At 74.1% G+C, this 49833-nt stretch carries 43 protein-coding genes; 26 read left to right on the top strand and 17 right to left on the bottom strand.

Annotated features, from left to right (window positions below):
• The 3 genes from IEZ17_RS06515 to IEZ17_RS06505 form a co-directional block, all read left to right on the top strand.
• The coding region (locus IEZ17_RS06515) for an NAD(P)/FAD-dependent oxidoreductase (protein WP_229851955.1) at positions 1-1239 on the top strand (1239 nt) is incomplete at its 5' end.
• 76 nt (positions 1240-1315) lie between these two features.
• Positions 1316-3781: an excinuclease ABC subunit UvrA gene (uvrA, locus tag IEZ17_RS06510; protein WP_189297329.1), complete on the top strand. Its 2466-nt coding sequence runs from the start codon at positions 1316-1318 to the stop codon at positions 3779-3781.
• 81 nt (positions 3782-3862) lie between these two features.
• Positions 3863-4075, top strand: coding sequence for an EF-hand domain-containing protein (locus tag IEZ17_RS06505; RefSeq protein WP_189297327.1), 213 nt, complete (start codon positions 3863-3865; stop codon positions 4073-4075).
• A gap of 48 nt (positions 4076-4123) precedes the next feature.
• Here the strand turns inward: IEZ17_RS06505 and IEZ17_RS06500 are convergent, their stop codons facing one another.
• The 5 genes from IEZ17_RS06500 to IEZ17_RS06480 all read right to left on the bottom strand — a co-directional run bounded on the left by IEZ17_RS06500 (position 4124) and on the right by IEZ17_RS06480 (position 9837).
• Positions 4124-6502 (bottom strand): GH92 family glycosyl hydrolase, encoded by a 2379-nt coding sequence (locus tag IEZ17_RS06500; RefSeq protein WP_189297325.1) that lies wholly within the window; start codon positions 6500-6502, stop codon positions 4124-4126.
• A gap of 352 nt (positions 6503-6854) precedes the next feature.
• Positions 6855-8294, bottom strand: a complete 1440-nt coding sequence (locus IEZ17_RS06495; protein ID WP_189297323.1) for an amino acid permease — start codon at positions 8292-8294, stop codon at positions 6855-6857.
• Between the two features lie 119 nt (positions 8295-8413).
• Positions 8414-8629, bottom strand: coding sequence for a dodecin (locus IEZ17_RS06490; protein ID WP_189297321.1), 216 nt, complete (start codon positions 8627-8629; stop codon positions 8414-8416).
• Between the two features lie 94 nt (positions 8630-8723).
• A complete protein-coding gene (locus tag IEZ17_RS06485) occupies positions 8724-9185 on the bottom strand; it encodes a universal stress protein (protein WP_189297319.1) in 462 nt (153 codons plus the stop codon).
• A 73-nt stretch (positions 9186-9258) separates the two neighbouring features.
• Positions 9259-9837 carry a PAS domain-containing protein gene (locus IEZ17_RS06480; protein WP_189297663.1) on the bottom strand — a complete coding sequence of 193 codons (579 nt, stop codon included), beginning with the start codon at positions 9835-9837 and terminating at the stop codon, positions 9259-9261.
• A gap of 366 nt (positions 9838-10203) precedes the next feature.
• On the opposite strand from IEZ17_RS06480, the gene IEZ17_RS06475 reads away from it, so the two are divergent.
• Both IEZ17_RS06475 and IEZ17_RS06470 read left to right on the top strand, forming a co-directional pair.
• On the top strand, positions 10204-13389 hold the full coding sequence (locus IEZ17_RS06475; RefSeq protein ID WP_189297318.1) for a cytochrome P450: 3186 nt from the start codon (positions 10204-10206) through the stop codon (positions 13387-13389).
• A 111-nt stretch (positions 13390-13500) separates the two neighbouring features.
• The gene (locus IEZ17_RS06470) at positions 13501-14664 is read left to right on the top strand and encodes an FAD-dependent monooxygenase (protein WP_189297316.1); all 1164 of its coding nucleotides are present in this window, start codon (positions 13501-13503) and stop codon (positions 14662-14664) included.
• 25 nt (positions 14665-14689) lie between these two features.
• Here the strand turns inward: IEZ17_RS06470 and IEZ17_RS06465 are convergent, their stop codons facing one another.
• Positions 14690-15241 carry a DUF2165 domain-containing protein gene (locus IEZ17_RS06465; protein ID WP_229851953.1) on the bottom strand — a complete coding sequence of 184 codons (552 nt, stop codon included), beginning with the start codon at positions 15239-15241 and terminating at the stop codon, positions 14690-14692.
• Positions 15242-15391: 150 nt separating this feature from the next.
• Here IEZ17_RS06465 and IEZ17_RS06460 point away from each other — a divergent pair, with 150 nt between their 5' ends.
• Positions 15392-16480, top strand: a complete 1089-nt coding sequence (locus IEZ17_RS06460; protein WP_189297314.1) for a phosphatidylinositol-specific phospholipase C domain-containing protein — start codon at positions 15392-15394, stop codon at positions 16478-16480.
• Here IEZ17_RS06460 and IEZ17_RS06455 read toward each other — a convergent pair.
• The 7 genes from IEZ17_RS06455 to IEZ17_RS06425 all read right to left on the bottom strand — a co-directional run bounded on the left by IEZ17_RS06455 (position 16459) and on the right by IEZ17_RS06425 (position 24585).
• On the bottom strand, positions 16459-17511 hold the full coding sequence (locus IEZ17_RS06455) for a trypsin-like serine peptidase (protein WP_189297312.1): 1053 nt from the start codon (positions 17509-17511) through the stop codon (positions 16459-16461). The two genes, IEZ17_RS06460 and IEZ17_RS06455, sit on opposite strands and share 22 nt — an antisense overlap.
• 236 nt (positions 17512-17747) lie before the next feature.
• A complete protein-coding gene (locus IEZ17_RS06450) occupies positions 17748-18680 on the bottom strand; it encodes a phosphatidylinositol-specific phospholipase C (RefSeq protein ID WP_189297311.1) in 933 nt (310 codons plus the stop codon).
• A gap of 109 nt (positions 18681-18789) precedes the next feature.
• Complete coding sequence (gene egtD, locus IEZ17_RS06445; protein WP_189297310.1) at positions 18790-19752, bottom strand: L-histidine N(alpha)-methyltransferase; 963 nt, start codon at positions 19750-19752, stop codon at positions 18790-18792.
• Entirely contained in the window at positions 19749-20504 is a 756-nt protein-coding gene (egtC, locus tag IEZ17_RS06440; RefSeq protein WP_189297309.1) for an ergothioneine biosynthesis protein EgtC, read from the bottom strand. Before egtC ends, egtD begins: the two co-directional genes overlap by 4 nt.
• Entirely contained in the window at positions 20504-21829 is a 1326-nt protein-coding gene (gene egtB, locus IEZ17_RS06435) for an ergothioneine biosynthesis protein EgtB (RefSeq protein WP_189297308.1), read from the bottom strand. The genes egtC and egtB overlap by 1 nt, the downstream gene beginning before the upstream one ends.
• Entirely contained in the window at positions 21826-23163 is a 1338-nt protein-coding gene (egtA, locus tag IEZ17_RS06430; protein ID WP_189297307.1) for an ergothioneine biosynthesis glutamate--cysteine ligase EgtA, read from the bottom strand. The genes egtB and egtA overlap by 4 nt, the downstream gene beginning before the upstream one ends.
• Positions 23164-23373: 210 nt before the next feature.
• Positions 23374-24585, bottom strand: a complete 1212-nt coding sequence (locus IEZ17_RS06425) for a pyridoxal phosphate-dependent aminotransferase (RefSeq protein WP_189297306.1) — start codon at positions 24583-24585, stop codon at positions 23374-23376.
• Positions 24586-24697: 112 nt separating this feature from the next.
• Here IEZ17_RS06425 and IEZ17_RS06420 point away from each other — a divergent pair, with 112 nt between their 5' ends.
• The 4 genes from IEZ17_RS06420 to IEZ17_RS06405 all read left to right on the top strand — a co-directional run bounded on the left by IEZ17_RS06420 (position 24698) and on the right by IEZ17_RS06405 (position 28017).
• Positions 24698-25354, top strand: coding sequence for a winged helix-turn-helix transcriptional regulator (locus IEZ17_RS06420; protein ID WP_189297304.1), 657 nt, complete (start codon positions 24698-24700; stop codon positions 25352-25354).
• 38 nt (positions 25355-25392) lie between these two features.
• Positions 25393-25875 carry a phosphatase domain-containing protein gene (locus IEZ17_RS06415; RefSeq protein WP_189297302.1) on the top strand — a complete coding sequence of 161 codons (483 nt, stop codon included), beginning with the start codon at positions 25393-25395 and terminating at the stop codon, positions 25873-25875.
• A 55-nt stretch (positions 25876-25930) separates the two neighbouring features.
• Positions 25931-26881 carry an aminoglycoside phosphotransferase family protein gene (locus tag IEZ17_RS06410; RefSeq protein WP_229851952.1) on the top strand — a complete coding sequence of 317 codons (951 nt, stop codon included), beginning with the start codon at positions 25931-25933 and terminating at the stop codon, positions 26879-26881.
• A 65-nt stretch (positions 26882-26946) separates the two neighbouring features.
• Positions 26947-28017 carry a glycosyl hydrolase family 18 protein gene (locus tag IEZ17_RS06405; RefSeq protein ID WP_189297300.1) on the top strand — a complete coding sequence of 357 codons (1071 nt, stop codon included), beginning with the start codon at positions 26947-26949 and terminating at the stop codon, positions 28015-28017.
• Here the strand turns inward: IEZ17_RS06405 and IEZ17_RS06400 are convergent.
• On the bottom strand, positions 27955-28848 hold the full coding sequence (locus tag IEZ17_RS06400; RefSeq protein WP_189297299.1) for a helix-turn-helix transcriptional regulator: 894 nt from the start codon (positions 28846-28848) through the stop codon (positions 27955-27957). The two genes, IEZ17_RS06405 and IEZ17_RS06400, sit on opposite strands and share 63 nt — an antisense overlap.
• Before the next feature lie 199 nt (positions 28849-29047).
• Between IEZ17_RS06400 and IEZ17_RS06395 the strand changes: the two genes are divergently transcribed.
• From IEZ17_RS06395 to IEZ17_RS06385, 3 genes are read left to right on the top strand one after another with little or no spacing between them, the layout of a single operon-like run.
• Positions 29048-30046 carry an NADPH:quinone oxidoreductase family protein gene (locus IEZ17_RS06395; RefSeq protein ID WP_189297296.1) on the top strand — a complete coding sequence of 333 codons (999 nt, stop codon included), beginning with the start codon at positions 29048-29050 and terminating at the stop codon, positions 30044-30046.
• A complete protein-coding gene (locus tag IEZ17_RS06390; protein WP_189297294.1) occupies positions 30043-31260 on the top strand; it encodes an acyl-CoA dehydrogenase family protein in 1218 nt (405 codons plus the stop codon). Before IEZ17_RS06395 ends, IEZ17_RS06390 begins: the two co-directional genes overlap by 4 nt.
• A complete protein-coding gene (locus IEZ17_RS06385; protein ID WP_189297292.1) occupies positions 31257-32402 on the top strand; it encodes an acyl-CoA dehydrogenase family protein in 1146 nt (381 codons plus the stop codon). Before IEZ17_RS06390 ends, IEZ17_RS06385 begins: the two co-directional genes overlap by 4 nt.
• Before the next feature lie 131 nt (positions 32403-32533).
• Here the strand turns inward: IEZ17_RS06385 and IEZ17_RS06380 are convergent, their stop codons facing one another.
• Positions 32534-33100 (bottom strand): hypothetical protein, encoded by a 567-nt coding sequence (locus IEZ17_RS06380; protein WP_189297290.1) that lies wholly within the window; start codon positions 33098-33100, stop codon positions 32534-32536.
• A 217-nt stretch (positions 33101-33317) separates the two neighbouring features.
• Between IEZ17_RS06380 and IEZ17_RS06375 the strand changes: the two genes are divergently transcribed.
• Positions 33318-34661 (top strand): hypothetical protein, encoded by a 1344-nt coding sequence (locus tag IEZ17_RS06375; RefSeq protein ID WP_189297288.1) that lies wholly within the window; start codon positions 33318-33320, stop codon positions 34659-34661.
• A gap of 138 nt (positions 34662-34799) precedes the next feature.
• Here the strand turns inward: IEZ17_RS06375 and IEZ17_RS06370 are convergent, their stop codons facing one another.
• Positions 34800-35321, bottom strand: coding sequence for a cell wall hydrolase (locus IEZ17_RS06370; RefSeq protein ID WP_189297287.1), 522 nt, complete (start codon positions 35319-35321; stop codon positions 34800-34802).
• 112 nt (positions 35322-35433) lie between these two features.
• On the opposite strand from IEZ17_RS06370, the gene IEZ17_RS06365 reads away from it, so the two are divergent.
• From IEZ17_RS06365 to IEZ17_RS06335, 7 genes are all read left to right on the top strand, one after another.
• Entirely contained in the window at positions 35434-36660 is a 1227-nt protein-coding gene (locus IEZ17_RS06365) for a S1 family peptidase (protein ID WP_189297285.1), read from the top strand.
• A 130-nt stretch (positions 36661-36790) separates the two neighbouring features.
• Entirely contained in the window at positions 36791-38386 is a 1596-nt protein-coding gene (locus IEZ17_RS06360; protein WP_189297283.1) for an ABC transporter substrate-binding protein, read from the top strand.
• An 83-nt stretch (positions 38387-38469) separates the two neighbouring features.
• Positions 38470-39426: an ABC transporter permease gene (locus IEZ17_RS06355; RefSeq protein WP_189297281.1), complete on the top strand. Its 957-nt coding sequence runs from the start codon at positions 38470-38472 to the stop codon at positions 39424-39426.
• Positions 39419-40324 carry an ABC transporter permease gene (locus tag IEZ17_RS06350; RefSeq protein WP_189297279.1) on the top strand — a complete coding sequence of 302 codons (906 nt, stop codon included), beginning with the start codon at positions 39419-39421 and terminating at the stop codon, positions 40322-40324. The genes IEZ17_RS06355 and IEZ17_RS06350 overlap by 8 nt, the downstream gene beginning before the upstream one ends.
• Before the next feature lie 71 nt (positions 40325-40395).
• Positions 40396-41322: an ABC transporter ATP-binding protein gene (locus IEZ17_RS06345; RefSeq protein WP_189297657.1), complete on the top strand. Its 927-nt coding sequence runs from the start codon at positions 40396-40398 to the stop codon at positions 41320-41322.
• Positions 41315-41995, top strand: a complete 681-nt coding sequence (locus IEZ17_RS06340; RefSeq protein ID WP_189297277.1) for an ABC transporter ATP-binding protein — start codon at positions 41315-41317, stop codon at positions 41993-41995. The genes IEZ17_RS06345 and IEZ17_RS06340 overlap by 8 nt, the downstream gene beginning before the upstream one ends.
• Positions 41996-42060: 65 nt before the next feature.
• Positions 42061-42546: an acyl-CoA thioesterase gene (locus IEZ17_RS06335; protein WP_229851950.1), complete on the top strand. Its 486-nt coding sequence runs from the start codon at positions 42061-42063 to the stop codon at positions 42544-42546.
• A gap of 36 nt (positions 42547-42582) precedes the next feature.
• Here IEZ17_RS06335 and IEZ17_RS06330 read toward each other — a convergent pair whose 3' ends face one another.
• Complete coding sequence (locus IEZ17_RS06330) at positions 42583-43371, bottom strand: DeoR/GlpR family DNA-binding transcription regulator (protein ID WP_189297275.1); 789 nt, start codon at positions 43369-43371, stop codon at positions 42583-42585.
• 281 nt (positions 43372-43652) lie between these two features.
• On the opposite strand from IEZ17_RS06330, the gene IEZ17_RS06325 reads away from it, so the two are divergent.
• The 5 genes from IEZ17_RS06325 to IEZ17_RS06305 form a co-directional block, all read left to right on the top strand.
• Positions 43653-44972, top strand: coding sequence for an MFS transporter (locus IEZ17_RS06325; RefSeq protein WP_189297273.1), 1320 nt, complete (start codon positions 43653-43655; stop codon positions 44970-44972).
• Positions 44973-44985: 13 nt separating this feature from the next.
• Entirely contained in the window at positions 44986-46569 is a 1584-nt protein-coding gene (locus tag IEZ17_RS06320) for an FGGY-family carbohydrate kinase (protein WP_189297271.1), read from the top strand.
• Positions 46562-48070, top strand: coding sequence for an FGGY-family carbohydrate kinase (locus tag IEZ17_RS06315; RefSeq protein WP_189297268.1), 1509 nt, complete (start codon positions 46562-46564; stop codon positions 48068-48070). Before IEZ17_RS06320 ends, IEZ17_RS06315 begins: the two co-directional genes overlap by 8 nt.
• A complete protein-coding gene (locus IEZ17_RS06310) occupies positions 48067-48693 on the top strand; it encodes a histidine phosphatase family protein (protein ID WP_189297266.1) in 627 nt (208 codons plus the stop codon). Before IEZ17_RS06315 ends, IEZ17_RS06310 begins: the two co-directional genes overlap by 4 nt.
• Positions 48694-48822: 129 nt before the next feature.
• Positions 48823-49833, top strand: a 1011-nt coding sequence (locus IEZ17_RS06305) for a 2-hydroxyacid dehydrogenase (RefSeq protein WP_189297264.1), incomplete at its 3' end; no start/stop codon positions are given.

Genomic DNA, 49833 nt, shown 5'->3' with positions numbered 1-49833 from the left:
TCCGGCTGGAGCGGCCCGCTGGTCCTCATCGGCGACGAGGACCAGCTGCCCTATGACCGGCCGCCGCTGTCCAAGCAGCTGCTGCACGGCACCTGGGAGCCGGACCGGCTGCTTCTGCGCACCCGGGACCAGCTCGACCCGCTCGGCCTGGACCTCCGGCTCGGCACCCGGGCGACCGGGCTCGACGCGGCGACCCGCACCCTCACCCTCGACGGGGGCGTGGGGGTTCCCCCGCTCGACGAGCAAGGTCGAGAGGGGGGGAGGCTCGACTGCGCCGGCGTGATCATCGCGACCGGCGTCGCCGCCCGCACCCTCCCCGGGGCCGACGGCATCGCCGGAGTGCACACCCTGCGCACCCTGGACGACGCGCTGGCCCTGCGGGCCGGCCTGGCGGACCCAGCCCGCCGGCTCGTCATCGTCGGCAACGGCGTCCTGGGCTGCGAAGCCGCCGCGGTGGCACGCGAGTTGGGCCACGACGTCACCCTGGTCGGCCGGGATCCGGTCCCCATGGCCGCCGCCGTCGGCACCGAGGTCGGCGAACTGCTCGCCGAGGAGCACCGCGCCCGGGGCGTACGGCTGGTGACCGGCGCGGTCGCCGGGTTCGCCACGGCCGGGGACGGCGTCCCGGCCCCGGTCAGCGGCGTACGGCTGGCCGACGGCAGCCTGCTGCCGGCCGACCTCGTACTGCTCGCCATCGGCTCCGCGCCCGCCGTCGGCTGGCTCACCGACCCGGCCCTGGACACCTCCGACGGGCTGCGCTGCGACGCGTACTGCGCCGCGGCGCCCGGGATCTACGCCGCGGGCGACGTGGCCCGCTGGGACCACCCGGTCCACGGCCGGCCGCTGCGCTTCGAGCACCGGATGAACGCCACCGAGCAGGGCATGGCCGCCGCCCGCAACCTGCTCGCCGAACTGGCCGCCGAAGGCGCCCACGACCCCGGCGACACCCCGCCGGAGCGCCGCCCCTTCGCACCGGTGCCGTACTTCTGGTCCGACCAGTACGCCCTCAAGATCCAGGCGTACGGGCTGACCGCCGGCGCCGACCGGGTCGAGACCACCGTCCTGGACCGCGCGGAACGCCGCACCGTCGCGCTCTACGGCCGCGACGGCAGCGCCGTCGGCGTGCTCGCGGCCGGTATCCCGCCGCGCCAGGTCCGGGCGCTGCGCGCGGTGGTCGCCACCCCCGTCCCCTGGGACGAGGCCCGCGAGCGGGTCGCGGCGGCCACCGCCGCGAACTGACCGCGGCACCCGCCGGAGGCGGCCGGTCGCGGGGGACCGTGTCCGGCCACGGCGCACCGTGCCCGATCATGGAGGCATGTCCGACTCCTACGTACGGGTGCGCGGCGCCCGTGAGCACAACCTCCGCGGTATCGATGTGGACATCCCGAGGGACGCGCTGGTCGCGTTCACCGGGGTGTCCGGATCGGGCAAGTCCTCGCTGGCCTTCGGCACGCTGTACGCGGAGGCGCAGCGCCGCTACTTCGAGTCGGTCGCCCCGTACGCCCGGCGGCTGATCCACCAGGTCGGCGCGCCGAAGGTCGAGGACATCACCGGACTGCCGCCCGCCGTCGCCCTGGAGCAGCGGCGCTCGGCGCCCACCTCCCGCTCCTCGGTCGGCACCGTCACCACCCTCTCCAACACCCTGCGGATGCTGTTCTCCCGCGCGGGCGACTACCCGCACGGCACGACCGGGCGGCTGGACTCCGACGCCTTCTCGCCCAACACGGCGGCCGGGGCCTGCCCGGAGTGCCACGGCCTGGGCACCGTCCACCGCGTCACCGAGGACTCCCTCGTCCCCGACCCGGAGCGCTCGATCCGCGACGGCGCCATCGCCGCCTGGCCCGGCGCCTGGCAGGGCAAGAACCTCCGCGACATCCTCGCCGCGCTCGGCCACGACATCGACCGGCCGTGGCGCGACCTCCCGGCCGCCGACCGCGAGTGGATCCTGTTCACCGACGAGCAGCCGGTCGTCACCGTCCACCCGGTCCGCGAGGCCGGCCGGATCCAACGCCCGTACAAGGGGCAGTACATGAGCGCCCGGCGCTATGTCCTGCACACCTTCGCCGACTCCAAGAGCGAGACGCTGCGCAAGCGCGTCCAGGGGTTCATGGCCGCCGAGCCCTGCCCTGTGTGCCGCGGGCGGCGGCTGCGCCCCGAGGCGCTGGCCGTCACCTTCGCCGGCCGGGACATCGCCGCACTCGCGGCGCTGCCGATCGGCGCGCTGGCCGCGCTGCTGCGCCCCACCGCGGACCGCCCCGACGACGGGGTGGCCCCGACGCTCGCCCGCGACCTGGTCGCCCGCATCGAGGTGCTCACCGAACTCGGCCTGGGCTACCTCAGCATGGACCGCCCCGCGCCCACCCTCTCCGCGGGTGAGCTCCAGCGGCTCCGCCTCGCCACCCAGCTGCGGTCCGGCCTCTTCGGCGTCGTCTACGTCCTGGACGAGCCGTCGGCCGGCCTGCACCCCGCCGACACCGAGGCCCTGCTCACCGTCCTCGGCCGCCTCAAGGCCGCCGGCAACTCGCTCTTCGTCGTCGAGCACGACATGGACGTGGTGCGGCGCGCCGACTGGATCGTGGACATCGGCCCGCGGGCCGGCGAACACGGCGGACAGGTGCTGTACAGCGGCCCGGTCGCCGCGCTCGCGGACGCCGGGGACTCCGCCACCCGCCGTTTCCTCTTCGCCGCCGCACCGCCCCCCGACCGCACCCCGCGCACCCCCACCGGCACCCTGACCCTGCACGGCGTCACCCTGCACAACCTGCGCGACCTGGACGCCGCGTTCCCGCTCGGCGTCTTCACCGCCGTCACCGGCGTCTCCGGATCGGGCAAGTCGACGCTGGTCACCCGGGTCCTCGCGGAGGCCGTACGGGACCGCCTCGGCGCGGACCGGGCCGCTGCCGACACCGAAGCCGACGAACCGGACACCGGACCGGAGGCCCGCCTCCAACTCGCCGCCGCCGAGGGCCTGGAGGCCGTGGACCGGCTGGTCCGCGTCGACCAGAAGCCGATCGGCCGCACCCCGCGCTCCAACCTGGCCACCTACACCGGGCTGTTCGACGCGGTACGCAAGGTCTTCGCCGCCACCGACGAGGCCCGTGCCCGCGGCTACACGGCCGGCCGGTTCTCCTTCAACGTGGCCGCAGGCCGCTGCGAGACCTGCCAGGGCGAGGGCTTCGTGGCCGTCGAACTCCTTTTCCTTCCCGGCAGCTACGCGCCCTGCACCGACTGCCACGGCGCCCGCTACAACCCCGAAACCCTCCGGATCACCTACCGGGGCCGCACCGTCGCCGACGTCCTCGCGCTGACCGTCGACGACGCCACGAGGTTCCTCGCCGACGTCCCCGCCGCCGCCCGCAGTCTGCGCACCCTCCAGGACGTCGGCCTCGGCTATCTGCGGCTCGGTCAGCCCGCCACCGAGCTGTCCGGCGGCGAGGCCCAGCGCATCAAGCTCGCCGCCGAACTCCAGCGGGCCCGCCGCGGCCACACCCTCTACCTCCTCGACGAACCCACCACCGGACTGCACCCCGCCGACACCGAAGTGCTGCTGCGGCAGTTGCACGGCCTGGTCGACGCCGGCAACACCGTGGTCGTCGTCGAGCACGACATGGGGGTGGTGGCGGGCGCCGACCACGTCATCGACCTCGGTCCCGGCGGCGGCGCGGAAGGCGGCCGGATCGTCGCCGCCGGCACCCCGGCTGAGGTCGCCGCGGCCCCCGGGAGCCGCACCGCGCCCTACCTCGCCCGGCACAGCGGACGGGGCCCGCTGGCCGAATCTTGACGGTCCGCTAATGTACGCGGGTCAGATCACCCCGCGGTTCCGGTACACAACGGGCCGCGGCACGACGAAGGGGCACCACCCGTGGCAGACATAGAGCAGGCCAGGGCGACGTTCGAGCGGTTCGACGCGGACGGCGACGGACAGGTCACGCCGGACGAATTCAAGCGGGCGATGGCCGAGATGGGGGACCCGTTCGTCACCGGCCCGATGGCCGAGGCGGTCATCAAGGCCAAGGACAGCGACGGCGACGGCCGGATGTCGTTCGACGAGTTCTGGCAGTCCCTCCAGGGCTGAGCCGCGGGAGACCGGGCCCGGGGCCCGGTCTCGGCGCTCGCCCCGGGGCTACCGCCGCGCGGACGCGGCGAGCGCTCCGGGCGTGCCCACCGGCGGTGGCGCGGCACCGCCGCCGGTGCCCCACCGGGACGGCCGCGCGCCTACGGAGAAGGCCAGTTCGCGGCCCGCGCGCAGATCGGCGGTGGTGAGATACGTGCGCTCGCGCGCGGTGCCGTCGAGCCGTACGGACTGGATGTACCGGTCGGCGGCCGACGTACCGGGTGCCGTGATGGTGAAGTGCCCGGACGGGAAGTACCGCCGGTCCAGCGCCAGATCCACCCGGTCGAAGACCGGAGTGCTCAACCCCCATGTGTCGGTGCCGGGCTGCACCGGGAACACCCCGATCGAGCTGAGCACCATCCACGCCGACATCGTCCCCAGGTCGTCGTTGCCGGTCATGCCGGTGGGGGTGTCGGTGAACAGCGTCAGCGCGGCGTGCACCACATCGGTGGTCTTCCACGGGCGGCCGGTCGACAGGTAGGCGTACGGCGCGATCAGATCGGGCTCGTTCTGCGGGTTGTACTTGTCCGCGTTGTAGTAGTCGTAGGGGCCGTTCACCCACACCTTGCGCGCCGTCCGCGCCGGGTCCCGGAGCAACTGCGGGTAGGCGAAGAAGGAGTCCAGCCGGGCATCGGCCCGGTCCCGGCCGCCGATCAGCCGCATCATCCCCGGCATGTCCTGCGGCACCAGCCACTGGTACTGCCAGGCCGTGCCCTCGTGGAAGCCCTCGCTCTTGGCCGGGTCGGCGGGACCGGCGAACGCGCCCCGGGCATCCCTGGCCCGGAGGAAGCCGGTCGAACGGTCGAAGATCGTACGGTAGTCGAGCGCCCGGGCCGCATAGCGTCCGGCGTCCGCCCGGTGGCCCAGGTCGCGTGCCATCTGCGCCAGCATCGCGTCCGACAGGGCGTACTCCAGGGTCGCCGAGGCTCCGAAGTCGAAGTCGGAGTCCCCGGGCTTGGCGTGCGGGCGGCCCTTGACGTACGGGGCGTAACCGTCCTTCAGATACGGGACGTTGGCCTCCCGCCCGACGGCCGGGGAGGCGGCCGGCGGCACCCCGTCGGCGTTCTTCCGCAGCGCCGCGTACGCCTCCTCCTCATGGCCCGTCAACAGCCCCTGCCGATAGGCGTTGGTGAGGAACGGGGTGACCGGGTCGCCGGTCATGATGTTGGTCTCGACCGTGCCGTAGCCCCACTTGGGCAGCCAGCCGCTCTCCCCGGCGATCCGCAGCACCGACAGCGCCATGTCGCGCGCCTCCCGCGGCGCGAGCAGCGACAGCAGCTGCGTCTGGGTGCGGTAGGTGTCCCACAGCGACCAGTTCTGGTAGTACGTGAACCCCGTTGCCCGGTGCGGGTGTTGGTCCCAGCCGGTGTAGCGGCCGTCCACGTCGCTGCCGATGTTCGGCGCGAGGAAGGACCGGTAGAGGGAGGAGTAGAAGGTGCGCCGCAGGGCCGGGGCGCCGCCCCGGGTGCGCACCAGGCCCAGCCGGCGCTCCCAGGCCGCGTCCGCCGCGGCCTTCGTACGGTCGAAGGAACTCCCGCCCTCCGCACGGAGGTTGCGTGCCGCACCGGCCGCGTCCACATAGCTGAGGGCGGTGGTCGCCTCGACGGTGCGGTCCTTGCGGGTGTCGAAGCGGACGTAGGCGCCGTTCCGCCCGGCGGCGGTGGAGTCCTTGGAGCCGGGTGTCACCCTGCCGCCGTGCCAGGTGCCGTACGACGTGAACGGCCGGCTGAAGCGGGTGAGCGTGTAGACCGTGTACGGCGCGGTGTCCTGGCAGAAGCCGCGGCCGGTGATGGCGGTGCGGACGGTGCGTGAGTCGAGCACCTCGACCCGGGTGGAGACCGTCCTGTGCAGCGACTGCCCCGCGTCGAGCAGCGCATTGGCCTTGTCGGTGGCCGGGAAGGTGTAGCGCTGCCTGCCGGTGCGGGCGGTGGCGGTCAGCTCCGCGGTGATACCGCCGTACGAGGTCAGGCCGACGCGGTAGTAGCCGGGCCGGGCCGACTCCCCGTCATGGGTGTACGCGGCGGCGTACTTCGCGTTGTCGGTGGAGGCGATGTCGCCGGTGGTCGGCAGCACCGGGAGATCGCCTCCGACGCCGCAGCCGACGCCGGAGAGGTGCACCGCGCCGAACCCGCGGATATGGCCGTCGTCGTAGCCGTAGCCGGTGGTGTGGCCGGTGTCGGGGGAGAGCTGCACCATGCCGAACGGCACGGCGGCGCCCGGGTAGGTGTTGCCGTCGTTCCGGCTGCCGATGAACGGGTTGACCAGGTCGGTGAGACGGCCGCCGGGCGGCGCGGCCTGCGCGGCGGGGGCGGCGAGGGTGCTCCCGAGGAGCGCCGCCGCCAGCACCGCGCCCGCGGTACGCAGCCGATTGCCTCTGAGCCAGGGCATGGACAGACCTCCAGGAAGGCCGACAACGTTGTCAGGGCGGGCTCATTCTTCGGGCCGGGCAGGGGCGCGTCAAGGGGCACGACCGGTCAACGGCCCTCGTCTGCCCTCGCCCTGTGCACCCGTCAGAACAGCCGGCGGCCACCCCGCCCGGCTGCACGGCACCGTCGACGCCCGGTGCCTGGCCCTGCTCCGCCGCTGCCCGCGCGGCAACGAGGCCGACCTCGACATCCGGGCCTGCGTCCCGCGCCGCCGGCTGCCCGGCTGGCCGTGGCGCCACCGGCTCGGCGCGCGGCTGTGCCGCCCCCTGAACCAGCCGTGCAACAGGCGCACTTGACGAATCATCGGGGGAGCTTCAGGCGTCCGGGCCGGTGCCCTCCGCCGTCGCCAGCTCCGAGCGGCGGTAGGAGTACGAGAAGTAGATCACCAGCCCGAGCAGGAACCACACCACGAACCGCACCCAGGTCTGCCACTCCAGGAAGGTGATCAGCCAGATCGAGAAGCACACGCCGATCGCGGGCACCACCGGCATCCCCGGAGTGCGGAAGGTGCGCGGCAGTTCGGGGCGCCTGTAGCGGAGCACGATCACCGAGATGCAGACCACCACGAACGCCAGCAGGATGCCGATGTTCGTCAGCTCGGCGGCCTCGCCGATCGGCAGGAAGCCCGCGATGAGCGCGGAGGCGACGCCGACGATCCAGGTGACCCGGACCGGCACGTGGTGGGTGGCGCTGGTCTTGGCGAACCACTTCGGCAGCAGCCCGTCCCGGCTCATCGAGAACCACACCCGGGTCACGCCGAGCATGAAGGTGAACATCACCGTGAGGATGCCGATGATCGCGCCGACCGCGATGACGTCCGCCAGCGCGTCCAGGCCCACCGACTTGAACGCGGTGGAGAAGCCGCTCTCCGGGTCGATGTGCCGGTAGTTCTGCATCCCCGTCAGCACCAGGCAGGCGAGGACGTAGAGCACCATCGAGATCGCCAGCGAGTACATGATCGCCCTCGGCATGTGGCGCTGGGCGTCCTTGGACTCCTCGGCCGCGGTGCTCATCGCGTCGTAGCCGAAGACCGCGAAGAAGACGGTGGCCGCACCGGTGAACGCGCCGCCGACGCCGAACGGGAAGAAGGGGTGGTAGTTGGCGGTGTCGATGTGCAGGAAGCCGACCGCGATGACGACCAGGACGACCAGCACTTTCAGGCCGACCACGAGCGTCTCGAAACGGGCGGCGTTCTTGATGCCGAGGGTCAGCAGATACGCGATGAGCAGGCAGAGCACCGCGGCGAAGAGGTCCATCCGGTGGCCGGGCCCGGTCCCCGGGGCACCGAGCATCCAGGCCGGCAGCCCGACCCCCGACTCGCCGAGCAGGAAGGAGAAGTAGCCGGAGATGCCGATCGCGACCACCGCCACGATCGCGGTGTACTCCAGCAGCAGGTCCCAGCCGATGAACCAGCCGGCCAGTTCGCCCAGCACCGCATAGCCGTAGGTGTAGGCCGAGCCCGCCTTGGGGATCAGGCCGGCGAACTCCGCGTACGAGAAGGCCGCCGCAGCGCTGGCCACGCCGGCGATGAGGAAGGAGACCAGCACCGCAGGACCGGCCGTGCCGTTGGCGACGGTGCCGGCCAGCGTGAAGATGCCCGCGCCGATGATGCCGCCGACACCGATGGCGGTCAGCTGCCACAGCCCCAGCTCGCGGGTCAGCTGCTGGCCCGCGGTGCCTTCCGGCTCCTCGATGTGCTCGATCGGTTTACGGCGCCATACGCCCGTTCCCGCGCGCAGCCCCCTGCGTGCCATGGGTGATCCCTCCGTCGGCTCCGTACGGACCGTGCCGGTCCGACGGCGGATCATCATGGCTGCTCGGTGGGCCCGGAGAAAGGCGACGCGGCGTCAGGGCACCAATCGGCGCCAGGGCTTCAGCCGGCGTCCTCCAGTCGGAATCCGACCTTCATTCCGACCTGGTAGTGGTCGATCTGCCCGTCGACGATATGGCCGCGGACCTGGCAGATCTCGAACCAGTCGAGGTTGCGCAGGGTCGTCGAGGCGCGCTTGATGCCGTTCTGGATCGCGGCGTCCACGCTGTGCTGGGACGTCCCGACGATCTCGGTGACGCGATAGGTGCGGTCGGTCACGGTGGTCTCCCTCGGCCGGGGCGGCGCTCCGCCCGTCCACCTCCCACCGTGCCTCAGCCCGGCCCACCCCACCAGCGGAGCCCTCGCCACCGGGCTACGGGACGACCGTGACCGGCCACCGCCCGGCCTTGACCAGGCGCACCGCGACCGACCCCATGATGCGGTGCCCGGCGGACTCCGAGGCGCCGACGACCACCGCGTCCGCCTTGAGCTCGTCGGCCATCTGCACCATGCCGTTGTACGGGTCCCCGCGCAGGGTGTGGAACTCCCAGCGAAGGTGGTAGATCCCGTCCAGCCGGTCGGTCGCCCTGCGGATCTCGGCCATCAGCTCCTCGGCGACCTCCGTGGTGGCGTCCGCGACCGGGGCGCCCATCGCGGCGCCGGCCGGCAGCACCGGCTGCACGTAGACCATCACCAGCTTCGACCCCTGGCGTCTGGCCAGCCCGGAAGCATAGGCGGCGGCGCGCCATGACGAGTCGGAGCCGTCGACGCCGACGACGATGACCTTCGGGCCGTCCGTTCCGCGCTCGAAAGGCGCGGCTGCGTTCTCGTCCACACCACGGAGGGTATCCGTACGTGCGTGCTGACGGGCTGCCGGGCCCGCCGGGGCGTCCGGCTTCGGCCACCGGTCACGCGGGGGCGGGCGGCCAGCTGTCCGGGGACAGTACGCCCAGCACGTACGCCCTGGCGACCAGCGCGGTGCGGCCCTGCACCCGCCAGCGGCGGGCCAGCCGGGCGAGGTGGTAGTTGACGCCGTCGACCGTCAGCCCCAGCGCGGTCCCGATCGCCGCGGTGGTCGCGCCGCCGGCCGCCAGCGCCAGGATCCGGGCCTCGACGGGGCTGGCGGCGGCGCGCGGCGCGGGCGTCGGGGCGGTCTCGTTCACCCGCAGCAACGCCAGCAGCGCGGGCGGCCGGACGGACGGGTCGCCGACCGGGTCCACCGACAACTCGCCCTCCCGCTCGGACCCTTCGGCGCCGACCCGCCAGCGCACCTCCACCGGATAGCGCGACCGGTGGCCCAGCCGCAGTGCCTCGGTGAGCCGGGTGATCTGCGCCTTGTCACGGGGCCGGAACTGGTCCAGCAGATTACGGCCGCGCAGCTGCCCGGGGGAGGCGTCCCACTGGGCGGCCATCGCCGGGTTGGCGATCAACACCTCGCCGTCGGCCAGGCACACCGCGATCGGGGTGGGGACCCGGTCCAGCAGCATCACGAAGTAGTCCCGGTAGGGACTGACCGCGCAGCGGCCGGCCAGATCGAGCAGCGGGGGCGGGCCGTGGGCACCCGCCGCGGTGCCGGGCGCACCGTCCGTGCCGGGCGCGCCCGCCGTACCGTCGGGTGCGGTCGTGCCGCCCCGTGCGCCCGCGCCGGACGCGTCCTCGCCGCCGTCCGCCGTACCGCCGCCGGTCCCGTCCGTCCGCGTGCCCATCGCCCCGTTTCCCGCCCTTTCTCCCGCCCCGGCCCTCGCCGCTGCCCCATCCCGGGGCCGCACGCAAGAGTGTTCAGCGATAAACCACTGCACAATCATGCAGTTGCCCGGCCCTCACCCGCACACCGGGCCGGTCACGCTGGAGACATGACCGACACCATCGCGCCCGAGACGGGCGAACGAGCCGCCGAGGTGAGCCTCCCGGTCGCCGACCTCACGGCGTCCGGGATCTCCACGACGCCCATCCAGCAGGCCATGGACCTCGCCCGGATCCACGGCCCGGCCTTCCTGCGCAAGTTCGGCGAGCGCGAGACGCTGTTCGTGTCCTCGCTCGACCTGGTCACCGAGGCCGCCGACGAGACCCGCTTCGCCAAGGGCGTGTCGGTCGTCCTGGAGGGCGTCAGAGAGTTCGCCGGTGACGGTCTGTTCACCGCCTACAACGACGAGCCGAACTGGGCCAGGGCGCACGAGGTCCTGATGCCGGCCTTCGCACTCGGCTCGATGCGGACCTACCACCCGGCGATGCTGAAGGTCGCCCGCCGGGTCATGGCGAGCTGGGACCGGAAGACGGCCGACGGCACGCCCGTCGAGGTCGCCGACGACATGACCCGGATGACGCTGGACACCATCGGGCTCGCCGGCTTCGGCTTCGACTTCGAGTCGTTCTCCCGGGACACCCCGCACCCGTTCGTCGAGTCGATGGTGCGCTGCCTCGAATGGAGCATGAAGAAGTTCGCCCGCAAGCCCGGCGCCGACCACTCCGCGGCGGACGCGGCGTTCCGCGCCGACGCCGACTACCTCGCGTCCGTCGTCGACGAGGTGATCGCCGCCCGTACGGCGAGCGGTGAGCGCGGTGAGGACGATCTGCTGGGCCTGATGCTGGCCGCCACCGGCGAGGGCGACGGACGCCAGGGGCCGGTGCTGGACCTCGCCAACATCCGCAACCAGGTCATCACCTTCCTGATCGCCGGCCACGAGACCACCTCCGGCGCGCTCTCCTTCGCCCTGTACCACCTCCTCAAGGACCCCCTCGCGCTGCGGATGGTCCAGCGCGAGGCGGACGAGCTGTGGGGCGACGAGGCCGACCCCGACCCGTCCTTCGAGGACATCGGGAAGCTGGCGTTCACCCGGCAGGTGCTCAACGAGGCGCTGCGGCTGTGGCCCACCGCCGCCGTCTTCAGCCGGCAGGCCCGTACCGACACGGTGCTCGGCGGACGGTACCCGGTCCGGGCCGGCGAACTGGTCGCGGTCCTCACGCCGATGCTGCACCGCGACCCGGTCTGGGGCGACAACCCCGAGCTGTTCGACCCGTCCCGCTTCGGCCCGGAGGCCGAGGCGGCCCGCTCGCCGCACGCCTACAAGCCGTTCGGGACCGGCGAACGCGCCTGCATCGGGCGGCAGTTCGCGCTCCACGAGGCGACCATGCTGCTGGCCCTCCTCGTCCACCGCTACCGGCTGATCGACCACGCCGACTACCGGCTGCGCATCAAGGAGACGCTCACCCTCAAGCCCGAGGGCTTCACCCTCACCCTCGCCGCCCGCACTCCCGCCGACCGGGCCGCGGTCCGCGCCGCGCTGGCCGTGCTGCCCGGCGGATCGGACGGTGACGCCGGCACCGGCGCCGCCTCCGACGACCAACTGCCCACCCGCGTCCCGCAGGACACCGGGCTGCTCCTGCTGCACGGCACCAACTACGGCACCTGCCGGGAGTTCGCCGAACGGCTCGCCGACGAGGCCACCGCACTGGGCTTCGCGCCCGAGGTCGCCCCGCTCGACGCCTACGCCGGCGCACTGCCCGCCGACCGCCCCGCGGTCGTCGTCGCCGCGTCCTACAACGGGCAGCCGACGGATGACGCGATGGCCTTCGTGGACTGGCTCCGGACCGCCCCGGACGGCGCCGCGTCCGACGTCCCGTACGCCGTGCTGGGCGTCGGCGACCGCAACTGGGCCGCCACCTACCAGCAGGTGCCCACCCTCATCGACGACCGGTTGGCCGCGCTCGGCGGCCGGCGGCTGCTGCCCCGCGCCGAGGCCGACGCCTCCGGCGAACTGACCGCCACCGTCAAGGCGTTCGGCGCCGCGCTGCGCACCGAGCTGCTGACCCACTACGGCGACCCGGCGAGCATCGGCGCCGGCGCCCCGGCCGAGGGCGGCACCGGCTACACCGTCACGGAGGTCACCGGCGGCCCGCTCGACGCGCTCGCCGCCCGGCACGAGCTCACCGCGATGACCGTCACCGAGGCATACGACCTCACCGCCCCGGACTGGCCCCGGCCCAAGCGCTTCCTGCGCATCGCCCTCCCGGACGGCACCGCCTACCGCACCGCCGACCACCTCGCCGTGCTGCCCGCCAACACCCCCGAGGCGGTGACCCGGGCCGCCGCCGCGCTCGGCGCCGACCTGGACACCGTGCTGTCCCTGGGCGCTCCCGTCGGCCGCCCGGCGCGCGACACCCTCCCCGTCGACCGGCCGCTGACCGTACGCCAACTCCTCACCCACCACTTGGAGTTGGGCATCCGGCCGACGGCCGTCCAGGTCGCCCTGCTGGCCGCCCACAACCCTTGCCCGCCCGAGCGCCTGGCCCTCGAAGCCCTCTCCGAGGACGATCCGCGCACCGTCATCGAGCTGATCGAGGCACACCCCGCGCTGCGCGGCGCGCTGCCCTGGCCGGTGGTCCTGGAGCTGCTGCCGCCGCTCCGCACCCGGCACTACTCCCTGTCCTCCTCGCCCGCCGGCGACCCGCGGCATGCCGATCTGATGGTCTCGCTGCTGCCCGGCGGCACCGGCTCCACCTATCTGCACACCCTGCGGCCCGGCGACACGGTGTGGGCCCGGGTCCAGCCCTGCCGCGAGGCGTTCCGCCTGGACCCCGCCGAGGAGACCCCGGTCATCATGGTCGCGGCCGGCACCGGCCTGGCGCCGTTCCGCGGTGCCGTCGCCGACCGCCTCGCCGCCGGTCAGACCGCCCCCGCCCGGCTCTACTTCGGCTGCGACGACCCCGACGGCGACTTCCTGCACGCCGCCGAGTTCGCCGCCGCCCAGGACGCCGGCGCGGTCTCCGTACGCCCCGTCTTCAGCGCCCGCCCGGAGAACGGCCACCGCTTCGTCCAGCACCGGATAGCCGCCGAGGGCGCCGAGGTGTGGGAACTGCTCCGGGCCGGGGCCCGGGTGTACGTCTGCGGTGACGGCAGCCGGATGGCGCCCGGCGTACGGGCCGCCCTCCGCGAGCTGCACGGTGCGCAGACCGGCGCATCCGCGCAGGAGTCGGAGGCGTGGCTGCGCGAACTGACCGCGTCCGGCCGCTACATCGAGGACGTGTACGCGGCGGGCTGAGCCACCGCCGGCCGGCCCCGGTGCGTACGCAGGACTGGATCCCGCGGCGTACCGGGGCCATGGTGGTGGGTACCGTCGGCCGGTCCGGCGGACCGAACGGGGGGCGAGTGGATGACCAAGGCACTGATCATCGGAGGCGGAATCGCCGGAGCGGTCACCGCCCTGGCCCTGCACAGGGCGGGCATCGGCGCGGAGATCCACGAGGCGTACCCGTCGGGCGCGGACGACGTCGGCGCCTTCCTCCTCGTCTTCGCCAACGGCCTCGAAGCGCTCCGGCTGGTGGACGCCCGGGACGCCATCGAGGAGCAGTCCTTCCCCGCCGAGCGCGTGGTGTTCCTCGGCGCCCGCGGCGAACCACTGGGCGAGCGGGCCATCGCCGGCACCGCCCGGGACAACGGGTCCGGCCCCCGGACCCTGCGGCGGGCCACTCTCCACCGGGTGCTGCACGCCGTGGCGGCGCGCCGCGGCATCCCCGTACGGCACGGGAAACGGCTGGTCGGCGCCCGGACCGTGCACACCGCCGGCGGCCCCCGGGTGATCGCGGCGTTCGCCGACGGCAGCACCGCCGAGGGCGATCTGCTCATCGGCGCCGACGGCCTGCACTCGGTCACCCGCACCCTGGTCGACCCGGCCGCCCCGCGCCCCCGTTACACCGGCCAGAGCACCGTCTGCGGCTACACCCGCCACCCTTCGTCCGTCCCCGCGCCCGGCACCTACACCATGATCTTCGGCGGCCGGGCGTTCTTCGGTTGCACCCGCGCCCCCGACGGTGAGATCTGGTGGTTCGCCAACGTCCCCGGCCCGGCCCCGGACCGCGCCGCCCCGGAGGCCGGCCGGCGCGAGCGCGTCGCCGCGCTCTTCGACGCCGACGACGCCCCGGCCGCCGCCCTCATCCGTGCCACCCCCGAGGACCGCATCACCGCTTTCGGCGCCTACGACATCCCGACCACCCCGGTCTGGCACACCGACACCGCGGTCATCGTCGGCGACGCGGCGCACACCGCCGCACCCAACGCGGCCCAGGGCGCCTCCATGGCCATCGAGGACGGCATCGTGCTCGCCAAGTGCCTGCGCGACCGGCCGGATCCGCCGAGCGCCTTCGCCGCGTACGAGGCGCTGCGCCGGGAGCGGGTGGAGCGGCTCGTGGCGGCCAGTGGCGAGATGGCCCGGTTGAACGCGTCGGGCGGCGGCCCGGGCAAGGGCCCGCGCCGCCGCACCGAGGGCGGTGACGCGGGCGCCGACGACTGGCTGACGGGCTACCGGATCACCTGGTGACGGGCGCCGGGAGCGCCGCCGCCCGTCACGCGGGCGGCGCCTCCGCAGCCTCCCGCGGACGGCCCGCCGCACCCGGCAGATGGATCACCAGCAGCACGATCCCCGCCACGGTGAAGTTCCGCACCGCCGCCTCCACCCCGTTCCACTGCTTCGACTGCCACATCGAGAACCACTCGCCGCCGATCGCCAGGAACCCCGCCCCGAACAGCACCATCACCATCAGCAGCCCCGCGGTCGCCACCCGCCGGGCGCGGTCCACGCTGCCGCGGCGCGCCCCCACGACCCACAGCACCGTGGCGGTCACCAGGACCACCGCCGCCACCAACTCCCAGGCGATGATGGCCACATACGCCGCGTCCTGCACCGTGTGCGAGGTGATGGCCCGCCACATCAGATCGGGGTCATGGAAGGTGGTGTCCATCGCCAGGACATGCCGCACGTACTGCTGGTTCGTCCCGAAGTCCGTGATGTTCCCCAGGACGACCAGCGCGACATAGAGCGCGACCGTCCCCGTCAGCACGGCCGCCGCCGACGTCAGGCCCGTGCCCGCCGTCAGTATCTCCCCGCGTTCCTTCACCCGCACAACTCCTCCAGAACTTCACTCGGGCGGCCACCCGGCCGCATTCGTACCATTGTCCGTAATCGCGCCACCGCCGCGACCGGCAACTCCCGTACGCTGCATCCCGATCGGCCGAGGACATGACCGGATACCGGGAGAGCGGGGCTCATGGACAGCAAGCGGTGCGCAGGGACGGTGGCCGCCGCGGCGGCGGCGGTGATCGCGGCGGCCGGCCCGGCGGGCGCCGAACCCGCCGCCATGGCCACCTACGGCACCAGCACGTCGGTGGGCGTGCACAACGCCTACGAGAAGTCCAAGTACGCCTACTTCGCCGATGCGTTGGACTCCGGCGCCTCGCTCGTCGAGGTCGACGTCTGGACCAACGGCCTCGGCTCGTCCTGGCGGGTCTCGCACAGCAACCCCCTGGGGAGCAACAGCAATTGCGTCGGCGCCGGCAGCGCCGCCGAGCTGCGCACCGAGGTCCGCAACCAGGACTTCGCCGGCTGCCTCGCCGACCTGCGGGCCTGGCACGACGCCCACCCCGGCCACCGCCCGATCCTCGTCAAGGTCGAGATGAAGGACGGCTTCAACGCCAAGGGCGGCCGGGGCCCCGCCGAATTCGACGCGCTCGTACGGCAGAAGCTGGGCGACGCGGTCTACGGACCTGGTGACCTCACCGCGGGCCATGCCACGCCGGACGAGGCGGTCCGGGCCGGCGGCTGGCCGGCGCGCGCCGACCTCGCCGGCAGGTTCCTCTTCGAGCTGATACCGGGCACCGTCGAGGAGCACAACCCGCTCGACAGACTGTGGACCGACGTCGAATACGCCACCCACCTCAAGGACCTGGCCGCCCGGGGCGAGCTGGGCCGGTCCACCGCCTTCCCCGCCGTCCACGGAGCGGCCCCAGGCGACCCCCGCGACCGCTACGCCGACCCGGCCCTGCGCCCGTGGTTCGTGGTCTTCGACGGCGATGCCGCGACCTATCTGGACGGCACCATCGACACCGCCTGGTACGACACCCGCCACTACCTCCTCATCATGACCGACGCCCACAAGGTCCCGCCGGCCCTCGACCCCACCCACCCCACCGAGGCCGAGGCCCTGGCCCGGGTGCGTGAACTCGCCGCCGCCCACGCCAGTTTCGCCACCGCCGACTGGTACCCGCTCCCGTCGGTCCTGTCGACGGTGGTGCGGCGGGGGACCGCCTGGGCGGGCGGCCCGCCCGGCCCCGGCCGCTACGACGCGGCCCGGTGGTAGAGCGTTGCCACCGCGTCCCCGAACCGGCTGCTGTACGACGTCGCGTCGTCGCCGCCCTCGTCCAGGCCGCCGATCACCCCGATCAGGGAGCCGGTACCGGTGTCCGGATCGAGGTCGGTCAGCATCGGGCCACCGCTCGTACCGGTCGGGAATCCGGGGCAGGGGAAGCGGAGTTGGCCGGGACCCTGGGCGTCGGCGGTGTGCCGGCAGGTGAGTGGGGTGTCGCCGTCGCCGGGATAGCCGGTCAGCTGGGCGGGACGGCCGGGCGGTGCGTCGAACCGGATCCGCTCGGCCCCGGTGACGTCCTCGATCCGCCCGTCCGACCGCCCGTGCCGGCGTACCTGCACGAACGCCACATCGCGGTCCGGGTCCCGGTCGCTGATCCAGCGGGGGTCGACGACGACGCGGGTGGCCACCCACAGGCCGTACGGCGCGATCCCGTCGTGCAGACCGGGCGCGAAGACCAGCCGGGTGCGGAAACCGCCGTCGTACACGCAGTGCGCGGCGGTGGCGATGAGGTTCCCGGCGGGGGCGTCCACCACGCTCGCGGTGCAGTAGTGGGCCGGGTCGCCGTCGTCACCGGGGGAGAAGAGCGCGCCGATCGGCGGCGCGGGGGCCGTCGGGGCCGCCGTCAGAGGCCGGGAGGCGGGCAGCGGTGCCGGGCTGCCGGCGGCGCGGCGCACGCCGGCCACCGGCGGTCCGGGACGCTCCTTGTACGGCCCGGCCAGGACCGCGGCGGCGGCCTGGTCGCCGGCGGAACGCGAAGCGGTGTACGTCCCCGTGGCCGGGTTCCCGGGCGCCACGAACGGATCGCGCCGGTCGGCTCCCAGCGCCAGTGCCGCACCGCCCGCGGCGACCGTCAGCAGCCCGAGCGCCAGGGTCGCCCGCAGCGGCACGCCGGCGCGGGAGTGTCCCGTACGGATGCGCCGGGCCGGCCGCGGCCACTCGGGCGGGGCGGGTCTGCCCGACGGTTCGGCCGCCCGGTGCGCGTCCTGTGCCGCCGTCGTGGGCCCGCGATCGCTCGTCTCCACCTGGTGTCGCCTCGTTGCATCAGCCGGGGGCGCCGTGTCGTCAGGGGGAGGGCGCCGCCGGATCCAGACATTTCAACCAGTCTGATGCACGGCGGCCCGAGGTGGTTCGGTCCCGGCGGCGGATCATGTGGATCGTCACGTTCCGCGGTGCCGGGACCGCTTGCCGGGACGCCCGGGACGTCCGCATTCCGGTGGTTCCGGGGTCGCGGTGCGGACGCTGCCGCCGGTTCCGTGGGCTAGCCCACGAGGGTGATGCCCCGGCCCGCCAGGTTGTGCCGGATCAGCGTGTCCGCCAGCCCGAACTCGTTGGGGAAGTCCATCGGGACGATGCCCAGCCCTCGCCAGCTGCTGCCCTCCGCGCTCTCCAGCAGGGTCTTGACCTGCGGGTTGAGCCGGTCGGCGTTGGAACGGGGCGGCAGCAGGGCGGCGGTGCTGACGTAGTTGACGAACAGCTTCCCGGGCCGGGCGACGGCCTTGCGGAACTGCGCCTCGATCTTGGGCCACTTCCCGAACGGCTCGGTCATGTAGTCGTCCTGGATGTCGAAGAGCTGCGGGTCGGCGTACCGGACGCCGCCCAGCCCGTCGGAGTCGGCCAGCAGGACGACCCGGCCGCGGGCCTGGCCCAGCGTCGGCAGGCCGGGCTCCAGCCGGAACAGCGGGCGGTAGCCCTTGGCGTCCAGATAGATTCCGAAGATCCGGCGGAACTCCTCGGCGGAGACCTCCGAGTACTCCTGCTTGACCCGCATCAGCACCGTTTCGGAGGGGTGCGCTGTGAGGAACGTCCGGCAGGAGTCGAGGACGTCGCCGAACATCAGCTCCTGGTAGAAGGCGCCGTGGTGGATCGCGAAGACGTCGTCGACGGCCCGGCAGCGGACGTCCAGGAACCGTATGCCGCTTGCCAGTTGGGCGTCGACGGTGGTGTTCTGGCAGGCGACCCACGGGCCGCCGTGGCGGGCGCCGGAGTCATGGGTGCCGGGGACGGTCAGCCGCTGGACGGGGGTGGCGTCGCCGAGCGCCGACATCCAGTCCTGTACGGAGAGCGTGCGGCGGCGACTGTGTTTCCGGGGCGCCGCCGCTGCCGTGAACTGCCCGCTGCCGGCGCCCGCCAGCACCCCGGCGGCGGACAGCCCCGCCGCGCCCCTGAGGAAACCCCGCCGATCCAGCCCCATGCCCCTGCCCCTCCGCCGAGTCCGTGTGCGACCGACCGCGCGCCCTGGAGCGCACGAACACACGATCGGGGCATCGAATCACATCGACGGAGGGCGGGGCAGCCGGATGTCAGTTCCGGACCGCGAGGGACAGTGCGAACCGGCCCGCGCTGTCCGTCCACCACTCCGTCAACTCCAGGCCGGCGGAGTGGAGTTCGGCCTGCACCCGGTCCTTCCGGAACTTCGCCGAGACCTCGGTCCGGACCTCCTCGCCGGCCGCGAACGGCACGGCCAGATCGATCCCCGGGATCTTCACGGTCAGTTCCTCGCGGGCCCGCAGTCGCATCTCGATCCATTCGCACTCCGGGTTCCAGAGCGCGACATGGTCGAAGTCCGCCGGGTCGAAGTCGCCGCCCAGCTCCCGGTTGATGACCTCCAGGACGTTCTTGTTGAAGGCGGCGGTCACCCCGCGCGCGTCGTCGTACGCGGCGACCAGCGTGGCCTCGTCCTTGACCAGGTCGGTGCCCAGCAGCAGGGCGTCGCCGGGGGAGAGCAGGTCGTGGACGGAGCGCAGGAAGTCCGCGCGCTCGTCCGGGAGCAGGTTGCCGATGGTGCCGCCGAGGAAGGCCAGCAGCCGGGGGCCGGGCGTCGGCGGCAGCGCGATGCCCTGCTGGAAGTCGGCGACCAGCGCGTGCACGGTGAGGCCCGGGTGCTCGGCGAGCAGTGCCTCGCCGGCCGCTCGCAGCGCCGACTCGCTGACGTCGATGGGGAGATAGGTGTCCAGATCGGTCAGTGCCCGCAGCAGATGGCGGGTCTTGTCGGACGAGCCGGAGCCCAGTTCGATGAGGGTGCGGGCGCGGGTGGCCGCGGCGATCCGGTCGGCGACGGCGAGCAGGATCTCGCGTTCGGCGCGGGTGGGGTAGTACTCGGGGAGCGTGGTGATCTCGTCGAACAGCTCGCTGCCGCGGGCGTCGTAGAACCACTTGGGCGGGAGCTGCTTGGGCGTGCCGGCCAGCCCTTGGGAGACGTCGGCGCGGAGCGCGGCGGCGGTGGCATCGGCGGGGAGGGTGCGGGTGATGCTGAGGGGGCTCACGTTGCGGGCTCCTTGAGCGGGGTGAGGTGGACGCCGGTGCGGGTGGCGCACAGCAGCGTGCGGTCGGGGACCTCGGTCCAGTGGGGGGAATCGTCGTAGGGCTCGGAGGCGACGACCCGGCCGCCGCCGGGAACGGCCAGGTGGCACAGGGTGTCGCCCCACGAGGTGGCGGCGATGGCGGTGCCGTCGGTCAGCAGCAGGTTGAGCCGGGAGCCGGGCGCGGCCCGCGCCACCGCCCGGACGGTGCCGGCCAGCGCCTCGCCCACGTCGTCGCCGAGCGCCAGCCGGTGCCGGACCAGCGCCCACAGGAACGCGGTGTCGCAGCGCGCCTGGAGGCGGAGCAGCTCCACGGCCGGCAGCTCGGCCGCCAGCGGGGCGAGCGTGTCCGGCCAGCCGGCCACCGCGCCGTTGTGGCTGAAGAGAAACCGGTCCGCGGCGAACGGCGCGGCTGCCGCCTCGGCGTCCGCGCCGGCCACGGTCGCGTCCCGTACGGCGGCGAGCAGCGCGCCGGTGCGGACCACCCGGGCCAGGTCCGGCAGCTGCTCGTCGGCCCAGATCGGCCCGGCCCGGCGGTAGCGGGCGGGAAGGGGGTCGCCGGGCGCGTACCAGCCGACGCCGAAGCCGTCCGCGTTGACCGTGCCGTGCCGCTGGCGGCGCGGCGCCCAGGACTGCCGGTAGAGCCCGTTCGGCGGTGCCAGCACGATCTGGCCGAACGGTATCTCCGGTCCCAGATACGCCATATGACGGCACATCAGAGAGTGCTCGGGGCGTCGGGGCCGGCGTCCCGGGCGGTGCGGAACCCGGCGAAGATCTGCCGCCGGATCGGCAGGTCCCAGTTGCGGAAGGTGCCCCGGCAGGCCACCGGGTCGACCGCGAAGGATCCGCCGCGCAGCACCTTGTACGCGCTGCCGAAGAACACCTCCGAGTACTCCCGGTAGGGGAAGGCCGCGAAGCCGGGGTAGGGGAGGAAGTCGCTCGCCGTCCACTCCCACACATCGCCGATCAACTGGTGTACGCCGAGCGGCGACTGGCCTTCCGGGTAGCTGCCCACCGGGGCCGGGCGCAGATGCCGCTGGCCGAGGTTGGCGTGCACCGGGGTCGGATCCTCGTCGCCCCACGGGTAGCGCATCGCCCGCCCGGTCGCCGGGTCGTGCCGGGCCGCCTTCTCCCATTCGGCCTCGGTGGGCAGCCGGCGTCCGGCCCAGCGCGCATAGGCGTCCGCCTCGTACCAACTGACGTGCAGCACCGGCTCGTCCGGCGGCACCGGCTCGGTCACCCCGAACCGGCGGCGCAGCCACTGGTTGCCCTCGCGCCGCCAGAACAGCGGGGCCCGCAGCCGGTGTTCGCGCACCTGCGCCCAGCCCTCCGGGGCCCACCAGCGCGGGTCCTCGTAGCCGCCGTCCTCGATGAAACGCTGGTAGGCGCCGTTGCCGACCGGGGCGGTGTCGAGCAGGAAGGCGGCCACCTCCCGGCGGTGCGCGGGCCGCTCGTTGTCCAGCGCCCAGGGCTCCGTGGAGGTGCCCATGGTGAACGGCCCGCCGGGTATGAGGACTTCGGACGGCAGCGAGATGCCGGGGGCCGCCGGGGGCTCCGGCGCGGTGAGCACGGCGGGCCCCTGACGGAGCTGATGAGTGATCAGCATCGTCTCGTCGTGCTGCTGTTCATGCTGCGCGATCATCCCGAAGGCGAAGCCGGAGTCCAGCAGCGGTCCGCCGTGCAGCGGGGTGCGCTCCAGGATGTCCAGCACCCGGCCGCGGACCTCGGCGACATAGCCGTGCGCCTCGGCGGGTCCCAGCAGCGGCAAGGTGGGGCGCTCGGCGCGCGGATGCTCGAAGGCGTCGTAGACCGAGTCGATGTCCGGGCGGAGCGCGTCCCGGCCGCCGACGGTGCGCAGCAGCCACTGCTCCTCTTGGTTGCCGATGTGGGCCAGGTCCCACACCAGCGGGGACATCAACGGGGAGTGCTGGGCGACGAGCTCGGGGTCCTCGACGCAGGTGGTCAGCAGGCGGGTGCGGTCGCGGGCGGCGAGCAGTGCCGCCGCCGCGCGCTCCCGGAGCGACTCGGAATCGGTGGTCACTGGCTGTCCTTCCCAAGGGCGAGACGGCTCTCGGCCGCGGTGCCGGGGGCACCGTCGTCGGCGTAGCCGTGGTCGGTAGGGCCGGTGGCGTCCGCGGCGTGGAGCGCGTCGAGATGGTCGTCCGCGGGGCACCGGCCGCGCGCCACGTAGCGCTCGGTGAACTCCGCGACCGCCGCGCGGACGCCGGCCGGGGCGCCCAGCCGGGGCAGCGCCTCCTGCGCCGCGGTGAAACAGGCCACCGCGGCGGTGTGCAGCTCGGGGTCGGTCAGCGCGCCCCGGGCCGCCCGCCGCCACAGCGGATTCCGCGGCGCGGGATGCGAACCCGCCGTCTCCGCGAGGGGTTTGACGATCCGGTAGGCGTGCTCGGACGCCTCCGGATCGTCGAACAGCGCCGCCGTGACGGCCAGCGGCACCATCCACCCGGCGTCGCCCGGCTGCGCGTCGATCATGCGCAGCTCCAGATGGCCGCGCGGCCGGACGGGCGGGAAGAGGGTGGTGACGTGGTAGTCGAGATCCTCCCGGGTCGGGGGCCGGGGCACGCCGGTGCGGATCCACTTGCGGAAGGTGAGGCCCTCCGGCGCGTCCCAGGGGCCGTCCGCGCTGCGGATGCACATCACCGGGGCGTCCAGCACATAGCGGGCCCACGCGGCGCGCGGGTCGGGACCCAGCGGCGGGGCGAGCGTCCGGCCCGGGTCGAGCTGCGACCAGACGACCTGGCGGGTGGTGCGGAAGCCGGTCGGGCACCCCTCGCTGACCGGCGAGTTGGCGAACGCGGCGGACAGCACCGCGCCCAGCAGATGCGCCAGCACCCACCGCCGGCCGAGCCCCAGCGGACCCGGCTCCTCGTACCCGGCGTCGACGCAGACCTGTACGGACGCGGTGGCGCACATCATGGAGCGCCCGGCCGGTCCCCAGCGGTCGAGATACGCCTCCATGGCGTCATAGCGCGGTTCGTTGAGGATCCGCCGGGGGGAGTGCCACGGATTGTGGCCATGGCCCGCGATGCCGAGGCCCAGGCCCCGCATCGTGGGCCGGACCTGTGCCAGATCGTCCGTGACGGACGCGACGCAGGCGCTGAGCGAGGTGGCGGGCAGCGAGCTGAGCTCCAGCTGGCCGCCGGGTTCGAAGCTGAGGGAGGAATGGAGGGGCAGGGCGCGCAGCGCGGCTGCCGCGGCGCGCATCCGGGACGGTTCGACCGGACATCGGGGGTTGCGCGCGTCATGGACCAGGAACTCGATCTCGACCCCGATGCGGCGCGGTGGTCCCGTTTTGAAACATATCCCGTGCAGGTGAGCCTCAAGTTCCGCTTCCGACGCTGCCGGCCGTACACGCATGGCTTCCTTCTCCCCTCCGGGGCGGCGGCTGGATTGCCGCCCTCCACCTAAGCCCCTGCGGGCGATGCGCTCAAGAGCGCCTACCGGTCGCCGGTGGCCCCGGTCCTGGGACCGGCCTGGTGAAGCGGGGGTTGGGCACGAAGAAACCCGTACGCCCGTTCGGGTGTCATGCGACCGCCGCCGGGAGGGCGACGGCCGCCCGCCCCGCGGTTACTGCCGGTACCCCGCCAGGAAGCGCCCGATCCGGCTGATCGCCGCGTCGAGGTCGTCCGCGTGCGGCAGGGTGAGGATCCGGAAGTGGTCCGGGCGCGGCCAGCTGAAGCCGGTGCCCTGGACGACCTGGATCTTCTCCCGCAGCAGCAGGTCGAGCACGAACTTCTCGTCGTCGTGGATCTTGTGCACGGCGGGGTCGAGGCGCGGGAACGCGTAGAGCGCGCCCCTGGGCTTCACGCAGGAGACGCCCGGGATCTCGTTCAGCCGCTCCCAGGCCCGGTCGCGCTGCTCGCGCAGCCGGCCGCCCGGCAGCACCAGGTCCCGGATGCTCTGCCGGCCGCCGAGCGCCGCCTGGATCGCGTACTGCGCCGGGGCGTTCGGACACAGCCGCATCGAGGCGAGGGTGCCCAGCCCCTCCAGATAGTCCGCGGCGTGCTCCTTGGGCCCGGAGACGACCAGCCAGCCGGAGCGGAACCCGGCCACCCGGTAGGACTTGGACAGCCCGCTGAAGGTCAGGCACACCAGGTCGGGTGCGAGGACGGCGGCGTGGTGGTGGACCTCGTCGTCGTACAGGATCCGGTCGTAGATCTCGTCCGCGAAGACCATCAGGTGGTGGCGGCGGGCCAGATCGAGCATGCCCTCCAGCAGCTCCCGCGGATAGACGGCGCCCGTCGGGTTGTTGGGGTTGATGATGACCATCGCCCGGGTCCGGTCGGTGATCTTCGAGGCGAGGTCGTCGAGGTCCGGCAGCCAGTCGGCGGACTCGTCGCAGAGGTAGTGCACCGCCTTGCCGCCGGCAAGGGTGGTGACCGCTGTCCAGAGGGGGAAGTCCGGCGCCGGGATCAGCACCTCGTCGCCGTCGTCGAGCAGCGCCTGGACGGCCATGGAGACCAGCTCCGAGACGCCGTTGCCGAGATAGACGTCATCGACGTCCACGTCCGGCAGCCCGGCGTCCTGATAGCGCTGGGCGACCGCCCGCCGGGCCGAGAGGATGCCGCGGGAATCCGTGTAGCCGTGTGCGCGGGAGAGGTTGCGCATCATGTCCTGGAGGATCTCTTCGGGGCATTCGAAGCCGAACAGCGCCGGATTGCCGGTGTTCAGCCGCAGCACGCTGTGGCCCGCCTCCTCCAGCGCGTTGGCGTGCTCGATCACCGGCCCGCGGATCTCGTAGCAGACGTCGGCCATCTTGCTGGACTGCTTGAACTGCATGCGGCGGCCTCCCGGTCTCTCGCCCGCCGCGTGGTGCGGCAGTGGTCGACACCGTACTTGGTTTTCCCAACTTTGAACTTGGAAAATCCAACCACATGTCTATCCTGGTGTCATGCCGCGCCGAAGCTATGACCAGTACTGCGCCATCGCCCGAGCCCTGGACGCCGTCGGCGACCGCTGGACTCTGCTGATCGTCCGGGAGCTCCTGGGCGGCTCCCGGCGCTACACGGACCTGCACGCCGACCTGCCCGGGGTCAGCACCGACATGCTCGCCTCCCGCCTCAAGGACATGGAGCGCGACGGCCTGCTCACCCGCCGCCGCCTCCCGCCGCCCGGCGCCGCCTACGTCTACGAACTCACCGCGCGCGGGCACGCCCTGCTCCCGGCCCTGACCGCCCTCGCCGACTGGGGCGCCCCCGCCCTCGGCGAGCAGCGCCCCACGGACGCGGTCCGCGCCCACTGGTTCGCCGTGCCGCTCATGGCGCGGCTGGCCCGGCACTTCGCGGACGGCGCGGTGCGCGTCATCGACGTCGCCCTGGACGAAGGCGCGTTCCACATCACCCTCGGCCCCCGCGGTGAGGAAGGGGAGCCCGCCACCCCCGCCTACGCCGACGGACCCGCCGAACTCCCCGACGTCCGCCTCGCCTTGGACGCCGCGACGTGCGCCGCCCTCGCGTACGATCGGCTCTCGCTCGCACAGGCCATCGACACCGGCCGTATCGCGCTCACGCACCCCGAAGGCCGGCCCGCGCCCGCACCGCTCGCCTGAGCCCTCGCCCCCTTCCCCCTCTGGAGGACGACCCCTTCATGACGACGCGCCCCCTGGCGGTCTTCGACCTGGACGGCACCCTCGCCGACAGCAGCCACCGGCAGCACCTGCTGCGCCGCAGGCCGCGCGACTGGACCGCCTTCTTCGCCGCCGCCACCGAGGACCCGCCCCTCCCCGAAGGCGTCGCCCTGGCCCTGCGCAGCACCGAGGACTGCGAGGTCGTCTACCTCACCGGCCGCCCCGAGCGCTGCCGCCGCGACACCCTCGCCTGGCTCGCCCGGCACGGCCTGCCCGAGGGCACGCTGTGGATGCGCCCCGACCGGGACCGCCGCCCGGCCCGGCAGACCAAGCTGGAAATCCTGCGCCGGATGGCCCGCGACCGTGAGATACGCCATCTCGTCGACGACGACGAACTGGTCTGCGACGCCTGTGAGGAGGCCGGCTTCCGGGTCGTCCGCGCGCGCTGGGCACCCCCGTCCGCGACGCTCCGGGAAGCCCAGCAGCGGTCCGGGCGGACCTGATGCCGGGGCCGGTCCCCTCCTTGCCCCGGCCCGCCGCGCCTGCCACCGTCAGGTGATGCGGCCGAACGGCGGACACCACCCCCAGCGGCGCCGGCCCGCTCGACAACACCCGCCACCGGACGCCCCGTTGGACCCGGCCCGCGAGCCGACCGGGGCCGTCCGGTGGAGCACCCATGACGTCGCCCTGCACCCCGACCGGGTCGTCAAACGCTTCCGGGTCGAGGAGGGGCCCGGCCCCTACGTACGCGAACGACGCGCGCTGACCCTGCTCGCCGGGCGCGCCCCCGGTGTGGCCCCCGTCCTGCTCGGCGCCCACGACCCGGTGGCTGCCGCCGACCCGCCGGCCCTGGAGATGTCCCGGCTCCCCGGCGTCCCGCTGCGCGGAAACCCGCTCGGGGAGCGGCAGTTGACCGCCTGGGCGCAGGCCGTGCGCACCGTCCACAGCGCGCTCCCGTCCGCCGAACTGGCGCGGCTGCCGCTGCGCCACGGCCACGAGCGGGAGACCGTCCGGCGGGTGCGCGCCTGGTATGCCCGGCTGCCGGACCGGCGGGCGGCCCCGGCCGTCCGCCGGGCGCTGCGGGCCGGAGCGGAGTGGCTCGATGGCTCCGGGCTCGGCGCGCCGGACGCGCCGCCCGGCATCCCGCCGGACGTCCCGGCCGTGTTCGGGGCCGGCGACGGCAACTCCGCCAACTACCTCTGGGACGGCCACCGCGTCCGGGTCGTCGACTTCGAGGAGTCCGGCCGCAGTGACCGGGCCTACGAGCTCGCCGAGATCGTCGAGCATGTCGCCTCCTGGGTGCCGTGCCCGTTCGATGCCGCCGCGTTCCTGCACCGCTTCCCGCTGACCCCCGCCGAGGCGGCCCGTCTCCGGGACTGCCGGACCCTGCTGGCGTTGGTCTGGGTCTTCCTGCTCGCGGACGACGACCCCGCGCACCCGAGGAACCCTCCCGGCACCGCCGAGCGGCAGGCCCGGCGGCTGCGGCGGCTGCTCGACGACGGGGCGTAGTCCGCGGCCCTCCGTTCGGGCGCGCTGATGGGGCGTCAGCGGGCGGGGCGGGTGAGGCTCGGGGCATGGAGCGAGCGTGGTGGGTGCGGGGGCGGGCCGGCGGTGCGGTGCTGCTGGCCGTGGCGCTGGTGGCGGGAGCGGTGCCGGCGGGCGGGGCGGTCCCGGCGCCCGGGCGGCGGCGGGTGATGTCGGCGTGGCTGCCGTTCTGGGGCGATGTCGACGGCGCCTACCGGGACGCGGTGGCACACGCCGGGCAGCTGCACACCGTGAGCCCCTTCTGGTACGAGACGACCTCGGAGCGCGCGGTCACCGGCCGGACCGGGGCGGTCCGGGCGGACCGGGTGGCGGGGCTGCACCGGGCCGGGATCGCCGTGGTGCCGACGGTGACCGAGACGCTGGACGCCGCGGCGATGGGGGAGTTGCTGCACGATCCGGTGCGGCGGCGGACCCATGCCGACGCGCTCGCGGCCGTGGCGGCGAGCCAGGGCTACGACGGCATCGACCTGGACTACGAGACGATGGCGGTGACCGGGGACGCGGCGGCCCGGGACCGGGTGCGGAGCGGCTACACCGCGCTGGTGGGCGAGGTGTGCACGCGGCTGCACCGCACCGGCAGGCGCTGCGTGGTGACGGTGATGCCGCAGGTCCGCGGGGCCGGCGCGGCCTTCGACTACCGGCGGCTGGGTGCGCTCGCCGACACCGTCCGCATCATGGGCTACGACCTGCACTGGTCGATGGGGGAGCCGGGCCCGCTGTCCTCGAAGGACTGGTACGAGGAGATCCTGCGCCAGGCCACGGCCACCGTGCCCCGGGACCGGATCGAGCTGGCCTTCCCCGGCTACGGGTGGGACTGGGTGCCGGGCAGCGGCCGGCGGGCCGGGCATGTGACGTGGAAGGAGGCCGAGGCGCTGCGCGAGCGGGTGGGGGCCGCGTACTGCTTCGACGAAGCGTCGGGCACCCCGCATTTCCGCTATGTGAAGGACGGCGAGGAGCACCAGGTCTGGTACCAGGACGCGCGCGGCGTGCGCGACCAGTTGCCGCTGCCGGCGAAGTACGGGGTGCGCGGGATCGGGCTATGGGCGCTCGGGTTCGAGGACCCGGGCGTCTGGGCGGCGTTCCGCGGCGAGCAGGCGTAGCGCGGCCTCGGACGGGGAGCCCTCCTCGGCGGTGTACATCAGCACACCCTGGCCGGAGCCGTCCGGGGTCTGCATCATCTCGAAGTCCAGCGTCAGCGCGCCGACCAGCGGATGGTGGAAGCGCTTGGTGCCGAAGGTGCAGTTGCTGACGGCGTGGCGCGGCCAGAGCGTGCTGAATTCGGTGCTCTTCATGGACAACTCGCCGATGAGCTCCGTCAGTTGCGGGTCGTCGGGGAACTTCCCCGCGGCCACCCGCAGGGCGGCGACGGCGCGGCGGGCCTCCTCGTCGCGTTCCGGGTAGAGCTCGCGGGTGTGCGGGTCGAGGAAGAACAGCCGCTGGGTGTTGGGGCGGGCCGGCGGGTGGGCGGGGCTGTCGAAGTCGAGGTGGCCGGCGAGCAGCGTGTGGCCGAGGCGGTTCCAGGCCAGCACCTCGAAGCGCGGGCCGAGGGCCACCGCGGGGACTCCGTCGAGGGCGGCGAGCAGTCGCCGGACGCCGGGCCGGGCCTTGTCGTGGCGTACCGCGGGGCGGCGGCGGGCCTGCGGCGGGCGGGACAGCTGGCGCAGATGGGCGCGCTCGTCGGGGCCCAGCCGGAGAGCGCGGGCCAGCGCGTCGAGCACTCCCTCGGAGGCGTTGTGGCTCTGACCCTGTTCGAGGCGGGTGTAGTAGGCCACGCTGACGCCGGCCAGCTGGGCCAGTTCCTCGCGCCGCAGGCCGGGGACCCGGCGGCGCGCCCCGTAGGAGACCAGGCCGACGTCCTCCGGCTGGAGCCGGGCGCGGCGGGTGCGCAGAAAGTCCCCCAGCTCGGTGGGGCCGGTGGCGGATGAGTCCATACCGGCCAGTCTCCGCCATCGGCCGGCGGGGAGCCTGCCCCTGCCAGTACCAGGATCGCGGGGTGGGCGGCCGGCGAAACCGGCGCGGCGGGTCGGCCAGGACTGTTCCGTCAGGGATACCGACCGCTTAGTATGCCCGTGGCGAGGGTCCGCTGCGACCCCGCACCAGCCGAATGACCGAGGTCTGTGGAGGCATCAGGTGAAGGCATGGCGCGTACACGCGAACGGCGAGCCGCGGGAGGTGATGCGGCCGGAGGAGGTGCCGGATCCGCAGCCGGGGCCGGGGCAGCTGCTGCTACGGGTCCGGGCCGCCAATGTGAACTTCCCGGACGCGCTGCTGTGCCGCGGCCAGTACCAGGTCCGGCCGCCGCTGCCGTTCACTCCGGGCGTGGAGATCTGCGGCGAGGTGCTGGCCGCGGGGGAGGGGGTGGCCGGCGCGGTCGGCACGCGGGTGCTGGCCCAACCGCCGCTGCCCGACGGCGGCTTCGCCGAGCTGGCGGTCGTCGACGCGGCCACGGTGCGCCCCGCCCCCGAAGCGCTGGACGACGCCGAGGCCGCCGCGCTGCACATCGGCTACCAGACCGGCTGGTTCGGACTGCACCGCCGGGCCCGGATCCAGGCGGGCGAGACGCTGCTGGTGCACGCCGCGGCCGGCGGGGTCGGCAGCGCCGCCGTGCAGCTCGGCAGGGCCGCCGGCGCGCGCGTCATCGGCGTCGTCGGCGGCGCGGAAAAGGCGCGTACCGCACGGGAGTTGGGCTGCGACGTGGTGCTCGACCGGCGCTGTGACGACATCATCGCGGGGGTGAAGGAGGCCACCGGCGGGCGGGGCGCGGACGTCGTCTACGACCCGGTCGGCGGCGACGCGTACACGCAGTCCGCCAAGTGCATCGCGTTCGAGGGCCGGATCATCGTCGTCGGTTTCGCCAGCGGCGTCATCCCCACCCCCGCCCTCAACCACGCCCTGGTCAAGAACTACACCGTCCTGGGCCTGCACTGGGGCCTCTACAACACCAAGGCCCCGGCCGCCGTCGACGCCTGCCACGACGAGCTCGCCAAACTCGCGGCCCAGGGGGCGGTCAAGCCGCTGATCGGCGGCCGGGTGCCGCTGGCGGGCGCCGCCGAGGCCGTCCAGCGGGTCGCCGACGGCGACTCCGTCGGCCGCCTCGTGGTGGTCCCCGGAATGGAGGAGACACGATGACCGACGCCGCCGAACTGCGCCGGCGCACCGCCGAGTTGCTGGCCGCCCATCCTCCGGCCGGCACCGAGCGCCTGGACTTCCTGCGGGCCCGTTTCGACGCCGGGCTGGCCTGGGTCCACTTCCCCGAAGGGCTCGGCGGGCTGGACGCCCCGCGTGCCCTCCAGGCGGTCGTGGACGCGGAGCTGGACGCCGCCGGAGCCCCCGGGAACGACCCCGGCCGGATCGGCATCGGCCTCGGCATGGCCGCGCCCACCATCCTGCGCTACGGCACCGACGAGCAGCGGCGGCGCTTCCTGCGCCCGCTGTGGACCGGCGAGGAGGTGTGGTGCCAGCTCTTCAGCGAGCCCGGTGCCGGCTCCGACCTGGCGGCGCTCGCGACCCGGGCGGTACGCGAGGGGGACGACTGGATCGTCGACGGGCAGAAGGTGTGGACCTCCAGCGCACATCTGGCGCGCTGGGCGATCCTGATCGCGCGCACCGACCCCGACGTGCCCAAGCACCGCGGCATCAGCTACTTCGTCTGCGATATGACCGATCCGGGCGTCGAAGTGCGCCCACTGCGGCAGATCACCGGCGAGGCCGAGTTCAACGAGGTGTTCCTGACCGGGGTGCGCATCCCCGACGCGCACCGGCTCGGCGAGGTCGGCGAGGGCTGGCGGGTCGCCCAGACCACGCTGATGAACGAGCGGGTCGCCATCGGCGGCGTCCGGACCCCGCGCGAGGGCGGAATGATCGGCGTCGCCGCCGCCGACTGGCGGGCCCGCCCCGAACTGCGCACCCACGACCTGCACCGGCGGCTGCTGACGCTCTGGGTGGAGGCCGAGGTCGCCCGGCTGACCGGCGAGCGGCTGCGCCAGCAGCTCTCCCCCACTCTCGACTCCGTTCGAGCGGGAGGTGCCCCCGCGGGCCAGCCCGGCCCCGAGGGCAGCGGGATGAAGCTGGCCTTCGCCCGGCTCGCCCAGCAGATCAGCGGCTGGGAGGTGGAGTTCCTGGCCGAGGACGGGCTGGTCTACGACGACTGGACGCTGCGGCGCCCCGAAGGCGTCGACTTCACCGGCCGCGAGGCGGGCTACCGCTATCTGCGCGCCAAGGGGAACTCCATCGAAGGAGGCACCTCCGAAGTGCTGCTCAACATCGTCGCCGAGCGCGTGCTGGGCCTGCCGCCCGAGCCGCGTACCGACAAGGACGTCGCGTGGAAGGACCTCCCCCGATGACCACCGCCACCGAAATGCCGGACCCCGACCTCCTCTACACCGACGAGGAGGAGGCCCTGCGCGCCGCGGTCCGCGCCCTGCTCGCCGACCGCTGCGATCCGGCAACCGTGCTCGCCGGCGCGGAGTCGGGCCGGCCGTACGACCCGGAGCTGTGGCGGGCGCTCGCCACGGACATCGGCACCGCGGGGCTGCTGGTCCCGGAGAAGCTCGGCGGAGCGGGCGCGAGCGCCCGCGAGGCCGCCGTCGTCCTGGAGGAGCTGGGCCGCGCGGTCGCACCGGTGCCGTATCTGACCGGTGCGGTGAGCGCGGTCAGTGCGTTGCTGGGCTGCGATCCGTCCCAGGAGGCGGTCGCCGTGCCGCTGGCCGCGCTGGCGGCGGGCAGCGGCACCGGCGTGCTCGCCGTTCCGCTGCCGGCCGCGCCCGGCGGGAGTGCCGCACCGACCGTACGGGCCGACGGCACCGGCGCGCTGACCGGCCGGGTCGGCTCGGTCGCCGACGCGGCGGGCGCCGGACTCCTGCTCGTACCGGCCGACGGGCCCGGCGGCCCGGCGCTCTACGCGGTCGACGCCGACGCGGCGGGCGTGCGGACCGAGGCCGTCACCCCGCTCGACCTCACCCGCCCCCTCGCGCACCTCACCTTCGACCGGGCCCCCGGACGCCTGCTGGCCACCGGCGACCGGGCGAGGACCGCGGTGGACCGCGCGCTGCTCACCGGGGCGGGGCTGCTCGCCTCGGAACAGCTCGGGATCGCCGAGTGGTGCCTGACCGAGACCGTGCGGCACACCGCCGAGCGCACCCAGTTCGGCCGCCCGGTCGGCTCGTTCCAGGCGCTCAAGCACCGGATGGCCGCGCTGTGGCTGGAGGTCGCCTCGGCCCGCGCCGCCGCCCGCAATGCCGCCGACGCGCTGGCGAGCGGCAGTCCCGACGCCCCGGTGGCGGTCGCGGTGGCCCAGGCGTACTGCGCGCCGGTGGCGGTGCACGCCGCCGAGGAGTGCATCCAGCTGCACGGCGGCATCGGCATGACCTGGGAGCACCCGGCGCATCTCTTCCTCAAGCGTGCCAAGAGCGATGAGATCGCCCTCGGCACGCCGGGGCGGCACCGGGACGCGCTGGCCGGACTGGTCGATCTGGCCGCCCCGTAGCCGGCGTCGGGAGGTGTCGGATCCGCCGCGCCGCCACCGGCCCCGTCGGCGCCGCGGCGGATCCGACGGGCCGGTGACGCAGCCCAGTTGGCGCCCCGGCCCGGCTGGCCCCGGCCCGGTCGGCGGTCGGCTCATTCGGTGACGGCGAACGGCTTGCTGAAGGCGTGGACCGCGCCGTTGCCGGAGACCACCTCCAGGGAGTACGCCGGGCCCGGCCGCACCCGCGGCAGGGTCACGATCGCCTCGCCGGCCGCCGCGGACCCGGCCCGCGGCGAGACCCGCGCCAGCCGCTGGGCGCGACCGCGGCCCGCGGCGGAGCTCAGCCAGACGTCCACGTCGGTGCCGGTGGTGTTCGTCCAGTCCACCGGGAAGCTGCCGTGCGCCCGGAGGCTGATCGGGCCGGTGGGGGCGGTGACCCGGATCCACCCGGCCTGCCGGAGCGGTGCGGGCGGCCGTGGCCCGGGGGCGCGGGCCGCGGTCGCGGCCAGCGCGGTGGTCGCGGCACGCGCGGCCGAGTCGCCCTGGACGGTGGCGGTGACGTCGGTGAGAGCGGCGCTCGCCGGGGTGGGGGGCGGGGGCCCGATGCTCGGGGAGTCGAGGTGGTGCGAGGGGGCGAGTTTGAGAACCAGCGTGCAGCCGACAGCGGTGGCGGCGACGGCGATGGCGAGGGAATTGGCCATCTCGGCGGCCCTGCCCATGGTGTCCTCCTTTGCTCGGGGGAGGGACGAGCCGGAACATCCCCGGTGACCTTGATCATCAAAAACGGCACGCGGAGCGACCACCCGGCTGGTCAGCTCCCGCGCGACAGGGCCGGTGAGGGCGGTGCATACTGCGCCGCCGGACGGCCGTTCCCGGTGTGGATTCCGCAAACATCGGAGGGTGTCCTGAAAGTGCGGTTCGGGTAGCGTCGAATCCATGAAGACCGCAACCCGTCGTGTGCTGATCGGACCGGTTCTCCTGCTGCTGGCCGCTCTGCTGGCGATGGCCGCTGTGGCCGCGCCGGGTGCGTATGCCGCAGGTGGGCTGGACGCGGCGGCGGCTGTGCTGCGGAAGGGACCCGTCTACGTGGACCCCCGCGCCTCGGGTCAGTTTCCGGCCAGTCAGGCGGACGCCCTCACCAAGAAGATCAAGGACTCCGGCAAGCCGGTCTTCGTCGCCGTACTGCCCCGCACCTCCGACTACCAGCCCCGGACGCTGCTCCAGGACCTGCGCACCAAGGTCGGCATCAGCGGTGTCTACGCGGTCGAGTTCGGCGACCGCTTCAACGCCGGCGCCGACCCCCGGGTCATGCCGCGCAGCGCCGTCCAGAACCTCGTCGGCGCCGTCAACCGCTCCTCGTACCCGACCGTCGCCGAGCGCCTCAACAGCTTCGTCGACACGGCGGCCGGCGAGGCGCGCGGTCACGCCCCGTCCTCCTGGGGCAGCACCGGCGGCGCCGGCTTCGACACCGGCACCGCGATCGGCATCGGTGCGCTGATCGTGATCGGGGGCGGCGGTGCCTACGCCATCACCCGCCGCAACCGCCGCAGGCGGGCCGAGGAGGAGCGCGCCGCCCTCGAAGAGCTGCGGGTGGTGGTCGACGAGGACATCACCGCCTTCGGCGAGGAGCTGGACCGGCTCGACTTCGACCCCGGCGAGCCCGGCGCCGACGACGCGATGCGCGCCGACTACGCCCACGCCCTGGACGCCTACGAGGACGCCAAGTCGGCGATGGCCGCGGCCGAGCACCCGCGCGACGTGCAGGCCGTCACCAGGGCGCTGGAGGACGGACGCTTCTCGCTCGCCACGCTGGCCGCCCGCCGCGAGGGCAAGCCGGTGCCCGAGCGCCGGCCGCCGTGCTTCTTCGACCCGCGGCACGGCCCGTCCGCCGTCGACGTGGCCTGGGCCCCGTCCGGCGGCGCCGAGCGCACCGTCCCGGTCTGCGCCGCGGACAAGGCCCGCCTGGACGAGGGCCGCGAGCCGCTGGCGCGCACGGTCCGCACCCCGCAGGGCGACCGCCCCTACTGGGACGCGGGCCCGGCCTACGCCCCCTGGGCCGGCGGCTACTTCGGCAGCGGGCTGCTCCCCGGACTCCTGGTCGGCACCGTGCTCGGCCACATGATGATGTCCACGCCCGCCTACGGCGCCGACTTCGGCGGCTACCAGGGCGCCGACGGCGGCGATGTCACCGGCGCCGATTTCAACCCCGACGACTTCGGCGGCGGGTTCGGCGACGGCGGGTTCGGAGGCGGCGACGGGGGCTTCGGCGGCGACTTCTGACCCGGCACCGCGCCAGGGCCCGGCACCGCGCCAGGGCCCGGCACCGCGCCAGGGCCCGGCACCGCGCCAGGGCCCGGCTCCGTTCCAGGGGCCGGGCTCCTCGTATGCCCCGGGAGGGCAGCCGCCAACCGGCAGCCGCTAACGGGCCGCCGCCGCACCGGAGTTGGCCGTCACCGCCCGCTTGGCGCCCAGGAAGCGCGCATAGCGAGGCCGGGCCGCGAAGTCGGCATAGCGCCACACCGCCGGCCGGCCCACCTCCCGGCACAGGTGCAGCACCTGGTCGGGGCCCAGGTGGACGCCCAGGTGGGCGCCGTATCCCGGTGGCCGGTCCGCGACCGGTCCGGCGTCGAAGAGGACCAGGTCCAGCGGGCGCGGAGGGTCGGCCCGCCGGGTTGCGCGCCGGTCCGCCCACAGCTCGGCCGAGCGCAACGGGGGGATCAGCAGGCCGAAGTGGTACAGGACGGCATAGGCGTACCGCTGGCAGTTGGCGCCGCCGGTGAGGCCGGCGGGCCCGTCCGCCGTGTGTGACGGGCATTCAGGTGGCGCCGCTCCCGGATGGCGGGCGCCCGAGTAGGCGACGTTGCGCAGCGCCCCGGGCAGTGCGTCGAACGCGACCGGGCCGTGGACGGCGGGGACTTGGGGACGGGGGTGGGACGTCACCGGGCCATCATGCAGGTGCTCTCTCCCGTGCCGCCTGTCGCGGGGTCGAGGAGTCTGGGGGCCTGAGCCCGGCCGGATCCGACGTGTACTCGACACCGCGAGGAGATCCCCGATGGAACGCCGCTTTCGCAAGGCCGCTCTCTGGAGTGCGGCCGTGGTCGCCATGGTGGCGGCCGTCGCCCCGCACAGTCCGGCGGACGCCGTGCCGCAGCCCGACCCCAGTCCCCAGCCCTCCCAGCGCAGCATGCTCGACGCGATGCGCCGCGACCTGGGGCTGACGCCGGCTCAGGCACGGACCCGGATCGCGCAGGAGGCCGAGGCGCAGCACACGGCCCTCGCGGTGCGCCGGGCGCTGTCCGTACCGCCCGCCGGGATGTGGTTCGACAAGGAGACCGGCAAGCTCGTCGTCGCGGTCACCGGCCCCGCCGACGTCCGCCGCGTGCGGGCCGTGGGCGCGGTGCCCAAGGTCGTCCGGCACAGCCGGGCCACGCTCAACGGGGTGGTGCGGCAGATCGCCGAGCGCGCCGGCCGCGGCGTACCGGGCGTCACCGGCTGGGGCGTGGACGAGCGGGCCAACGGGGTCGTGGTGCGGGTCGACCGCGCGTCGCGGACCAAGCGGACCGCCGGCTTCGAAAGCGCGGTGCGGCAGGTCGCGGTGCGCTCGCGGGTCCCGGTCACCCTCGAGCGCAGCGACCAGGCGCCGCGCCAGCAGAGCGGCACGGTCGTCGGCGGCCAGCGCTGGATGCCGGGCACCGAAGGCATCTGCTCCATCGGCTTCTCGGTGACCGGTCCGGGCAGCTACCGGGGCTTTCTGACGGCGGGCCACTGCACCCTGAAGCCCGATCTGCCGGCGTACGGCAAGGACGGCAGCCTGATGGGGACTTCGAACGAGGGAGGGGCGCACAGCGTCAACGGGAGCGAGGGCGACTTCGGGCTGGTCACGGTCAACCAGCCGGACTGGAAGCTGAGTTCGGCGGTGGCGGGCCAGGGCGGCAGTCCGGTTCCGGTCACCGGCTCCCAGGAGGGCATCGTCGGGACGTCGATCTGCCACTCGGGCCAGACCAGCGGCTGGCGCTGCGGCGAGATCACCCGCACCGGGCAGACCGTGGACTACGGCACCGCCGTCGTCAACGGTCTGTCCTTCACCAACGCCTGCTCGGCGGCCGGGGATTCGGGCGGTTCGTACGTCACCCAGCCCGGTGCCCCGAAGGCCGTCGGGGTGCACTCCGGCGGCGGCGCCGCGACCTGCAAGACCGGCGGGGACACCGTCACCATCTTCCAGCCGATCGAGCCGGCGCTGGAGAAGTGGGATCTGCGGCTGGTGACCGGCACCCCGTGAGCCCCGGACCGGGGCGGTCCACGGTGGCCACCAGGACCGATTCATGGCCATGCCTTTACGTACTGTTTAATAGCAGCTGCTCAATTGCGAGCAATGCGCAATAACAGTCGATCTTCAAAGGGGTGTGGGCATGACGGCCCGGTCCATACGGGGTGCGGTCGCCGCGGCGACGGCGGCCACCATGGCGCTCGCGGCAACGGCCTGCGCGGCACCGGGCGGCGGTCGGGGCGCCGGCAGGGCCGCGGACACCGCGGTCGTCGGGATCGCCCACGAGCCGGAGACGCTCAGCCCGCTGCTGGGCTACGGCAAGGACGGCAACTCCAAGATCTTCGACGGACTGCTCACCCACGACGCCGGGATGACGCTCAGGCCCGCCCTCGCCGCCGCGCTCCCCAAGGTCACCGACGGCGGGACGACCTACACCTACCCGCTCCGCCGCGGCGTCACCTTCAGCGACGGCACGCCCTTCACCGCCGACGACGTGGTCTTCACCTACGACACCATCCTCGACGCGAAGACCGACAACGCCTCCAAGGCCGAACTGGACGCCATCGAGAAGGTCGAGAAGAAGGACGACCGGACCGTCGCCTTCCATCTCAAGTACCCCTACGCGCCGTTCGCCGAGCGCACCGTCCTGCCCATCGCCCCCCGGCACATCGCCGGCAGGCAGGACGTCAACACCGGCTCCTTCACCACCAGACCGATCGGCACCGGGCCGTACGTCCTCACCGGCTGGTCCAAGGGCGAGAAGCTCACCTTCACCGCCAACCCCCGCTACTGGGGCGGTGCGCCCAAGGTGAAGCACCTCACCATGGCGATCGTCAAGGACGACGACATCCGCGCCACCCGGCTGCGCTCCGGCGACCTCGACGGCGCCGTCCTGCCGCCCGACCTCGCCGCCACCTTCAAGGCCGGCAGCGGCCGGAAGACCCTGGCCGCCAGGACCTACGACTACCGCAACGTCACCCTGCCCGGCGCCAACCCGGTCACCGGCGACCGGGCCGTACGCCGCGCACTGGACCTCGCGGTGGACCGCCGGGCCATGGTCGAGGGCATCCTGAGCGGCGCCGGCAAGCCCGCCTACGGGCCGGTGCCCACCGACAGCCCGTGGTTCGCCAAGGGCACCGAGCGCCCGTACGACTTCGCGAAGGCGCAGCGCATCCTCGACGACGCGGGCTGGAAGCAGGGCGGCGACGGCATCCGGGAGAAGGACGGCCGCCGCGCCTCCTTCACCCTCTGGTACCTCTCCGGCGACAAGCTCCGCCAGGAGCACGCGCTGGCCTTCGCCTCGGACGCCAAGAAGGCCGGCATCGAGGCCAGGGTCGAGTCCGGCACCTGGGAAGCCATCGAGCCGAACATGAAGCAGGACGCGGTGCTCGCCGGCGGCGGCAGCCCCGCCGACCCCGACTTCGACCAGTACCTGCTGCTGCACTCCTCGCTCGCCGGAGACGGCTTCAACAACATGTCGCGGTACGCCGATCCGACCGTCGACGAGCAGCTGGTCGCGGCCCGCCGCACCGACGACCGGGGCGCCCGCAAGGCGGCCTACGACACCGTCCAGCGGCGGCTGGCCGACGACCCGGCCTACATCTTCCTCACCCACGTCGACCACCTCTACGTCGTCGCCGGCCGCTGGCAGGGCCTGACCACCCAGGTCGAGCCGCACGACCACGGGCTGGCCTCCGGCCCCTGGTGGAACGTAGAGGACTGGCAGCCCGCCACGTGACCGGACTCCCGCACTCCCGGTTCCGCTCACGCGGGGGGACCGCCGTCCTGCCGGCCTCGCCGCCCTGGGGGCCGATGGCACGGATGGCGGCACGGCGGGCGCTGCTCGCGGTGCCGGTCCTGCTCGCCGTCACCCTCGGGGTGTTCGCGATCGCCGCGGCCTCGCCCTTCGACCCGGTGCAGGCGTACGCGGGCACCGCCGGGCTGACCGCCTCACAGGAGAACCTCGACCAGCTCCGGCACAACCTCGGCGCCGACCGCCCGCTGCCCGCCCGCTGGTGGGACTGGCTCACCGGCGCCCTCACCGGCGACCTCGGCGACTCGGCCTCGCTGCGCGCCCCGGTCTCCCAGGTCATCGGCGAACGCATCGGCTGGTCGGTGCTGCTCTGCGCCCTCGCCTTCGCGTTCGCCGTGCTCGCCGGCACCCTCCTCGGCGTGCTGGCCGCCCGGCGCCGCGGCGGTCTGCTCGACCGCGCGGTCACCGCCGCCGCCTACACCCTGGAAGCCGCGCCGCCGTTCTGGCTCGGACTCCTCGCCGTCTGGCTGGGCGCGATCGAACTGGGCGTGCTGCCGCCCGGCGGACTCACCGACACCGGCAGCGACGTCGCCACCGCGGGCCAGATCACCCGCCATGCGCTGCTGCCCGCGCTGGTGCTGGCCGTCTCCCAGCTCCCGTGGTTCGTGCTCTACGTACGGCAGGGCGTCGGCGACGCGCTGGACGAGGACCCGGTACGCGGCGCCCGGGCGCGCGGGCTGCGGGAGCGGACCGTACTGCTCCGGCACGCGCTGCGCTCCGGCCTGCTGCCCGTGCTGACCCTCATCGGCTCCCGGGTCCCGGAACTGATCACCGGTGCGCTGCTGGTCGAGACCGTCTTCAGCTGGCCGGGCATCGCCGCCGCCACCGTCCAGGCGGCCACCGGTGTGGACTTCCCGCTGCTGGCCGCACTGACGGTGCTCGCCACCGCCGCCGTGCTGGTGGGCAATCTGCTCTCCGACCTGCTGTACGGACTGGCCGACCCGAGGGTGGGGTTCGATGGCTGATGCCGGCAACTCCCTTGAAACGTACGGTGGTTGGCGTGACGCACCGGGCGCGGGGCGCGCGGCCGGCAGCCGTACGGGGCGGGCCCTGCGGGTGTGGGTCTGCGCCGGGCTGCTGGTGCTCATCGTCCTCGCCGTCCTTGTCGTCCCGCCGCTCCTCCCCCTGGACCAGCAGGCGGTGGACCTGGCCGCCAAGCTCCAACCCCCGTCCCCGGCACATCCGTTCGGCACCGACGAGGTCGGGCGCGATCTGCTGCTGCGGTGTGTCCACGGGCTGCGCGTGTCGCTGCTGGTCGGGGTGGTCGCGGCGCTGGCCGCCACCGTCCTCGGCACCGCCGTCGGCGCGCTGGCCGGCGCCCTCGGCGGCTGGTCCGACCGCGCCGTGATGCGCCTGGTCGACCTGTTCTCCTCTGTGCCGCATCTGCTGCTGGGCATCTTCATCGTGGCGATGTTCCGGCCCGGCGTCTGGCCGGTGATCGTCTCGGTGGCGCTGACGCACTGGCTGTCGACCGCGCGCATCGTCCGCGCCGAGCTGCTCTCGCTGCGCTCCCGGCCGTATCTCGACGCCGCGCTCACCGGCGGTGCCTCCCGCCGGCGGGTGGCGGTCCGTCATCTCCTGCCCGCCGTACTGCCGCAGGCCGGACTCGCCGCCGTCCTCATGGTCCCGCACGCCATCTGGCACGAGTCCGCGCTCTCGTTCCTGGGCCTGGGGCTGCCCGCCCACGAGGCGAGCCTGGGCAGCATGGCCAACGCCGCCCGCGGCTCCCTGCTGGCCGGCGCCTGGTGGCCCACACTCTTCCCCGGCCTGTTCATCATCGTCCCCACCCTCGCCGTCGCGGGCCTGGCCGGCGCCTGGCGGGAGCGGACCAACCCGCGCCGCCGTTCGGAGCTGATGCTGTGACCGCCACCCATCCCGGTCCCGCCGGCAGCCGGCCCGTGCTGTCCGTCCGCGGGCTGTCCGTCCGCTTCCGGATGCCCGGCGGCCGGTCGGTCGCCGCGGTCACCGATGTCACCTTCGCGATGGCGCCGGGGGAGTGCCTGGCCCTGGTCGGGGAGAGCGGCTGCGGCAAGTCCGTGCTGGCCTCGGCGCTGCTGGGACTGCTGCCCGGCAACGCGCAGACGGCCGGTAGGGCGCTGCTCGCCGCCGGCTCCGCGGAGACCGAGCTGCTGACCGCGTCCGAGGCCGAGCTGGCCCGGTCGGTCCGCGGCCGGCGCATCGGCCTCGTACCGCAGAGCCCGGCCGCGCACCTCACCCCCGTACGCACGGTGCGCTCCCAACTGGAGGAGACCGTGAAGGAGTTGACCGGCATCACGCGGCGGGCGGAGCTGCGGGCGGCGGCGGAGCGGGCCGCCGGGCGCGCCGCCTTCCCGCCGGACCACCTCGACCGCCACCCCCACCAGCTCTCCGGCGGCCTGGCCCAGCGCGCCGCGACCGCGCTGGCGCTGGTCGGCGACGCGCCGCTGCTGCTCGCCGACGAGCCGACCACCGGCCTGGACCGCCCGCTGGTGGACCGTACGGTCGACGAGCTCAAGCGGCACCTCGGCGGCGACCGCGCACTGCTGATGATCACTCACGACCTGGAGGCGGCCGAGCGGATCGCCGACCGGGTCGCCGTGATGTACGCCGGCCGGATCGTCGAACTCACCGACGCACCGCGGTTCTTCGGCGCCCCAGGACCGCGGCACCCCTACGCCCGCGGGCTGCTCGACGCGCTGCCCGGCCGCGCCTTCGCCCCCCTCCCGGGCATGCCGCCCGAACTCGGCGCGCTGCCGGACGGCTGCGCCTTCGCCGCCCGCTGCGACCGGGCCACCGCCACCTGCACGACGGTCCCCGAACTGCACGACGGCGTCGCCTGCCACCACCAGGTCACGGCGGGAAAGGACGCCCGGCATGCTTGAACTGTGCGACATCACGGCCGGATACGACCGCCGGACCCCGGTCGTCCGCGGAATCTCGCTGACCGTCGCCCCCGGGGAGGCGGTCGGGCTGCTGGGCCCCAGCGGCTGCGGCAAGTCCACCCTCGCCCGGGTCGCGGCGCTGCTGCACCGGCCCGACGCCGGCACCGTGATCCTGGACGGCGAGCCCGCCCGGCGCTGGCGGCACCGCGCACCGCGGGACCTGCGTACCGCCTTCGGTGTCCTGTTCCAGCAGCCCCGGCTCTCCGCCGACCCCCGCCTGCGCCTCGCCGAACTGATCGCCGAGCCGTTGCGCGCCACCGGCCGCCGGCGCGAGATCCCGGCCCGGGTGGGGGAGTTGGCGGACCGGGTCGGCCTCGGGCCGGAGCTGCTCGCCCGCCGTCCGCACGAGGTCAGCGACGGCCAGCTGCAACGCGCCTGCCTGGCCCGCGCCCTGGTGCTGCGGCCGCCCTGGCTGATCTGCGACGAGATGACCGCGATGCTGGACGCCTCCACCACCGCGGCGCTGGTGGCGGTCGTCGAGTCGTACCGCCGGGAGAGCGGCGCCGGACTCCTGGCGGTCGGCCATGACCGCACCCTCCTTACGCGCTGGTGCGACCGGACGGTCCGCTGGGCCGAGTTGGGCGGCTCCGCGGAAAGGCCCCGCACCCGTTGATCGCCGCCGCCTACGATGGCAACCCGGGAAGCAGGGATCGGGAATCCAGGGAAGCGGGAGAGATCGTGGCGGACGGGGTCGAGGCAGTGGTGGAAGCGGACGGGATCGTGGCGGTACGGGCAGCCGAGCCGTTCACCGTGCCCGTCGTCGTCCGGGGCTACGAGACCGACACTCAGGGCCATCTCAACCAGAGCGTCTACCTCCAGTACGCCGAGCACGCCCGCTGGTCGCTGCTCCAGGCGAGCGGCATCGGGCAGAGCGCCATGGTGGCCACCGGCATCGGCCCGGTGACCATCGAGACCACCATCCGCTACCGGCGCGAACTGCGGGCCGGCGACGAGGTAGAGGTGAGTGCCGCGATCGTCTGGGGCGAGGGCAGGACCTTCGTCTTCGAGCAGACCGTGCGCAGGACGGACGGCACGGTGGCCGCCGAGATCAGCGCCGTCTGCGGGCTGCTGGACCTCACCGAGCGCAAGCTGGTCAAGGACCCCGGGGCGGCGCTGCGCGCACTGGCCGACGACCCGTCACCGCTCGGCCTGTCCGCGGAGTGAGCTGACCGAGGGGGACGCACCCCGCGGCTCCCCGTGTCAGGACGCCCCGCGCGCCGGCACCACCAGCACCTCCGTGCCGCCCGCCCGCACCGCCCGTACCTGCTCCGCCGGGAGTCCGTCGTCGACGATCAGCAGGTCGAAGTCGGTCAGCGGCGCCAGCGCGTACAGCCCGTCCTTGGCGAACTTGGTGTGGTCGGCCACCAGCACCCGCCGCGCCGCGCTCTCCATCATGGCCCGCTTGACCTGCACGGTCTCCGGCGAGGTGTGGTAGCAGCGGCCGTTGGTGACGGCCGTGGTGGACAGGAACAGCACATCGGCGCGGTAGGCCCGTACGGCGTCCGCGGTGTGCAGCCCCATGAAGGCGTCATACGCCGGGAAGTACGCCCCGCCGAGCGTGATCAGCGAGATGCCGGGCTCCTTGGCGAGCGTGGTGACGGCCGGCAGCGAGTTGGTGATCACGGTCAGCGGGGTGTGCTCGGCGGCCTGGTGCGCCAGCAGCAGACAGGTGGTGCTGTCGTCGAGCAGCACCGTCTGCCCAGGGACCAGCAGCCCTGCGGCGGCCCGCGCCAGCAGCTGCTTGGTCGCCGCCATGGTCGCCATCCGCTCCGCCACGCTGCCGTGGAACTGCGCCGACGGCAGCCCGGTCGCCCCGCCCCGCACTTTGCGAAGCCAGCCCTGCGCCTGGAGCGCGTCCAGATCCCGGTGGGCCGTCATCAGGCTGATCCCGAACTCCGCCGCGAGGTCCGAGGTCCGGACGAACCCGCGGGCGATCACGCTCTCCCGTATCCGGCGCCGCCGTTCCTCCTGCGCCTCGACCCGGTCCATCGCCCCGTTCCTTCCCGCCGCGGTACGGCACACCGCACTTCCGGCACGGCCCGCCCGCGTGAACTCGCCACGTTATGTTCGCACCGATTTAACACGGCGCCCGCGGTCGAGCGCACTGCGGATGCCGGTTCCGCCCCGACGCAACACGGCAGGTCGCCGCCCCGATGCGAAGATTCCGGCCACCCTTGACGGCCCTTTTGCGCCAGCGGTTGCATCACTGCGTCCTCCACCGGCCGCCGCCGAAACCCGCCGCTGAACCCGCCGCAGAAAGGGGAGCTTCGATGACGAACCCTCCTCCGCGTTCGCCGATCACACGCCGGGCACCGATCACCCGTCTCGGCATCCCGCCCACCCTCGCCTGGGGCTACCTCGGGCTGCTCCTCTTCATGGTCGGAGACGGAGTCGAGTCCGGCTACCTCTCGCCGTACCTCATCGACCGGGGCATCCCCGAGTCCCTGGTCGCCGTCCTGTTCACCGTCTACGGCATCGCCGCCGCCCTCGCCGCCTGGCTCTCCGGCGTGCTCGCCGACCTGTGGGGCCCGCGCCGGGTGATGTGGACCGGCCTCGCCATCTGGACCGTCTTCCAACTGCTCTTCCTGGGCGCCGCCATCCCGGCGTCCAGCTATCCGCTGATGCTCCTCGGCTACGGCCTCCGCGGGCTGGGGTATCCGCTGTTCGCCTACGGGTTCCTGGTCTGGATCGCCGGCGTCGCGCCCCGGGCGCGGCTGGGCACGGCCATGGGCTGGTTCTGGTTCGCGTTCACCGGCGGGCTGCCGACGCTCGGTTCCCTCGTCGCCAGCGGGCTGATCCCGCACATCGGCGCCTACGCCACGCTGTGGGCGGCGCTGGCGCTGGTGGCCGCGGGCGGGCTGATCGCGCTGCTGCTCGTCCGCGACGAACACGGCGGCAAGCGGCAGCGGCCTGCGGGCGAGGGGCCGCTGGCCACCCTGCTCGGCAGCATCACGATCCTGTGGCGCAACCCCCGGGTCGGCGCCGGATCCGTCGTACGGGTCATCAACACCGCGTCGCAGTTCGGCTTCTTCGTCATCCTGCCGATCCACTTCACCAGGACCGTCGGCTTCAGCCTCACCCAATGGCTGCACCTGCTCAGCGCGATGTTCGCCACCAACATCTTCGCCAACCTGCTGTTCGGCGTGGTCGGCGACCGGCTCGGCTGGCGGCGCACCGTCGCCTGGTTCGGCGGCGCCGGCTGCACCCTGAGCACCCTGCTCCTCTTCTACGTCCCGACGGCGGCGGGCCCGCACTTCCCGCTCGCCTTGGCCGTGGCCGCGTTCTACGGGGCTACGCTGGCAGGATACGTACCGATATCAGCGTTGATGCCCTCTCTGGAACCGCGGCACAAGGGACAGGCGCTGGCCGCGCTCAACCTGGGCGCCGGCGCCAGCACCTTCGTCGGACCCGCCGTCGTCGCGGCCTTCGTCGGGCCGCTCGGCGTCGAAGGGGTGGTCTGGATCTTCGCGGGGATGTACGCGGTGAGCACCGTACTCACCCTCTTCCTGAAGCTGCCGGACGAGTCGGCCGCCGGGGCGGGCGCCGGCCGGGACGCCGCCGCACCGCACGCCGCCTCGGCCCGGGCGTGAAAGGACCCCACTGATGTCCGTACTGACCATCGACGTCGGCACCACCGTCATCAAGTCCGTCGTCTTCGACGACCAGGGCACCGAGATCGCGGTCTCCCGGGTCGCCACCGAAGTGCTCCGCCCGCACCCCGGCTGGGCCGAACAGGACATGGACGCCGTCTGGCAGGCCGTCGTCCGCACCGTCCGCGAGGTCCTCGCCGAGCTGACCGACCCGGTCCGGCTGGTCTCCTTCACCGCGCAGGGCGACGGCGCCTGGCTCGTCGACGACCGCGGGCGGCCCACCGGCCCGGCGATCCTCTGGTCCGACGGCCGGGCCGGGGACCAGCTCACCGCCTGGCAGCGCGACGGCGTCCTGGAAGCGGCCTTCCGCCGCAACGGCTCGCTGACCTGCGCCGGCATGCCCAACGCCCTCTTCAGCTGGCTCGCCGCCCACGACCCGGACCGGCTGGCCCGCTCCGCCACCTCGCTCACCGCCGCCGGCTGGCTCTTCCTCCGCCTCACCGGCGTGTGCGCCAGCGACGAGTCGGACGCCTCGGCGCCGTTCCTCGACCACACCACCGGCGACTACGACCCGCAGATCCTCGACCTGTTCGGCCTGGCCGCGTACGCCCGGCTGCTGCCCACCGTCCTCGGCGAGTCCCAGCGGATCGCCGAGATCACCCGCCAGGCCGCGGACCGGCTGGGGCTGCCGGCCGGGCTGCCCGTCGTGATGGCCCCGTACGACATCGCCGCCACCGCCCGCGGCGTCGGCGTGGTCAACCCCGGCCAGGCGTGCGGCATCCTCGGCACCACGCTGTGCACCGAGATCGTCCGCACCGAGATCGACACCACCGGCGAGCCGTCCGGCATCAACATCGCCTACCGCGGGCGGGAACGCGTGCTGCGCGCCTTCCCCACCCTCAACGGCGCCGAGGTGCTCGGCTGGGCGGCCCGGCTGCTGCACCTCCCCGGGCCGCCGGAACTGGCCCGCCTGGCCTTCGAGTCGCGGCCCGGCGCCCGCGGGCTGATGTTCCTGCCCTATCTCTCCCCGGCCGGCGAGCGCGCGCCGTTCCTCGACCCGGGCGCCCGCGGCTCCTTCTGGGGCCTGTCCCTGGAGCACACCCCGGCCGACCTCGCCCGCGCCGTGTTCGACGGGCTCTCGCTGGTCCTGCGCGACTCGCTGGCCGCGGCCCGTACGGACATCACCGAGCTGCGGCTGTGCGGCGGCGGCGCCAACAGCGACGCCTGGTGCGCGCTGATCGCCGATGCCACGGGGGTGCCCACGGCCCGCTCCGGCGACACCGAACTCGGCGCCAAGGGGGCCTTCCTCACCGGCCTGGTCCGCACCGGCGCCGAGAGCAGCATGCACCGTGCCGCGGACAAGTACGTCCGGATGCAGCGGAGTTGGCAGCCCGACCGGGAACGCACGGAGTTCTACGCCGCGCTCCACGACGACTTCCTCCACTGGCGCACCATCGCCCGGGAGGCGGGCTGGCGGGGCGCCGCGACATGGCCCGGGCACGCCGGGCGGACGGCGCCCGACGCACCCATAGCCCGCCGCATCGACACCACCCACCACCCCGCCGCGACCCCCGCCCCTGGAGGCACCCGTGTCTGACCAGCACCCTCCCGGAAGTACCGCCACCCTCGACGGCATCTGGCTCGGCCTCGACCTCGGCACCCAGAGCGCCCGCTGCCTCGCCGTCGACGGCACCGGGCAGGTCCTCGCCACCGCCGCCCGCCCGCTCACCGGCCGGCGGGTGGGCAGACGTCATGAGCAGGACGCCGAGGAGTGGTGGAGCGCGCTGTCCGCGGCCTGCCGGGAGGCGCTGGCGGGCATCGACGCCACCCGGGTCCGCGGGCTGGCCGTCGACGGCACCTCGGGCACCATCCTGCTCGCCGACGCGCACGGCGCCCCGCTCACCCCGGGGCTGATGTACGACGACGGGCGCGCCGCCGACCAGGCCGCGGCGGTCAACGAGGCCGGCGGAGCGGTCTGGCGCGAGCTGGGCTACCGCAGCATGCCGCCGTCCTGGGCGCTGCCCAAGCTCCGCTGGCTGCTGGACCACGAGCCGGGACTCGCCAACGGAACCCGGCTGCTTCACCAAGTCGACGTCGTCACCTGGAAGTTGGTGGGGCATCAGGTCCCCAGCGACGCCAGCCATGCGCTCAAGACCGGCTACCACCTCGTCGAGGAGCGCTGGCCGCACGAGGTATTGGACCGGCTCGGCGTCCCCGAGACCCTGCTGCCCGACGTCGTACGGCCGGGCACCGTACTCGGCACCGTCTGCGCCGAGGCCGCCGAAGCCACCGGCATCCCCGCCGGAACGGCCGTCGTCGCCGGCATGACCGACGGCTGCGCCGCGCAGATCGGCGCCGGCGCGCTCACGCCGGGCGCCTGGAACGCGGTGCTCGGCACCACCCTCGTCCTCAAGGGCAGCAGCGACCATCTGATCCGCGATCCGGCGGGCGTGGTCTACTGCCACCGCGGACCCGGGGAGAGCTGGCTGCCGGGCGGCGCCTCCAGCAGTGGCGCGGGCGTCATCTCCCAGTACTTCCACAGCGAGAACCTCGACGTGCTCACCGAGCAGGCCGCCGCCCTGGACCCGGACGCGGTCGCCTACCCCCTGGTCTCCACCGGCGGCGAGCGCTTCCCGTTCCGCGCTCCCGAGGCCGAACCCTTCATCCTCGGCGACGTCCCCACCCGCGCCGCCGAGTTCCACGCCTACCTGCTCGGCGTCGCCTGCATCGAACGGCTCTGCTTCGACTACCTCGACCACCTCGGCGCGCCCACCGGCGGCCCGCTCACCCTCACCGGCGGCGGCGCCCGCAACGCCTACTGGTGCCGGCTGCGCGCCGAGGTCCTGGGCCGCCCGGTGCACGTCCCGGAACACGCCGAAGGCGCCCTCGGCATGGCCGTGCTCGCTGCCACCGCCTCCGGCGCGAGCCTTCGCGACGCAGCCGCCGCGATGGTCCGCCCCGGCACCGAACTCCGCCCCGACCCGGCCCGCACCGCCCGCTACCTCCCCGTCTACCTCCGCTTCATCGACGAACTCACCCGCCGCGGCTGGCTCGACCCCGCCGTCGCCGACCACGCCCGCAGGAGGGCCGCGCAGTGACCGACTTCATCCTCGTACGCCACGGCGAGACCGTCTGGCATGCGGAGAACCGCTACGCCGGCCGCTCCGACGTCCCGCTCACCGCCCACGGCCGCGAGCAGGCCCAGGCCCTCGCCCACTGGGCCGCCACCGCCGGCCTCACCGCCGTCTGGAGCTCCCCGCTCTCCCGTGCCCGGCTCACCGCCGCCCCCGCCGCCGACGCCTGCGGACTGACCCCGCACATCGACGAACGGCTCTACGAGGTCGACTTCGGCCGGGGCGAGGGCCTGACCCGGGACGAGATGCGGCAGCGCTTCCCGCAGCGGCTGGCCGCCTTTCTCGCCGACCCGGTCGAGAACCACCTCCCCGGCGGCGAACACCCGCGCCGGGCCGCCGAACGCGCCGCCGCCTGCCTCGCCGACATCGCCCGCGAGCAGCCCGACGGCCGGGTCCTCGTGGTCGCCCACTCCACCCTCGTGCGGGTCCTGCTCTGCCATCTGCTCGGCATCCCGCTCGCCGACTACCGCCGGGTCTTCCCCCAGCTGCACAACGGCGCCCTCACCGAGATCCGTATCGAGCACGGGCAGACCGCGCTGCTGCGCCTCAACGCCCCCGCCCTCGCCCAGACCCCCGCCCTGCACTGACCGGCCGCACGGCCCGCACCGCCCCTACCGCCACTGAGGAGACGCACCCCGCATGAGTGAACGAAGCGAACGAATCATTGAAAGGTGCTTTCCGTGCGCATGCACGGCCGAGCGACGCGAGGTGGTGGCATGACCACCACCGTCCTCGCCGCCGGCAACCACTTCATCCGCCCGAGCCTGTTCAGCGCGGCCGTACGCAAGGCGGCCGGCGACACGCCCCTGGAGATACGCGAGCTCCAATTCGGCTGGCCGCACACCCCGTTCGGCCCGGTCGCCGAGGTCATCGAGGCGTCCGGCACCGAGGACGAGATGATCGAGGCCCTCCAGGGCGTCGAGATCTGCGTCACCGAACACGGCCCGCTCACCGAGCGCATCCTCGCCCACTGCCCCGACCTCAAGCTCTTCTGCACCAGCCGCGGCGGCCCGGTCAACGCCAACCTCGAAGCCGCCACCCGGCACGGCGTCGCCGTCTGCCACGCCCCCGGCCGCAACGCCACCGCCACCGCCGAACACACCCTCACCCTGCTGCTGGCCGCCGCCCGCGGCGTCGGCGACACCCACACCGACCTGCGCCGCGGCGTCTGGCGCGGCGACTACTACGACTACGACAACTGCGGCATCGAGATCGACGGCGCCACCGTCGGCCTGATCGGCTTCGGCGCCATCGGCAGCCGCGTCGCCAAGGTCCTGCACGCCATGGGCGCCCGCGTCCTCGTCCACGACCCCTACGTGCGCCCCGAAGCACTGGCCGGCATCGCCGAGCAGGTCTCCCTCGACGACCTCCTCACCCGCTCCCGCATCGTCTCGCTGCACGCCCGGGTCACCCCGGAGACCACCGGCATGATCGGCCGCGACCAGCTCGCCGCGATGCCGCGCGGCGCGGTGCTCGTCAACTGCGCCAGGGGCGTGCTGCTGGACTACGACGCGGTCTGCGACGCCCTGGAATCCGGGCAGCTGGCCGGCGCCGGCTTCGACGTCTTCCCCGAGGAGCCGATCCCGGCCGGCTCCCGGCTGCTGACCGCCCCCCGCGTCGTGCTCACCCCGCACATCGCGGGCGGCAGCCGGCAGGTCGCCCACAAGGCGGCGGAGATCGTCGCCGGCGACGTCGGCCGCTACCTGCGCGGTGAACCGCTCCGCCAT

The organism is Streptomyces albospinus (assembly GCF_014648695.1).
In the GTDB taxonomy this organism is placed as follows: domain Bacteria; phylum Actinomycetota; class Actinomycetes; order Streptomycetales; family Streptomycetaceae; genus Streptomyces; species Streptomyces albospinus.
Note: the sequence above shows the minus strand (reverse complement) of the source record. Positions and strands in the feature narration are given on the sequence as shown.

Bases quoted from the DNA above. Each gene is read 5' to 3' on its own strand.
- uvrA (WP_189297329.1), top strand. From the start codon at position 1,316: ATGTCCGACTCCTACGTACGGGTGCGCGGCGCCCGTGAGCACAACCTC.
- IEZ17_RS06500 (WP_189297325.1), bottom strand. From the start codon at position 6,502: ATGCCCTGGCTCAGAGGCAATCGGCTGCGTACCGCGGGCGCGGTGCTG.
- IEZ17_RS06495 (WP_189297323.1), bottom strand. From the start codon at position 8,294: ATGGCACGCAGGGGGCTGCGCGCGGGAACGGGCGTATGGCGCCGTAAA.
- IEZ17_RS06480 (WP_189297663.1), bottom strand. From the start codon at position 9,837: ATGCTGCTGGACCGGGTCCCCACCCCGATCGCGGTGTGCCTGGCCGAC.
- IEZ17_RS06475 (WP_189297318.1), top strand. From the start codon at position 10,204: ATGACCGACACCATCGCGCCCGAGACGGGCGAACGAGCCGCCGAGGTG.
- IEZ17_RS06470 (WP_189297316.1), top strand. From the start codon at position 13,501: ATGACCAAGGCACTGATCATCGGAGGCGGAATCGCCGGAGCGGTCACC.
- IEZ17_RS06460 (WP_189297314.1), top strand. From the start codon at position 15,392: ATGGACAGCAAGCGGTGCGCAGGGACGGTGGCCGCCGCGGCGGCGGCG.
- IEZ17_RS06450 (WP_189297311.1), bottom strand. From the start codon at position 18,680: ATGGGGCTGGATCGGCGGGGTTTCCTCAGGGGCGCGGCGGGGCTGTCC.
- egtC (WP_189297309.1), bottom strand. From the start codon at position 20,504: ATGTGCCGTCATATGGCGTATCTGGGACCGGAGATACCGTTCGGCCAG.
- egtA (WP_189297307.1), bottom strand. From the start codon at position 23,163: ATGCGTGTACGGCCGGCAGCGTCGGAAGCGGAACTTGAGGCTCACCTG.
- IEZ17_RS06425 (WP_189297306.1), bottom strand. From the start codon at position 24,585: ATGCAGTTCAAGCAGTCCAGCAAGATGGCCGACGTCTGCTACGAGATC.
- IEZ17_RS06420 (WP_189297304.1), top strand. From the start codon at position 24,698: ATGCCGCGCCGAAGCTATGACCAGTACTGCGCCATCGCCCGAGCCCTG.
- IEZ17_RS06415 (WP_189297302.1), top strand. From the start codon at position 25,393: ATGACGACGCGCCCCCTGGCGGTCTTCGACCTGGACGGCACCCTCGCC.
- IEZ17_RS06410 (WP_229851952.1), top strand. From the start codon at position 25,931: ATGCGGCCGAACGGCGGACACCACCCCCAGCGGCGCCGGCCCGCTCGA.
- IEZ17_RS06405 (WP_189297300.1), top strand. From the start codon at position 26,947: ATGGAGCGAGCGTGGTGGGTGCGGGGGCGGGCCGGCGGTGCGGTGCTG.
- IEZ17_RS06400 (WP_189297299.1), bottom strand. From the start codon at position 28,848: ATGGACTCATCCGCCACCGGCCCCACCGAGCTGGGGGACTTTCTGCGC.
- IEZ17_RS06390 (WP_189297294.1), top strand. From the start codon at position 30,043: ATGACCGACGCCGCCGAACTGCGCCGGCGCACCGCCGAGTTGCTGGCC.
- IEZ17_RS06385 (WP_189297292.1), top strand. From the start codon at position 31,257: ATGACCACCGCCACCGAAATGCCGGACCCCGACCTCCTCTACACCGAC.
- IEZ17_RS06380 (WP_189297290.1), bottom strand. From the start codon at position 33,100: ATGGGCAGGGCCGCCGAGATGGCCAATTCCCTCGCCATCGCCGTCGCC.
- IEZ17_RS06375 (WP_189297288.1), top strand. From the start codon at position 33,318: ATGAAGACCGCAACCCGTCGTGTGCTGATCGGACCGGTTCTCCTGCTG.
- IEZ17_RS06365 (WP_189297285.1), top strand. From the start codon at position 35,434: ATGGAACGCCGCTTTCGCAAGGCCGCTCTCTGGAGTGCGGCCGTGGTC.
- IEZ17_RS06360 (WP_189297283.1), top strand. From the start codon at position 36,791: ATGACGGCCCGGTCCATACGGGGTGCGGTCGCCGCGGCGACGGCGGCC.
- IEZ17_RS06355 (WP_189297281.1), top strand. From the start codon at position 38,470: ATGGCGGCACGGCGGGCGCTGCTCGCGGTGCCGGTCCTGCTCGCCGTC.
- IEZ17_RS06350 (WP_189297279.1), top strand. From the start codon at position 39,419: ATGGCTGATGCCGGCAACTCCCTTGAAACGTACGGTGGTTGGCGTGAC.
- IEZ17_RS06345 (WP_189297657.1), top strand. From the start codon at position 40,396: ATGCCCGGCGGCCGGTCGGTCGCCGCGGTCACCGATGTCACCTTCGCG.
- IEZ17_RS06340 (WP_189297277.1), top strand. From the start codon at position 41,315: ATGCTTGAACTGTGCGACATCACGGCCGGATACGACCGCCGGACCCCG.
- IEZ17_RS06330 (WP_189297275.1), bottom strand. From the start codon at position 43,371: ATGGACCGGGTCGAGGCGCAGGAGGAACGGCGGCGCCGGATACGGGAG.
- IEZ17_RS06325 (WP_189297273.1), top strand. From the start codon at position 43,653: ATGACGAACCCTCCTCCGCGTTCGCCGATCACACGCCGGGCACCGATC.
- IEZ17_RS06320 (WP_189297271.1), top strand. From the start codon at position 44,986: ATGTCCGTACTGACCATCGACGTCGGCACCACCGTCATCAAGTCCGTC.